Annotated in this window: 47 protein-coding genes and 1 other RNA gene (1 of these 48 only partly in view); 20 read left to right on the forward strand and 28 right to left on the reverse strand. The window is 44.0% G+C overall.

The features are described from left to right. The first annotated feature begins 345 nt into the window (after positions 1-345). The 9 genes from R7O03_RS11565 to R7O03_RS11605 all read left to right on the forward strand — a co-directional run bounded on the left by R7O03_RS11565 (position 346) and on the right by R7O03_RS11605 (position 13,331). Positions 346-1,893, forward strand: a complete 1,548-nt coding sequence (locus R7O03_RS11565) for a DUF3360 family protein (RefSeq protein WP_005378441.1) — start codon at positions 346-348, stop codon at positions 1,891-1,893. Between the two features lie 303 nt (positions 1,894-2,196). Beyond that, entirely contained in the window at positions 2,197-4,473 is a 2,277-nt protein-coding gene (pflB, locus tag R7O03_RS11570; RefSeq protein ID WP_005378442.1) for a formate C-acetyltransferase, read from the forward strand. Positions 4,474-4,626: 153 nt separating this feature from the next. Beyond that, entirely contained in the window at positions 4,627-5,604 is a 978-nt protein-coding gene (locus tag R7O03_RS11575) for a lipid A deacylase LpxR family protein (protein WP_213960416.1), read from the forward strand. Positions 5,605-5,815: 211 nt separating this feature from the next. Then, positions 5,816-6,556 carry a pyruvate formate lyase 1-activating protein gene (pflA, locus tag R7O03_RS11580; protein WP_005378444.1) on the forward strand — a complete coding sequence of 247 codons (741 nt, stop codon included), beginning with the start codon at positions 5,816-5,818 and terminating at the stop codon, positions 6,554-6,556. A gap of 154 nt (positions 6,557-6,710) precedes the next feature. Further along, positions 6,711-7,376, forward strand: coding sequence for an energy-coupling factor ABC transporter permease (locus tag R7O03_RS11585; RefSeq protein WP_053303246.1), 666 nt, complete (start codon positions 6,711-6,713; stop codon positions 7,374-7,376). 136 nt (positions 7,377-7,512) lie between these two features. After that, positions 7,513-8,013, forward strand: coding sequence for a YfbU family protein (locus R7O03_RS11590; RefSeq protein WP_318131718.1), 501 nt, complete (start codon positions 7,513-7,515; stop codon positions 8,011-8,013). A gap of 493 nt (positions 8,014-8,506) precedes the next feature. After that, a complete protein-coding gene (locus R7O03_RS11595) occupies positions 8,507-10,441 on the forward strand; it encodes a PrkA family serine protein kinase (RefSeq protein WP_005378447.1) in 1,935 nt (644 codons plus the stop codon). A 47-nt stretch (positions 10,442-10,488) separates the two neighbouring features. Next, positions 10,489-11,760, forward strand: a complete 1,272-nt coding sequence (locus R7O03_RS11600) for a YeaH/YhbH family protein (RefSeq protein WP_005378448.1) — start codon at positions 10,489-10,491, stop codon at positions 11,758-11,760. Positions 11,761-11,771: 11 nt separating this feature from the next. Beyond that, positions 11,772-13,331, forward strand: coding sequence for a SpoVR family protein (locus R7O03_RS11605; RefSeq protein WP_005378449.1), 1,560 nt, complete (start codon positions 11,772-11,774; stop codon positions 13,329-13,331). Between the two features lie 79 nt (positions 13,332-13,410). Here R7O03_RS11605 and kdsB read toward each other — a convergent pair whose 3' ends face one another. Genes kdsB through R7O03_RS11630 form a run of 5 tightly spaced genes read right to left on the reverse strand, consistent with a single transcriptional unit; the run spans position 13,411 to position 19,374 of the window. Continuing rightward, complete coding sequence (gene kdsB, locus R7O03_RS11610) at positions 13,411-14,166, reverse strand: 3-deoxy-manno-octulosonate cytidylyltransferase (RefSeq protein ID WP_064353742.1); 756 nt, start codon at positions 14,164-14,166, stop codon at positions 13,411-13,413. After that, positions 14,166-14,345 carry a Trm112 family protein gene (locus R7O03_RS11615; RefSeq protein ID WP_005378451.1) on the reverse strand — a complete coding sequence of 60 codons (180 nt, stop codon included), beginning with the start codon at positions 14,343-14,345 and terminating at the stop codon, positions 14,166-14,168. The genes kdsB and R7O03_RS11615 overlap by 1 nt, the downstream gene beginning before the upstream one ends. Then, positions 14,326-15,333: a tetraacyldisaccharide 4'-kinase gene (gene lpxK / locus R7O03_RS11620; protein ID WP_213876643.1), complete on the reverse strand. Its 1,008-nt coding sequence runs from the start codon at positions 15,331-15,333 to the stop codon at positions 14,326-14,328. The genes R7O03_RS11615 and lpxK overlap by 20 nt, the downstream gene beginning before the upstream one ends. A 5-nt stretch (positions 15,334-15,338) precedes the next feature. Further along, positions 15,339-17,087 (reverse strand): lipid A ABC transporter ATP-binding protein/permease MsbA, encoded by a 1,749-nt coding sequence (gene msbA / locus R7O03_RS11625; RefSeq protein WP_213866959.1) that lies wholly within the window; start codon positions 17,085-17,087, stop codon positions 15,339-15,341. 31 nt (positions 17,088-17,118) lie between these two features. After that, positions 17,119-19,374: a DNA internalization-related competence protein ComEC/Rec2 gene (locus R7O03_RS11630; protein WP_239945353.1), complete on the reverse strand. Its 2,256-nt coding sequence runs from the start codon at positions 19,372-19,374 to the stop codon at positions 17,119-17,121. A gap of 8 nt (positions 19,375-19,382) precedes the next feature. Here R7O03_RS11630 and R7O03_RS11635 point away from each other — a divergent pair, with 8 nt between their 5' ends. Beyond that, a complete protein-coding gene (locus tag R7O03_RS11635; protein ID WP_005387834.1) occupies positions 19,383-19,892 on the forward strand; it encodes a DUF2062 domain-containing protein in 510 nt (169 codons plus the stop codon). Positions 19,893-20,041: 149 nt separating this feature from the next. On the opposite strand, the gene lolE is transcribed toward R7O03_RS11635, so the two are convergent. Genes lolE through lolC form a run of 3 tightly spaced genes read right to left on the reverse strand, consistent with a single transcriptional unit; the run spans position 20,042 to position 23,197 of the window. Then, positions 20,042-21,286: a lipoprotein-releasing ABC transporter permease subunit LolE gene (lolE, locus tag R7O03_RS11640; protein WP_025766930.1), complete on the reverse strand. Its 1,245-nt coding sequence runs from the start codon at positions 21,284-21,286 to the stop codon at positions 20,042-20,044. Between the two features lie 2 nt (positions 21,287-21,288). After that, entirely contained in the window at positions 21,289-21,996 is a 708-nt protein-coding gene (gene lolD / locus R7O03_RS11645; protein WP_005378457.1) for a lipoprotein-releasing ABC transporter ATP-binding protein LolD, read from the reverse strand. Continuing rightward, positions 21,989-23,197, reverse strand: a complete 1,209-nt coding sequence (gene lolC / locus R7O03_RS11650; protein WP_318131719.1) for a lipoprotein-releasing ABC transporter permease subunit LolC — start codon at positions 23,195-23,197, stop codon at positions 21,989-21,991. The genes lolD and lolC overlap by 8 nt, the downstream gene beginning before the upstream one ends. Positions 23,198-23,446: 249 nt before the next feature. Here lolC and R7O03_RS11655 point away from each other — a divergent pair, with 249 nt between their 5' ends. From R7O03_RS11655 to R7O03_RS11670, 4 genes are all read left to right on the forward strand, one after another. Continuing rightward, the gene (locus R7O03_RS11655; protein ID WP_005387829.1) at positions 23,447-24,016 is read left to right on the forward strand and encodes a hypothetical protein; all 570 of its coding nucleotides are present in this window, start codon (positions 23,447-23,449) and stop codon (positions 24,014-24,016) included. A 5-nt stretch (positions 24,017-24,021) separates the two neighbouring features. Then, positions 24,022-27,483 (forward strand): transcription-repair coupling factor, encoded by a 3,462-nt coding sequence (gene mfd, locus R7O03_RS11660; RefSeq protein ID WP_285386156.1) that lies wholly within the window; start codon positions 24,022-24,024, stop codon positions 27,481-27,483. Positions 27,484-27,490: 7 nt separating this feature from the next. Further along, on the forward strand, positions 27,491-28,258 hold the full coding sequence (locus tag R7O03_RS11665) for a peptidoglycan binding protein CsiV (RefSeq protein WP_021707672.1): 768 nt from the start codon (positions 27,491-27,493) through the stop codon (positions 28,256-28,258). Between the two features lie 160 nt (positions 28,259-28,418). After that, positions 28,419-28,967, forward strand: a complete 549-nt coding sequence (locus tag R7O03_RS11670) for a GNAT family N-acetyltransferase (protein WP_258664181.1) — start codon at positions 28,419-28,421, stop codon at positions 28,965-28,967. 76 nt (positions 28,968-29,043) lie between these two features. Here R7O03_RS11670 and R7O03_RS11675 read toward each other — a convergent pair whose 3' ends face one another. The 7 genes from R7O03_RS11675 to hinT all read right to left on the reverse strand — a co-directional run bounded on the left by R7O03_RS11675 (position 29,044) and on the right by hinT (position 35,257). Next, positions 29,044-30,333, reverse strand: coding sequence for an NAD(P)/FAD-dependent oxidoreductase (locus R7O03_RS11675; RefSeq protein WP_005378463.1), 1,290 nt, complete (start codon positions 30,331-30,333; stop codon positions 29,044-29,046). Positions 30,334-30,866: 533 nt separating this feature from the next. After that, positions 30,867-31,409 (reverse strand): alpha/beta hydrolase YcfP, encoded by a 543-nt coding sequence (ycfP, locus tag R7O03_RS11680; protein ID WP_285386155.1) that lies wholly within the window; start codon positions 31,407-31,409, stop codon positions 30,867-30,869. Between the two features lie 75 nt (positions 31,410-31,484). Beyond that, entirely contained in the window at positions 31,485-32,366 is an 882-nt protein-coding gene (gene thiK / locus R7O03_RS11685) for a thiamine kinase (RefSeq protein ID WP_285386153.1), read from the reverse strand. A gap of 24 nt (positions 32,367-32,390) precedes the next feature. After that, positions 32,391-32,981, reverse strand: coding sequence for a penicillin-binding protein activator LpoB (gene lpoB / locus R7O03_RS11690; protein WP_005378467.1), 591 nt, complete (start codon positions 32,979-32,981; stop codon positions 32,391-32,393). Between the two features lie 66 nt (positions 32,982-33,047). Beyond that, entirely contained in the window at positions 33,048-33,440 is a 393-nt protein-coding gene (locus R7O03_RS11695; RefSeq protein ID WP_025766939.1) for a YcfL family protein, read from the reverse strand. Continuing rightward, positions 33,440-34,837 carry a hypothetical protein gene (locus tag R7O03_RS11700; RefSeq protein ID WP_318131720.1) on the reverse strand — a complete coding sequence of 466 codons (1,398 nt, stop codon included), beginning with the start codon at positions 34,835-34,837 and terminating at the stop codon, positions 33,440-33,442. The genes R7O03_RS11695 and R7O03_RS11700 overlap by 1 nt, the downstream gene beginning before the upstream one ends. Before the next feature lie 69 nt (positions 34,838-34,906). Further along, positions 34,907-35,257, reverse strand: coding sequence for a purine nucleoside phosphoramidase (hinT, locus tag R7O03_RS11705; protein ID WP_318131721.1), 351 nt, complete (start codon positions 35,255-35,257; stop codon positions 34,907-34,909). 269 nt (positions 35,258-35,526) lie between these two features. On the opposite strand from hinT, the gene R7O03_RS11710 reads away from it, so the two are divergent. Both R7O03_RS11710 and R7O03_RS11715 read left to right on the forward strand, forming a co-directional pair. Then, a complete protein-coding gene (locus R7O03_RS11710; protein WP_005387809.1) occupies positions 35,527-37,518 on the forward strand; it encodes a methyl-accepting chemotaxis protein in 1,992 nt (663 codons plus the stop codon). Between the two features lie 163 nt (positions 37,519-37,681). Then, the gene (locus tag R7O03_RS11715) at positions 37,682-38,842 is read left to right on the forward strand and encodes a DUF1887 family protein (protein ID WP_005378476.1); all 1,161 of its coding nucleotides are present in this window, start codon (positions 37,682-37,684) and stop codon (positions 38,840-38,842) included. Between the two features lie 157 nt (positions 38,843-38,999). On the opposite strand, the gene udp is transcribed toward R7O03_RS11715, so the two are convergent. The 7 genes from udp to R7O03_RS11750 form a co-directional block, all read right to left on the reverse strand. Further along, a complete protein-coding gene (udp, locus tag R7O03_RS11720; RefSeq protein ID WP_005378479.1) occupies positions 39,000-39,758 on the reverse strand; it encodes a uridine phosphorylase in 759 nt (252 codons plus the stop codon). Positions 39,759-40,072: 314 nt separating this feature from the next. After that, positions 40,073-42,379: a zinc/cadmium/mercury/lead-transporting ATPase gene (locus R7O03_RS11725; protein WP_005389935.1), complete on the reverse strand. Its 2,307-nt coding sequence runs from the start codon at positions 42,377-42,379 to the stop codon at positions 40,073-40,075. A gap of 172 nt (positions 42,380-42,551) precedes the next feature. Continuing rightward, positions 42,552-42,971 carry a CBS domain-containing protein gene (locus R7O03_RS11730; protein WP_005378483.1) on the reverse strand — a complete coding sequence of 140 codons (420 nt, stop codon included), beginning with the start codon at positions 42,969-42,971 and terminating at the stop codon, positions 42,552-42,554. Between the two features lie 247 nt (positions 42,972-43,218). After that, a complete protein-coding gene (locus R7O03_RS11735; RefSeq protein ID WP_005378485.1) occupies positions 43,219-43,953 on the reverse strand; it encodes an RNA methyltransferase in 735 nt (244 codons plus the stop codon). A gap of 212 nt (positions 43,954-44,165) precedes the next feature. Beyond that, an RNA gene (gene ffs / locus R7O03_RS11740) (signal recognition particle sRNA small type) lies at positions 44,166-44,262 on the reverse strand. 137 nt (positions 44,263-44,399) lie between these two features. Next, a complete protein-coding gene (locus tag R7O03_RS11745) occupies positions 44,400-46,403 on the reverse strand; it encodes a GGDEF domain-containing protein (protein ID WP_005389940.1) in 2,004 nt (667 codons plus the stop codon). A gap of 152 nt (positions 46,404-46,555) precedes the next feature. Then, the gene (locus R7O03_RS11750; protein WP_005389942.1) at positions 46,556-47,299 is read right to left on the reverse strand and encodes a hypothetical protein; all 744 of its coding nucleotides are present in this window, start codon (positions 47,297-47,299) and stop codon (positions 46,556-46,558) included. A gap of 257 nt (positions 47,300-47,556) precedes the next feature. Here R7O03_RS11750 and R7O03_RS11755 point away from each other — a divergent pair, with 257 nt between their 5' ends. Further along, positions 47,557-47,859, forward strand: a complete 303-nt coding sequence (locus R7O03_RS11755) for a DNA base-flipping protein (protein ID WP_005378570.1) — start codon at positions 47,557-47,559, stop codon at positions 47,857-47,859. Between the two features lie 30 nt (positions 47,860-47,889). Here the strand turns inward: R7O03_RS11755 and R7O03_RS11760 are convergent, their stop codons facing one another. Next, a complete protein-coding gene (locus R7O03_RS11760; protein ID WP_285386151.1) occupies positions 47,890-48,324 on the reverse strand; it encodes a YbaY family lipoprotein in 435 nt (144 codons plus the stop codon). Between the two features lie 240 nt (positions 48,325-48,564). Here R7O03_RS11760 and tesB point away from each other — a divergent pair, with 240 nt between their 5' ends. Then, positions 48,565-49,425, forward strand: a complete 861-nt coding sequence (gene tesB / locus R7O03_RS11765) for an acyl-CoA thioesterase II (RefSeq protein ID WP_005378575.1) — start codon at positions 48,565-48,567, stop codon at positions 49,423-49,425. Positions 49,426-49,493: 68 nt separating this feature from the next. Here tesB and R7O03_RS11770 read toward each other — a convergent pair whose 3' ends face one another. Both R7O03_RS11770 and R7O03_RS11775 read right to left on the reverse strand, forming a co-directional pair. Continuing rightward, positions 49,494-52,535, reverse strand: coding sequence for a cadherin repeat domain-containing protein (locus R7O03_RS11770; protein ID WP_285386150.1), 3,042 nt, complete (start codon positions 52,533-52,535; stop codon positions 49,494-49,496). A 456-nt stretch (positions 52,536-52,991) separates the two neighbouring features. Next, positions 52,992-53,456, reverse strand: a complete 465-nt coding sequence (locus tag R7O03_RS11775; protein ID WP_025998626.1) for an Lrp/AsnC family transcriptional regulator — start codon at positions 53,454-53,456, stop codon at positions 52,992-52,994. Positions 53,457-53,596: 140 nt separating this feature from the next. Between R7O03_RS11775 and R7O03_RS11780 the strand changes: the two genes are divergently transcribed. Next, positions 53,597-54,691, forward strand: a complete 1,095-nt coding sequence (locus tag R7O03_RS11780) for a PLP-dependent cysteine synthase family protein (protein ID WP_005389952.1) — start codon at positions 53,597-53,599, stop codon at positions 54,689-54,691. Positions 54,692-54,752: 61 nt separating this feature from the next. Here the strand turns inward: R7O03_RS11780 and R7O03_RS11785 are convergent, their stop codons facing one another. After that, positions 54,753-55,070 carry a DUF1244 domain-containing protein gene (locus R7O03_RS11785; RefSeq protein ID WP_005378586.1) on the reverse strand — a complete coding sequence of 106 codons (318 nt, stop codon included), beginning with the start codon at positions 55,068-55,070 and terminating at the stop codon, positions 54,753-54,755. Between the two features lie 214 nt (positions 55,071-55,284). Here R7O03_RS11785 and R7O03_RS11790 point away from each other — a divergent pair, with 214 nt between their 5' ends. Next, on the forward strand, positions 55,285-55,860 hold the full coding sequence (locus tag R7O03_RS11790; RefSeq protein WP_213871758.1) for a porin family protein: 576 nt from the start codon (positions 55,285-55,287) through the stop codon (positions 55,858-55,860). A gap of 90 nt (positions 55,861-55,950) precedes the next feature. Here the strand turns inward: R7O03_RS11790 and R7O03_RS11795 are convergent, their stop codons facing one another. Beyond that, on the reverse strand, positions 55,951-56,148 hold the full coding sequence (locus tag R7O03_RS11795) for a type II secretion system protein (protein ID WP_031781369.1): 198 nt from the start codon (positions 56,146-56,148) through the stop codon (positions 55,951-55,953). A 221-nt stretch (positions 56,149-56,369) separates the two neighbouring features. Further along, positions 56,370-57,671, reverse strand: partial view of a multidrug efflux RND transporter permease subunit VmeF gene (gene vmeF / locus R7O03_RS11800; protein WP_262636097.1) — the final stretch only. 1,812 nt of this gene lie beyond the right edge of the window; only the last 1,302 of its 3,114 coding nucleotides appear in the window; its start codon lies off the right edge, out of view — the gene reads right to left on this strand; it ends in the stop codon at positions 56,370-56,372.

The following is a 57,671-nucleotide window of genomic DNA, read 5'->3' on the forward strand; positions in this document are numbered from 1 at the left end:
TCTGCATCTCGTGCAAAAGGACAAAAAGTTCTAATTTTATGCAACTTGTGTAATGAAATTACACAAGATCTCCGCATCTCATTCGCATGCCAGAAACTTTCTGTAGTTTTATTTCACAACCATTCTTAAAGTGATCTAAATCAATCACCCTAAATGGCTATCTTGCTAGACTCCTGCCAAAAGATGAGGCTTTTTTTTGTGCCTCAACACAATAAGTTATTAGCTATGCTTAGGCACAGTGTCGACGTGTAACAAATCTAACAATAGCTAGCATAAGCGTGCCGCAGGATGCGGATTAACACAATTGAATGAAGAATTCATAACTTTTAAATATATGAGGAATCTATGTCAGACGCAGTTAACAAAACGCACTCTGATTCAGATATCGAGACCAAGAGCTACCGTGAGCTTCATCGTCCAGCATCTGAGTTCGCAAGCCGTTCAGACTACCTAGACCACGAACTACAAATCATGAAGCCACGTCGTTTTGGCTTGAACTTGCCAGGTCGTGACTTCCGCTTTGAGCTTGAAGACCTTGTTCCAGCACTTGCTGGTACTATCGGTATTATCGCAATGTACTCTGCGGTAATGATGTCTTGGGCTGAAGGTCTTACTGCAGCATGGGACCACGTAAACTTAGGCAAGGACTTTGCTATCGAAGTTGCGCGTGTAGAAATGCTCATCCCTGCACTTCTTTTCTGTGTACTTGCCTCTGGTTTTATTAACCCTAAAGCCAACCTAGCAGGCAACCACGGCCCAATGATCCCTCTTATTGGTACCATCGCTCTTGCTGGTGCTCATCCTCTTGCATTAGCAATTCTCATTGGTGTGTTTGGTTTGATTTTGAGCCTCTTAAAAGGTGGGTCAAAACTGGTTAACCTCACCTCTGAAGGTACGGCTGGTGGCCTTCTTATTTTCCTAGGTTTAACCGGAACCATGAGCCAAATTAACTCTATTCAAGCTTGGGCTGTTGGTTTGCAATCCGATACGGTTGCCGCTGGTAGCATGGGTTACATCGGTCTAATTGTTCTTGCGGTTACCATTGGCTTATACGCGTTCCTTGCTAAAGTGAACAAACGCTGGCTAGCGATCCCTGTTTGTGCCTTCACTGGGCTTGCAATCGCACTTGCTCTTGGCGCAGGCTTCGATATTAAATTCGTAACCGAGACAGGCCTTCCAAACCTAAATCCAATCTACTGGTGGGGTTCAACAGAAGAAGGTTGGATGCTTGGTCTTCCTAATATGGAACACTTCATCGCTTCACTACCATTCGCCATTCTTGCGGTAGCAATGTGGTCACCTGACTTCTTGGGTCACCGTATCTTCCAAGAGATGAACTACCCACGTAAGAGTGAGAAAGTGCTGATGGACGTTGATGACACAATGACAATGTGTTCCGTTCGCCAAATGGTCGGTACTGCAGTGGGTGGTGGTAACATCACATCATCTTGGGGGACTTACATGATCCCTGCTGCAATCGCGAAACGCCCTATTCCTGCTGGTGCCATCTTACTAGGCTCTCTATGTATTATTGTTGCAATCCTTGGTTTTCCTATGGACGTTGCAGTATGGCCTCCAGTTATGCGCGTTGCTCTTCTCGTTGGTGTATCTCTACCACTGCTTGAAGCTGGCATGCAGATGGTGAAGGACTCGAAAGACTCACAAGCAGCAGGTATCTGTATCTTTGGTTCTGCCGTTGTTAACCCAGTTCTAGCTTGGGCACTAACTATGCTTTTAGATAACAACGGTTTAATTGGAGATAAAGAGCGCGCGTCTCGCCTATCATTTGTAGACAAGATTGTGATCCCAGTAAGCGTACTTGTTATCTGTTTAGTTGCTATGCTTGCAGTTGGTATGCTTGAAGGCCAGTATGGCATCCAAGCTTGGCTATAAGCTAGCAGTCCAGAAATTTGTGGGTAGCGCTCGTCGCTACCCCATTTTTATCGAGATTTTTGAGGATTTATTGATTTAGTTTAAGGTTTGCAAAAAAATTTTAGTTTAACCTCTAACTGTTGCTTAAAAAGAGAAACGTTAAAACTAGTGACAATATTTATAGTTTTGTAAATCGAATACGTAAATTTAAGACTATAAATATTGTTATTCATAAGAGTGTACTGTTCCCCTCTTTTATCTGGGGATAGCTGGCTCAACGGCGAAGCAGTACGTATTTTTTTCTACTAAAAAGGTAGGTATGTCATGGCAGAGCAATTTGCTAAAGCTTGGGAAGGTTTTGCTGCAGGCGACTGGCAAAACGAAGTAAACGTTCGTGATTTCATTCAGAAGAACTACACTCCGTACGAAGGCGACGAATCTTTCCTAGTTTCTGAAGGTACTGAAGCGACTAACAAGCTTTGGGCTAAGGTAATGGAAGGCATCAAACAAGAGAACGCGACTCACGCTCCTGTTGATTTTGATACTTCAGTTATCTCTACCATCACTGCTCACGATGCAGGCTACATCGAAAAAGACCTAGAAACTATCGTAGGTCTTCAAACTGACGCTCCTCTAAAACGTGCGATCATCCCTAACGGTGGTATCCGCATGGTTGAAGGTTCATGCAAAGCCTACGACCGCGAGCTAGACCCACAAGTTAAAAAAATCTACACAGAATACCGTAAAACTCACAACCAAGGCGTTTTCGATATCTACACTCCTCAAATCATGGCGTGTCGTAAATCTGGCGTACTGACTGGTCTTCCAGATGCATACGGTCGTGGTCGTATCATCGGTGACTACCGTCGTGTTGCTCTATACGGTATTGACTTCCTAATGAAGGATAAATTCGCGCAGTTCTCTTCTCTACAAGAGCGTTTTGAGAACGGCGAAGACCTACAAATGACAATGCAGCTTCGTGAAGAGATCGCAGAGCAACACCGTGCTCTAGGTCAAATCAAAGAAATGGCTGCAAAATACGGTTGTGATATTTCTCGTCCTGCTGAAACTGCGCAAGAAGCTATTCAGTGGACTTACTTCGGTTACCTAGCTGCTGTTAAATCTCAAAACGGTGCGGCTATGTCTCTAGGTCGTACTTCTACGTTCCTAGACATCTTCATCGAACGTGATATCGCGGCTGGTAAGCTAACTGAAGAACAAGCTCAGGAAATGATCGACCACTTCGTAATGAAACTACGTATGGTTCGTTTCCTACGTACTCCTGAGTACGATGATCTATTCTCTGGCGACCCTATCTGGGCAACTGAGTCTATGGGTGGTATGGGTCTTGACGGTCGTACGCTAGTTACTCGTACAAACTTCCGTTTCCTAAACTCACTATACACTATGGGTCCTTCTCCAGAGCCAAACATCACTGTTCTTTGGTCTGAGCAACTACCTGAAGGCTTCAAGAAGTTCTGTGCGAAAGTATCTATCGATACTTCTTCTATTCAGTACGAAAATGACGACTTAATGCGTCCAGACATGAACTCTGACGACTACGCGATCGCATGTTGTGTATCTCCAATGGTTGTTGGTAAGCAAATGCAGTTCTTCGGTGCTCGTGCGAACCTTGCGAAAACAATGCTTTACACCATCAACGGTGGTGTGGATGAGAAGCTAAAAATCCAAGTTGGCCCGCAAATGCCTAAGATCGAAGGCGATGTTCTTAACTACGATGAACTGTGGGAGAAAATGGACCACTTCATGGATTGGCTAGCGAAACAATATGTGACTGCACTAAACGCTATCCACTTCATGCACGATAAGTACAGCTACGAAGCGGCACTAATGGCTCTACACGACCGTGACGTTAAACGTACTATGGCTTGTGGTATTGCTGGTCTATCTGTTGCAGCTGACTCACTATCTGCAATTAAATACGCAAAAGTTAAGCCAATTCGTGACGAAGACGGTCTAGCAATCGACTTCGAAATCGAAGGCGATTACCCTAAATTCGGTAACAACGACCCACGCGTTGATGACATTGCATGTGAACTTGTTTCTGTATTTATGGGCAAAATCCGTAAGCTTAAGACTTACCGTGACGCAATCCCTACTCAGTCAATTCTTACTATCACTTCAAACGTGGTTTACGGTAAGAAAACTGGTAACACGCCTGATGGTCGTCGTGCTGGTGCTCCATTTGCTCCAGGTGCAAACCCAATGCACGGTCGTGACGAGAAAGGTGCTGTAGCATCACTAACTTCAGTTGCTAAACTGCCGTTTGCTGACGCACAAGATGGTATCTCTTACACATTCTCTATCGTACCTAACGCACTAGGTAAAGATGAGGGCTCACAACGCGCTAACCTTGCTGGTCTGATGGATGGTTACTTCCACCACGAAGCGGGTATCGAAGGTGGTCAACACCTAAACGTGAACGTTCTTAACCGTGAAACTCTAGAAGACGCAGTTAAGCACCCAGAGAAATACCCTCAGCTAACAATCCGTGTATCTGGTTACGCTGTTCGCTTCAACTCTCTAACTGCAGAGCAACAAGCTGACGTAATCGCGCGTACATTCACTGAGTCTCTATAAGACTATAGCGAAATAACGTTCTAGTAATACAACAAAGGCTGATGCTAAGTAGCATCAGCCTTTTTTTATTTCTTGAATGAAAGTTGTGATATCGCGAAAGACTTTTGCCCGCATTCTTACGTATGATGCGAAAAAAGTTAGCAAATAAAGTCTATGAGATTTAGTAAATTAATTATTCTTACCCTTCTTTCTCCAGTTGCAATAGCATCCACTAAGTCTACGGTTTCTTTTACCATCGACAACGATGGTATTTTTGGCGTCGATCAAGACTATACGAATGGTGTTTTCCTTTCTTACGCGACAGGCCAACTGATACAAGAAAGCCAATGGAAATGGCTGAGTCTAGCTAACTCAGAGCACGCCAATATCGATAAAATAGAGTTGGTTCTTGGCCACAAAATGTGGACTCCAAGCGACATTGAAGCCGATTATCCACTAATCAATGATCGCCCATATGCCGGTTACCTACACACCGAAATCAACTACCTTTCCCTAACGAGTGACAAAGCTGTACGGTACAATTTCACCATAGGAGCTACGGGTGAAAGTTCGCTATCAGAAAAGGCGCAAGAAATCGTTCACGGCATAACAGGATCGACGGACCCTCAAGGTTGGGATTACCAGATTGAAGATAAAGTTGCGTTCAGCCTTGGTTACCGCGTATTTAACAAATTGATGCGCAGCGAAGAACAAAAAACACAATGGGAGATCACCAACATTAACGACATCAATGCGGGTAACTTCCGTAGTGATGTCTCTCAAGGCGTCATGTTGCGTTGGGGTACAAACCTAGCGAATAGCATCGGAGCCGCCAATATCAGTGTCGAAAGCCCTTTCTCAGCAAGTATGATCGCTCAGAGCACGTCGAGTTGGTTCTTGTTCACCGGGTTTGAAGGTCGTTACCGCTTTAATGACATGACTATCGAAGGAGATCGTCCTGGCATTCCTGAACCGTCAGCGCCATACGACGTCACACTGCAAAATTGGCAAGCAAGTGCCGTCGCGGGGGTATCTTGGTACAACCAAAATTACGGTGCAAGCATCACCTTTACGATTAAAACACCGGATTATGAAGAAGCCCAAACCGATGTTTATGGGACAGGCTCGTTCTCCGTGTTCGCCTTTTTCTAAAAACTGGATTATCCCAGCATCGAAGTCAATCTAGATACACGGCAAGTTCTCGGGGTAGGTATTAACCATCTCGTGTTCAAGCGTTTATGTAGATTGGCTCCATCTATTTTCTTTCTTCAAATAACCTTGCCTTTAGTACCGACAAAGCTGTTTTAACCCTGCTTTTTGTAATAAAATAACAGCTAGAATTTACTAGTAATGAGAGCAAAAGATGTCAACAGCTGGTCGTATTCACTCATTTGAGTCATGTGGTACCGTAGACGGACCTGGTATTCGATTTATCGTCTTCTTGCAAGGTTGTTTAATGCGCTGTAAGTATTGCCATAACCGCGATACTTGGGACACGCATGATGGCAAAGAAGTCACGGTTGAAGAAATCATTTCCGAAGCGAAAAGTTACCGCCACTTCATGAATGCATCAGGTGGTGGCGTTACTTGTTCTGGCGGCGAAGCGATGCTTCAACCGGAATTCGTACGTGATTTTTTCCGCGCAGCTAAAGCCGAGGGCATTCATACATGTCTAGATACTAACGGTTATGTTCGTAAGCACACTGATGTTATCGATGAAGTACTGGATGCAACAGACTTAGTCATGCTTGACATCAAACACATGAAAGACGAAGTGCACCAAGATCTGATCGGTGTATCCAACCGACGCACATTGGACTTTGCTCGTTACTTGCAAAAAATCGGAAAGAAAACATGGATTCGCTATGTCGTCGTGCCTGGTTACACAGATGACCCAGAAGCAGCACACATGCTTGGTGAATTTATTAAAGACATGGATAACATCGAAAAGGTCGAGTTACTTCCTTACCACAAATTAGGGGCTCATAAGTGGGAAGCGTTAGGCTTAGAATACCCACTCGAAGGCGTAAACCCGCCACCGAAAGAAACCATGGATGAAATTCAATCCATTCTTGCTCAATACAACGATAACGTAAAATACTAAGTGAACCGCAAGACTAACCTCTTTAAAATACCAGCTTATTGCTGGTATTTTTTTGATTATATCTAAGCCTTATCAGTGAGTTTCTCTGCGGTCATTTAGGTATAAAAAGAACGATAGAAATGATTGCGTCATGTTCGCATAGGAAGGAAGTAACATGGATTTGTTTAACTTAGGCTCTCTTGTTGTCTCAATTTGGATAGTAGTAGTCTACTGCCTACCAGATTGGAAAAAAGTCGTTTGGCCCAAACTGGAAAAAGAGAAAGGATTTCAGCACCTCGTTTTTGCAACGCTCTTCTTTTTCAGTATTTTATGGGCCGCTCAAGCAGGTGTAAAAGAAGGATTACAGATTCATTTTCTTGCACTAACAACGCTGACGATGATGTATGGTTGGCGCATGGCATTTCTACTCAGCATTCCCGCTATGTTGGTCAACCACCTACTACATGATGTGTCCTTGCTACTCTTACCCACGTCGTTAGTTCTATCTGCCCTAATTCCGATTTTCATTAGTTACTTAGTGTTTCTTCTGAGTTACCACTACTTGCCACGAAACATTTTTGTTTTCATCTTCGTTGCTGGATTTTTCAATGGCGCGATAACAGGAAGTCTGCACCTCATCATTAACTCTTTTTATCACCTATCAGTTGGTCACTACGATTGGGAAACCATTCAACATAACTACTTTGTTTTTGTGCCGTTGCTCGCCTTTCCAGAAGGTCTATTAAATGGTATGGCACTGGCGGTTTTAACCGTATTCAAGCCAGAGTGGCTGAGAGTATTTTCAGACCGAGACTACATATACAATCATTACCATAAATAAGTGTTTTCAAACTGGTCAAAAGTGACAGTTCTTGCCATTTTTTAGTATTAAATATGTGTTGAGATCATGTTTCACTCATGTCTTAAGCGTTAACCTAAGCACATTAAAAATGTATTAGATATCTAGTGAGGTCACCATGGAAATGTCAAACGCTCAACGTTTGATTCTATCAAACCAATACAACCTTATTTCTCAACTTGATCCAAGTAATGCGGCCAAATACAAACGCTTACAAACGATCGTTGAACGTGGTTATGAACTACAAATGCGAGAGTTGAACAAAGATTTCGGCTGCCTCTCAGAAGCAGAATGTCGTGAGATCATCGACGTTATGGAGATGTATCATGCGATGCAAGAATCTTACAACATGCTAGACGATGAAGATCGCAGCAACGTAGATCAGCGCCGCTTGAAGTTCTTGGGATTTGATATCGCTTCAGAAGCACAACAAGTACATTACGTACGTTTTCTCATCGATTCTGAAGGTTTGTACCCTCAGTTTGACAAGGCAGATCATCAATTTAACAGCCAAATGCCGATGCTAGATAAATACCGCCGTATGCTGCAAACTTGGCGTAACTGCCCTCGTCAGTATCATTTATGTGAAAACGAACTAGCGCAAATCTTCAGCGCATAAAATGGTCGTCTAAGAATGAGGAGAGCGCCCGCTCTCCTTGTTATTTACCCTGTCACAAACTTATCTAAGACTTTGCTCTCTTCCTACCTCTTTCACTTGCCTTGCTCAATGTAGAACAACGAATCACTGAGACTCTTCCGTCTTTGCCAAATATTTGATTTCTATTGCACCTATTCACGACATAAATTCGTCCTTAATAAAAGAGTGATTCAAATGTCACTTTTACAATAAATTCATAATTGTTAAGCAAAATTGCAAATCCCCGACTAGGCTTAAGTAGAGAAAGGCTGTGATTGAAAAATTCATATCCACCGCTCACCGTTGTAACGAAAAAACCGTCCATAAAGCAAAGTCTTTGGTGTCGCCAATCTTACATTCTGTACGAACCAAATGTGATAACAGGACGTATATTCAAACAACAACGAGCATAACTGTTGGTGGAAAGCCTGAATCAACGTTCGTCGGTAGACTGACTATTAAAGGGGAAAGCGACATGAGTATTTTCGACCACTATCAATCAAGATATGAAGCTGCAAAAGATGAAGAGATGTCGTTACAGGAGTTTTTAGCCCTGTGTAAAGATGACAAAAGCGCTTATGCTAATGCAGCAGAACGCCTACTGATGGCGATTGGTGAACCAGAGATAATCGATACGGCAAAAGATCCTAGACTAAGCCGAATCTTCTCGAATCGTGTTATCTCTCGTTATGAAACCTTTAAAGACTTTTATGGCATGGAAGATGCCATAGAACAAATTGTGTCTTACCTAAAACATGCGGCGCAAGGCCTAGAAGAGCGTAAGCAGATTCTTTACCTACTCGGCCCTGTAGGTGGCGGTAAGTCTTCGCTTGCAGAAAAGCTTAAGGCTCTGATGGAACAGATGCCTATTTATGTTCTTACTGCTAACGGCGAACGCAGCCCAGTGAATGACCATCCATTCTGCCTATTCAAAGCCACAGAAGATGGCGATATTTTGAAAAAAGAGTATGGCATCGAGCACCGTTATCTTCGCTCGATCATGTCTCCTTGGGCCGCTAAACGTCTTCACGAGTTTGGTGGTGATATCACCAAATTTAAAGTAGTGAAAGTACGCCCTTCTATCCTTGACCAAATCGGTATTGCCAAAACTGAACCAGGCGATGAAAACAACCAAGATATCTCATCATTGGTTGGTAAAGTCGATATTCGTAAGCTTGAACACTATTCGCAAGACGATCCAGACGCTTACAGCTACTCCGGTGCGCTGTGTAAAGCAAACCAAGGTTTAATGGAATTCGTTGAGATGTTCAAAGCACCAATCAAAGTGCTTCACCCGCTGTTAACAGCAACGCAAGAAGGCAACTTCAACGGTACAGAAGGCCTTTCTGCGATTCCATTCGACGGTATGATTCTGGCTCACTCAAACGAATCTGAGTGGCAGACCTTCCGTAACAACAAGAACAATGAAGCGTTCTTGGACCGTGTTTATATTGTGAAAGTACCTTACTGTCTACGTGTTTCAGAAGAAGTCAAAATCTACCAAAAACTTCTTGAAAACAGTGAGTTGTCTCAAGCCCCTTGTTCACCAAGCACGCTCGAGACTCTGGCACAATTCAGTATTCTTTCTCGACTTAAAGAGCCTGAAAACTCGTCCATCTTCTCTAAGATGCGCGTATACGACGGTGAAACGCTGAAAGATACGGATCCAAAGGCAAAAAGCTATCAAGAGTATCGTGATTATGCTGGTGTCGATGAAGGCATGAACGGTCTCTCAACACGTTTTGCCTTTAAGATTTTGTCACGCGTATTTAACTTCGACCAAACCGAAGTGGCAGCCAACCCTGTACATCTATTCTATGTGATTGAACAACAGGTTGAGCGCGAACAGTTCCCTGCTGAAACAGCAGAGAAATATCTCGAGTTCTTGAAAGGCTACCTAGTACCTCGATACGTTGAATTTATCGGTAAAGAGATTCAGACCGCTTATCTTGAGTCTTACTCTGAATACGGCCAAAACATCTTCGACCGATATGTCACCTATGCAGACTTCTGGATTCAAGACCAAGAGTACCGAGATCCAGAAACTGGTCAGCTATTTGATCGCTCTTCACTGAATGCTGAGCTAGAGAAGATCGAAAAAACAGCTGGTATTTCTAACCCGAAAGATTTCCGAAACGAAATCGTTAACTTTGTGCTTCGTGCGAAAGCGAATAACAATGGTCAAAACCCGGTTTGGACCAGCTACGAAAAACTGCGCACAGTAATCGAGAAGAAAATGTTCTCCAATACCGAAGAGCTACTTCCGGTTATCTCATTTAATGCGAAAACCTCTTCTGAAGATCAGAAGAAGCACGACGACTTTGTCGCTCGCATGATGGAAAAAGGCTATACCGAGAAACAGGTTCGCCTACTTTCTGAGTGGTACCTACGAGTACGTAAGTCATCCTAACCCAGTATTGAGTTAGGTCGCTTGTGAAACATGAAGAGGGCTATTTCATGGCGCAATTTATAGACCGAAGGCTCAATGGCAAGAACAAGAGCGCTGTTAATCGACAGCGCTTCTTGAAGCGCCACAAAGAGCAAATAAAAGAGTCGGTAGCAGACGCAGTGAATCGACGCTCGATTACGAATACGGAAACGGGCGAAGACGTCTCTATCCCTCACAAAGACATCAATGAGCCTATATTTCATCAAGGCAAAGGTGGTGTTCGCGAACGAGTTCATCCCGGTAACGACCAATTCATTACTGGTGATAAAATTGAGCGTCCCAAAGGTGGCGGTCAAGGTAGCGGCTCAGGAGAAGGGAACGCCAGTCCAGATGGAGAAGGCCAAGACGAATTTGTATTCCAAATATCAAAAGATGAGTACCTCGATATTTTGTTCGAAGATCTCGAGCTGCCTAATCTAGAAAAAAACCAAATTGCCAAAATCACTGAATGGAAAACACACCGTGCAGGCTTTCAAACTGCCGGTATCCCTTCCAATATCGCCGTAGTACGTTCTCTGCAACAATCTCTTGCGCGCCGTACTGCAATGACTGCTGGTAAGAAACGACTTCTTAAAGAGTTAGAAGACGAGCTTGCTCGCATCAAAAATATTGAACCTGCTCAGCAGTTTGAAGAGAACCGCTTGAAGGCTGAAATTGAAGAACTGCGCAAGAAAATCGAAAGCGTGCCGTTCATCGATACCTTCGACTTACGCTTCAAGAACTATGAGAAACGCCCTGTACCATCGAGCCAAGCGGTCATGTTCTGTCTAATGGACGTATCCGGTTCGATGGACCAGGCAACGAAAGACATCGCAAAACGCTTCTATGTTCTTTTGTACTTGTTCTTAACTCGTACCTACGAGAATGTCGAAGTCGTCTTTATCCGCCACCATACCCAAGCGAAGGAAGTGGACGAGCACGAATTTTTCTATTCACAAGAAACCGGGGGTACCATTGTATCTAGCGCGCTCAAGTTAATGGATGAAATAGTAAAAGAGCGATACCCGATTGGTCAGTGGAACATATATGCAGCTCAAGCATCCGACGGTGACAACTGGGCAGATGATTCGCCAAGATGCCGGGATCTGTTAGTGAACAAATTACTTCCAAACTGTCAGTACTACTCTTACATAGAGATCACGCGGCGCTCGCACCAAACTCTATGGCATGAGTACGAAAAACTCACTGAAGAGTTTCCTAATTTCGCAATGAAAAACATTCGCTCTGTGGAGGATATTTTCCCAGTCTTTCGTGAACTATTCCAAAAAGAAACGGCGTAAGGAGGCTAGCGATGAATACCGCAACGAGAAACCTCTCAGGAGAGGCGCCTAAGAAGCGTAACAGTAAAGTGTTGCCAGATGGACCAGATTGGACATTTGAGCTGTTAGAGCGATACCACAAAGAAATTAAGCGTGTCGCGGAGCATTATCGCCTAGACACTTACCCTAACCAAATAGAAGTGATTACTTCAGAACAGATGATGGATGCCTATTCAAGCATCGGCATGCCAATCAATTACAACCACTGGTCATTTGGTAAAAAATTCATTCAAACAGAGCAGAACTATAAACATGGTCAAATGGGGCTAGCCTACGAGATTGTGATTAACTCCGACCCTTGTATTGCTTATTTGATGGAAGAAAATACGGTAACAATGCAAGCGCTCGTGATAGCACACGCGTGTTACGGCCATAACTCTTTTTTCAAAGGTAATTACCTATTCCAAACGTGGACTGACGCCAGTTCTATTATCGACTATCTGCTGTTCGCCAAAAAGTACTTAGCCGAATGTGAAGAACGATATGGCGTAAAAGAAGTGGAAAAGCTGCTCGACTCTTGTCACGCGTTAATGAACTTTGGTGTAGACCGCTACAAGCGTCCAGAGAAAATCTCAATTACAGAGGAAAAAGCAAGACAAGAAGAACGCGAAGCATACCTACAATCTCAAGTTAATGAGCTTTGGCGCACGGTACCGACAGCCAAGACGAAAGAGGAAGACATTAAAGAGCGATTCCCAAGCGAGCCTCAGGAAAACTTGCTCTACTTCTTCGAAAAACATGCGCCGTTGCTAGAGCCGTGGCAACGTGAAGTTGTTCGGATCGTCCGTAAGATCAGTCAGTATTTTTATCCGCAAAAACAAACGCAAGTTATGAATGAGGGCTGGGCAACGTTCTGGCACTACACCATACTCAACCATCTTTATGATGAGGGCTTGGTGTCTGAAAAATTCATTCTAGAGTTCTTACATAGCCACACCAGTGTCGTGGCTCAGCCGCCTTATAACAGTCCTTACTTTAATGGCATTAACCCCTACGCGTTAGGCTTTGCCATGTTCCGAGATATTAAGCGTATCTGTGAAGAACCAACTGATGAGGACAAAGAGTGGTTTCCAGACCTAGCAGGAACCGACTGGTTAGATGCAGTGCATTTCGCGATGCATAATTTCAAAGATGAAAGCTTTATTAGCCAATACCTTTCTCCGAAATTAATGCGTGATTTCAAGTTGTTTGCGATCAACGATGATGATCATAAGAACTTTATTGAAGTCGCTGCGATACACGATGAGATGGGTTATAAACGCATTAGAGAAACCCTAGCCGCTCAGTATAACTTATCTAATCTTGAGCCAAACATTCAGGTGTTTAATGTCGATGTCCGTGGTGATCGCTCGCTTACGTTGCAGTACGTTCCTCACAACCGCATCCCACTTGATGATAGTTACGAAGAAGTTCTAAAGCACGTGTATCGATTATGGGGCTTTGATGTCATTCTCCAAGAAGTGAAAGACACCGGTCACCGAGAGGTCTTAGCGACCTGCCCTAAACGGAACCAATACGACACTAACATTTAACTAATACCGCGATACAAGTAAAACAAAAAGGCTCCTAATTCAGGAGCCTTGCTTATTCTTAAATCTATATGAGCATTTGTTACGCTTGCTTCTCAACAATCGCGCGCACGGCTTCTAGATCTTCGGGCGTATCAACGCCTGCTGCTGGTGCTTCTTTCGCTACCGCCACATGAATTTTTTCACCGTACCAAAGCACTCGCAGTTGCTCAAGACACTCAATCTGCTCTAATGCACTTGGTGCCCAGTTGACATACGTATTAATGAAACCAGCTCGATAAGCATAAATACCAATATGACGCATTAATGGGTTGGCAATGGTTTTGTCTTGTTTAGCAAAGTTATCGCGATCCCAAGGGATGGTTGCTCGACTAAAGTACATCGCATAGCCTTGCTCATCTGCGACAACTTTAACAGCGTTCGGGTTGAACACTTCCTCTTCCGAGTCTATTTCTACAGCTAACGTCGCCATCGGGGCTTCACACCCAGATAAGTTATCAGCAACCTGACGAATGATGGACGGCGGAATCAAAGGCTCATCCCCTTGCACATTAACAATAATGTGGTCTGACGGAATAGCCATCTTTTCAACAACTTCGGCAAGACGCTCCGTACCTGATTCGTGGTGGGGAGAGGTCATACAAACTTTACCACCAAATGACGAAACCGCTTTCGCAACACGCTCGTCATCAGTTGCAACGATGACATCTTCCGCACCCGCTTGTAGCGCTTGTTCATAAACCCACTGAACCATAGGCTTACCACCAATATCCGCTAGCGGTTTACCAGGCAAACGGCTCGATGCGTAGCGCGAAGGGATGACAACCGTAAAAGACATTAGCGTCCCTCATCCATGCTCATAGTGCGAGCTTCAGGCTCTAGCAGAACTGGAATACCCTCTTTGATCGGGTAAGCAAGGCGATCCAATTTGCAGATCAACTCTTGATTATCTTTATCGTACGTCAGCTTACCTTTGCAAACAGGGCAAGCTACAATCTCAAGTAGACGGTGATCCATAAGCCGCTTTAACCTCTTTTATTCTATTTAAAATTTGCTCTGCATCGTTTGATTCAAACTGGGCAGATACAGGCAGATACCACCAATTATCTTGCGCATAATGGCTGCACTTGACGGCATCTTTCTCGGTCATAATCACATTGGTCCCTTGTTGAGCCAATGCTTCTAATTCTTGTTGATCAAAGTCTTGATGGTCAGCAAAACCTTTTGTGACTTTAACATCTGCGTTCATCGAGTTTAGTGTATGAAAAAAACGCGGAGGATGCCCAATGCCCGCAAATGCGACGAGATCTTTCAACTCCGAGACATCCACATGTTGCTTAGTCTTAAGATTAATAGCTTTAGAGGGTGCTAAAGCCATTGCGATTTCGCCCGTATGCGCTTGACCGCCATTGGTGATGATAAAGTCGACTTCTTTAAGTCGCTCAATACCTTCACGTAAAGGACCTAATGGAATCAGGCTTTCATTCCCAAACCGGCGATTCCCATCCACAATCACTAACTCAATATCACGGCCTAACGCATAATGTTGTAATCCATCATCCGTAATTATGATATCCACATCCAAATCTAGCAGTGCTTTCACAGCATTTGAACGCACAGGATCTACCGCAACAGGTGCTCCTGTACGGCGATGAATCAACTTAGGTTCATCGCCACAATGCTTCGCTGGCGTATCTTCTTTTAGCACTAACGGATAGGCAGGAGCCTTTGCCCCATAACCACGAGAAACAACCCCCGGCTTAAAGCCCATTTGCTGTAGTTGCTCAACAAGCCACACAACAACTGGTGTTTTACCATTGCCACCAGCTGTGACATTGCCAACCACAACAACAGGTATAGGCGCATTATAAGCTTGCTTGCGGCCAGTTTGGTATTGCTTTCGCTTTGACTTGCTTATCGCTCCAAATAATAAACTCAGTGGCCACAAAAGCGGCCACAAGAGGTATTTTATTGGATGGTTTTCAAACCAGATTTTTTCAATCACCGCGCTTATTCACCAAACTGAATACGGTGCAATTGTGCATACGCACCATTTTTCTCAATAAGCTCAGCGTGGTTGCCACGTTCAATGATGGCACCATCATCAACCACAAGAATTTCATCAGCTTTCTCGATTGTGGATAAGCGGTGCGCTATTACAAGTACCGTTTTGTCTTTTTGCAGCTCATCAAGTGCAGCTTGAATAGCTCGCTCGGATTCGGTATCCAAAGCTGAAGTTGCCTCATCAAGAATCAGCACTGGAGCATCACGCAATAGAGCTCGCGCAATCGCAACACGTTGGCGTTGACCACCAGACAAGCTAGCACCATTTTCACCAATCATGGTATCAAGTCCATCATCCATTTTGCCGATGAACTCCATCGCATGCGCGAGTGTTGCCGCTTTCTCGATATCACTGCGCTCGTATTGGCCATCCGTTGCGTACGCAATATTGTTTGCTATCGTGTCATTAAACAAATGAACATTTTGCGATACTAGTGCAAATTGCTGACGTAAATTCTTTAGCTCGTAATCACGAATATCATGCCCATCTAATGTGATAGATCCACTGTCAACATCATAGAAGCGGTTGAACAAGTTCGCGATGGTACTTTTACCTGAGCCAGAACGGCCAACTAGCGCCACCGTTTTTCCTCTTGGAATATCGAAGCTGACATTTTCCAATGCTGGTTTTTCTGCACCAGTGTAAGTAAAGCTTACGTTTTTAACTGAAACATCGCCATTTGCGCGTTTAACTGTCAACTTACCTTCGTTTTTCTCAGGCTCGAGGTCAATTAACGCGAAGAGCGTTTGGCTCGCAGCCATACCACGTTGGAACTGAGAAGTAACGTTAGTCAGCGCTTTAAGTGGGCGCATCAGACCAAACATTGCAGAGAAGACAACAGTAAATGTACCTGGAGTCAGTTGCTCTTTAATCGAATCAATACTTGCTAAATAAAGAACGGCAACAATTGCAAGTGATGCAATCATTTGTATGATAGGGTTAGCCGCCGCTTGAGCCGTCACCAACTTCATGCTTTGTTGACGCATTTGGTTGCTGACTTTTTCAAATCGTTTACGTTCGATGTCTTGGCCGCCATAGCTCAACACAACTTTATGGCCTTTCAGCATCTGCTCTGCTGATGCAGTTACGTTACCCATCATGGTCTGCATATTTTTGGATATTTTTCTAAAACGTTTAGAAACAACACCAATACCCCATGCCACAACAGGAGCAACAGCAAACAGCACTAGCGACAATTGCCAGCTGTTGTAAAACATCAAGACTAACAGACCAATGATACTTGCGCCTTCACGCACAATACTCACCAACGCTTGGCTAGTTGCCGCTGACACTTGCTCTGAGTCGTAGGTTATACGCGACAATAAATTGCCCGTCTTTTCCTTATCAAAGTAAGACACTGGCATATGCATAAAGTGATTGAACACCATGCGACGGACTTGCATAACTACGTTGCCAGATACCCAGCTCAAACAGTAGGTGGAGACAAATCCACTTATGCCACGGATGAACATCATGGCAAAAATAATCAATGGAAGCGTGCGTAAAAAATCAGATTCAGCGTTCCCAAAACCTTCATCGAGTAGTGGTTTTAGCAGGGAAATCATATAGGTATCTGATATGGCATTAATAACTAATGCAATGACTGCAACGACAAGACCTGACTTATAAAGGCGAATAAATTGCCATAGACGCTTAAACGTCTGCCAAGTCGTTTCATCAGTATTTATCGACATAGAAGTGCTTTATTTTCTTACATTAAGACTCTCATTCTACTCCCTTACGCAGCATCTGCCTATACCAAGGCTCAAATGTATCGCTACGTTTGGTTTCTGAGCGCCAATTATCACGGTGAATAAAGAAGCTTACCTGACCACCCTCACCAGTATCAAGCCAAGTAACGCCAAGCTTTCGGTATGAAGCAACGACATTTTCCGCTGGCATTCCCCATCGATTGTTTTTTGCTAAAGAAGCAACTGCCACACTCGGGCTCACCGCCTCAATAAATCGAGGATTCGATGAACTTTTACTCCCGTGGTGAGGGACTAGCATCACATCGCTTTGTAACTTTCCGGGTTCTCTAAGCAAAATCCACTCGCTAATGGCCTCAATATCACCAGTAAAAAGCATACTAAAGTTAGAAATAGGGTCAGTAAGTCGTAATACACAGGAGTGCGGATTATACGCACGTTGAACAAGTTCAGGAGGCCAGAGCACTTCCATGTTTAATCCTTGCCATTTCCATTGGTCGCCTCTAGTGCAAGGCTCATATTCGATAAAGAATTGACTACTAAGTTTACGCTGTGGAGAAAAGGCATCTTCAATGAAAAAGCGGCCGCCTGCGTGATCATTATCGGAATGGCTTAGAATCAGTGTATCTATGCTTTCATAACCTCGTTGATGCAAAACCGGAGTGACGACCTGCTCTGCGATACTGCCGCTTTGCCATGCTTTACCAGTGTCATACAGCAACACCTTGTCGTCTTTTTCTACAACCACTGCAAGGCCATGACCTACATCTAATACATCGATACGCCAATGTGGTTCATACTCCGATGCAAGCTTGATACTAATAACGATGCCGAGTAACAAATACCACGCGTACTGAGACATGAACCGTTGAAATATTAAGCAAACCACTATCGCCATAACCAGCATTGTCATTTCCATGCTAATAGGTTGCCAAGAACCTATTGCGTACTGTATTGACGTGCTCAGTGGCTGTAATGACCAGTCCACCAAATGCCACAGAGGCTTCGCTATCATTTCAAGAAACAAAGATGAGAACAGGGCTAGGAACATCAAAGGTACAACGATAAATCCAAACCAAGGAATAAATACCAAGTTGTAGGCTATTGAGGACAAACTAAAACCGGAAAAGAAATGGCCACTAACAGGTACGATTAAAGCGCTCAACATCAATTGAGTAAGCAATACCGCTTTTAATTTCGTTTTCCAACCTCCCCTTTGATGTCGAATCAAATTAATTGCGAACAATACCGCACAAACGGAGAGGTATGATAACCAAAAGCTCATACTGTAGGATGCAAAAGGTTGGACAAGCAGTTGTAGAGATACTGCAAGCAAAAGAACTCGCCAAGAAGTCCAGTGCACCAGAGTATACTTCAGGAGAACGTAAACAACGCATACCGACACTGCTCGCGTAGTAGGCAGAGAGAAATCCGCTAACCAAGCGTAGGCAACAGCGAAGATCAGCCCATATAAGCTAGGTAACAACTGGTATTGGGGTAATAGATAACGAACGGTACCGCCCACGACTAGCCCAAAAGTAAACGCCATACCAATATGTAAACCAGAAATGGAGACCAAATGCAGTAAACCACTGTCCCTGAGCGCTTGCCAATCTTCCTTAGACAACCAAGAACGGTCAGCAAAAACTAACGCACTTATTAACGAGAAATGATGAAGGGAAGACACATCATCAGCGACATCGGCAATAATGGATTGACGCAGAGATACATTAGAACGAACAATCCACTTAGCATCTTTGTTAACAACCGCTCGGGCGATAATATTTTTACCCATCGCGTGCTTTTCAGCATCAAAGCCAGCTTCGTTGCGTAGACCTGTAATCGGCTTTAACGAGATGGATGTCGTAAACTCACTGTTAACATCGAGTGGAAAAGGCGTAATAAGACGGATTTTAGGTTTAAGAAAAGGTAACAGAGTTTGAGAATTTACCGCTTCTATAGCGACAATACCTTCATAACCGTGACTTATTTGCGTAAAAGGGCTGTCAACTTTACCAATTATGGTAATATTCTCCCCTGCTTGAAAAAGGGCTTGTCTCTGAGACTCCAATACATTGCCGTGGACGATGACAACCATAAAGCCCGCAATTGCGCCTATGCTAATTAAGCCACGACGTAATTTGATTATTGAGCCAGTGGTTATTATTCCCAGCAGCAACCAACGCCAATCTGGTATTGTCGGCCACCAAGCTGACGAGATTACGCTCGCTACAAATAACGCCAAGGTCCAACTTTTTTCTGAGAGAGTCATGCTGTCCTATGCCTAGAAAGCTGATAAAACGCTTCATGCCAGATCATGAATTGATCAAACGCCAAAAAGCATTGAAGGTCTTCGGCAATGTGTTGTACAACCCGAACTTGTGGTGCTTAAACCGCCGCTCGGCATCAGGGGCTTTTGCTGTCGGGTTATTTATGGCTTTTGTTCCACTGCCGAGCCAAATGATCATGGCCGCTGGTTTGGCCATTATGTTGGGTGTCAATCTGCCCCTCTCCGTCGCTTTGGTATGGATCAGCAATCCTATCACTATGCCTGTGCTATTTTACTTTGCGTACAAGCTAGGTGCTCTAGTGATGCGTCTTCCCCCGCAACCTTTTCACTTTGAACTATCGTGGGAATTCATCATGCAGCAAATGAGCACCATTGGACCTCCATTTCTATTGGGCTGCGCAATTTGTGGGGTTGTATCCGCGATTATTGGCTACTTCGGAATTCGAGGGCTTTGGCGCTACTCAGTGGTACGGAGCTGGCAAAAACGCAAAATAAGATAAGACCTTACTGCGTAAAAATCAGCATTTGAGCTATCAGTTGAGGGGCATCTAACAGTTAGAATGAAACGCGATGTTACTCAAGTCGGATAAATACAAAAAAGGACCGAATTCGGTCCTTTTTTGTTTTTCGCATATTGTAAAACAATCAGCTATTTAGAACTCAGTACAGCCGCCGGATTCAACCTTGCGGCACGAGAAGCAGGATACCACGTCGCAAGTAAACTAAGCACTATCGCCGTCACTGACACCAATGCCACATCTGGCCAGTGTAGTTGTGATGGTAAGAAGTCGACGAAGTAAATATCGCCCGATAAAAACTGATGACCAATTAAGCTCTCTAACCCTTTAATTAACGGAGTCAGATTTAACGCCACTAAGACACCGATAACACTGCCGACGAGACTGCCAAATACACCAGAGAATACACCTTGCCAAACAAAGATCCGTTTGATTAGGCTATCTTTTGCTCCCATTGTTCGCAAAATTGCGATTTCCGCCGCTCGGTCTTTCACTGCCATCATCAACGTAGACACAATATTAAAACATGCCACGCCAATCACCAGTACCATCACCAAGTACATAATGGTGCGCACGAGCTGAATATCGCGATACAAAAAACCAAACTTTTGCTGCCAGCTTTTCAAATACACATAAACATCAACCATGCTACCAACCTCGCGAACAATAGAAGGCGCATTGAGAACATCGTCAGTTTTTAGTGAAATGCCAGTGACCCCTTCCCCTAATCTCGCGTATTGCTGAGCATCCGCTAATGGTACTAACGCTAGAGAGTGGTCGATTTGGCCATTCAATGTTAAGAACCCTGACACCTTCACGCGCACTCGCTTAGGAGCCTGCACTTTATTTGCGCCGCCTGTTTGCGGAATCATCAACGTAACGTAATCCCCCACGGCGACATTTAGCTCGTTTGCTACACCTCGGCCTAAGATCACTTGCTGCTGACCGGCATAAAAGTTTTGCCAAGCTTCTTGGTCAATAAAATTCGATAAGCTCGACACCGCTTGCTCGAAAGTAGGCTCTACGCCACGAACTTCTATCGCTTTTAGCTTACTGCCTTTTTCTGCCAAACCCGTAAAACGAACGTACGGTGCTGCCGCGACAACATGTTCATGTTTTAGAGCTTGATTCATCGTTTTGGTGTAGTCATGAAGTGGTCCATTAACACCTTCTAACTCGCCGTGTGGGATCACAGACAACACACGCGATTGCAGCTCGCGCTCAAAGCCATTCATTGCAGACAAACCGATAATGATCACAGCAACGCCAACCGCAATACCAATAGTCGAAGAAAGCGATATGAAAGACACCATCTTGTTGCGCTTTTTCGCTCGACTGAAGCGACCACCAATCATCAAAGCTAAAGAGGTAAACAAAACTAGCCCTCCGCAGATGCTGTATCAGTCACAAAACGATCTACGAGCAAACCATCTTGCATGTGCATTTGACGATCCATTTTTGCTGCCAGCTCTTTGTCATGCGTGACAACCAAAAATGCAATGTTTGACTCTTTATTGAGCTCGCGCATCAAATCATAGATAGACAGTGCCGTATTGTGATCTAAGTTCCCCGTAGGTTCATCAGCCAAGACCAGATCAGGTTTATTCACCAACGCACGCGCAATCGCAACACGCTGACGCTCACCGCCCGATAACTCGGAGGGTCTATGTTGCATCCGATGACTCAAACCAACTTTATCTAACAGCGCTTTAGCCGCCTGTTTTGCATCCGCTACTTTAGCACCGCCAATCATCAGTGGCATCGCCACATTTTCAAGCGCAGTAAAGTCAGCCAATAAGTGATGAAACTGGTATACAAAACCAAGGTGCTTGTTGCGTAATGCCGCCTGTTTGTTCGAGCTCAAAGCTGATAAGTTTTGCCCTAGAAAATCAACTTCACCATGAGTTGCGTCATCTAACGCACCTAAAATATGCAATAAGGTACTTTTTCCCGAACCAGAAGAGCCAACAATAGAAACCAACTCCCCTTTGTCGATATCGAAACTTACGCCTTTCAACACTTCCGTATCTAACGAACCCTCTCGGTAGACTTTACGAATATCACGACATTCTAATAGCTTATTCATAGCGAAGTGCCTCAGCAGGTTTAACAGAAGATGCTCGATAAGAAGGATAAAGCGTAGCAGCAAGGCTAAGAGCAATCGCCAACACCACCACTAAAAGAATTTGCATTGAATCAATCAAGATGGGTAGATGACCACCAAAGCTGAATAGCGCCACACCAGCAGATTCAAGAATCGCATTTAGATTAAGTGACAAGATCACGCCCGCAGCGCCACCAACAATCGCGCCAATTACACCACTGCTTGCACCTTGCACCATGAAAATGGTCATCACTTGAGATTGAGTCATGCCTTGAGTTTTCAATATTGCGACTTCTGATTGCTTCTCCATTACCACCATGATTAAAGCGGAGATAATATTGAATGCAGCGACACCCACAATTAGACCTAGCATAAGTCCCATCATGTTCTTTTCCATTTTCACCGCTTGGAAAAGCTCACCACGCTGTTCGCGCCAATCACTCCATTCCCATCCATCAGGCATGGGTTGTTCAGCAAAATCCGTCACCATAAATGGGTCAGAGAAAAAGACACGCCAACCAGAAACCGTGTCTTTAGGGAAACGCATCAGCTTAGATGCATCCGTCATGTTCACAATCATTAATTGACCATCAACGTCCGATCCCGTATTGAAAATGCCTGAGACAGTGAAGTTTCGCTGGCTAGGAATACGACCAAGTGGGGTAAACTGCGTCGCGTTGGTCACCATCAAGCGTACTTTATCCCCGATTGAGACCTTTAGTGAACGCGCCAAACTGTGACCCAAAAATACATTGTAGTCACCTGCTTGAAGTGACGATAATCGTCCGGCAATCAAATGGTTGCTAATCGGATCGCCTTTCTTAGGTTCAATACCGATGAGGTAACCAGCCGTCAGCTGTGCAGAACTCTGAATAACAGCCTCTCCTCTAACGATAGGCTCCGGCTGGGATTCACTCGACATCGCTTGAACAAATGGAGGAGCAGACTCGGTCATAGGCGTTTTTCCATCGTGTTGCGAAACAACGGCATGAGGTAGCACACCTAAAATGCGTTCTTTTAACTGCGATTCAAACCCGTTCATCACAGAAAGAACCGTCACCAACGCCATTACACCGATCGTAATACCCGCCGTCGACATATAAGAAACAAATCGGCTGAACCTATCTCCAGAGCGTCCCCGAAGATACCTTAAGCCAATAAACAATGAGATAGGATGATACATATAAGACAAACCAACTGGTTGTTTTGATATAAAGCTTTAGCGGATTATCTTACCTTACTCTTCTCATTAAGAAGACAAGAGAATCGCTAAATTTGTCAACGACATGCAATAAGTCTGTATTTAAGGCAAAAAGTTCAAGGACAAATCGGCTAAACTTGATAACTTCATTCAGTTAGCGATAATCAGTGCCCTATTTCTCTTTGTTTGTTGAGTGAACAGGGAGCGCTCACTGGCAAAAGGATCGACTATATGACAGAGCAAGAATACTTTACCGTCCATCATAACCTCACCATCAACGTCGAAACGTTGAGTGCGGACTTTGCTTTGCCAGATGAAGAAACATTTGTCTCCGAAATTCCAGCACCATTTATTGTCGCCAGTGAATTTAGTCACTTAGATATGTTGGCAGACAACGCGCGTCTAGAGCTGAAAAACAAAGAGTTAAAGCATGTGATCAACTTGCTTGATACGCAAAACGCGAAACTTAACCTCTTGTTGAGCTTTATGCTTTCACAACAAGATGACGCCTCCATTCGCTATCAAACGACGCAGTTTGGTGCTAGTCAACTCAGTTTCCGCTCAGGTACAGCGTTAACTACTCAACAACTCGTTCGTGTTAAACTGTTCCTCGATCACCCTGCTGCGGCGATTTACTGTTACGCTCAAGTAGAAGAATGTGATGCTTCAGAGCAAGATTTCATTATCACGCTTAGATACAAGATGCTCCGAGAATCTGATCAAGATTTACTGATAAAGGCGGCACTGTATCAACAACAAAAACTTTTACGTCAGCGCTCGATGGAGCGAGATAAAAAATAATTCCTATGACAAAAGCAACGATTCTTTCCGTCACCAACCCTTCAGAGCGTGGCGACAAAAAACAGCTAGGTAATTTGCCGGGCGCAGCTCTACCTCTAGCCATTGCAGAGCTAGCCAAGCAGCATTCGAGTCACTCTCTACTCGTTGTGCCTGACCCGCAAATTGCTTTAAAGCTTCAGGCAGAGATTGAGCAATTCACCGACCAAACGGTAAGCCTGTTCCCCGACTGGGAAACGCTGCCTTACGATAACTTTTCTCCGCATCAAGAAATCATCTCTGAACGTATCGCACGCCTATACCAACTACCAAGTCAACGTGATGGCATAACCATCGTCCCGGTCAGTACAGTATTGCAACGCCAATCGCCACGTAATTTTCTGTTGCAACACACTTTAATGGTGAAAACTGGTGATCGAATCTCGCTAGAGAAGTTACGTGTACAACTTGAAAATTCAGGCTACCGCCATGTAGATCAAGTATTTGGGCCAGGTGAATATGCAAGTCGTGGGTCTATTCTGGATCTCTTTCCTATGGGCAGCAATGACCCGTACCGCATCGACTTCTTTGATGATGAAATAGATACCATTCGCACGTTTGATCCAGAGAACCAACGCTCTATCGACGATATTCAGCAAATCCAATTGCTGCCTGCACATGAGTTCCCAACCACTAAAGAAGCGATTGAAGATTTCCGTACACGTTGGCGCACCCAGTTCGACGCACGCCGCGAGCCTGAATCAATCTACATGCAAGTGACCAAAGGCACGTGGCCCGCTGGTATTGAGTATTGGCAGCCGCTGTTTTTTGACCATACCGAGACTTTATTTGAATATTTGCCAGAAGACTCTCAAGTCATCACATATGGTGATATCGAATCTGCGGTCGATACTTTCTTAACCGATGTCGAATATCGATACGACCAGAAAAAAGTTGATCCGCTGCGTCCTCTTTTGACTCCTGAACAGCTTTGGTTGAAAAAAGACGAACTTTTCAGTCAACTAAAACAGCTCCCTATCGCTCAATTGAGCCTAGATAAAGTGGTTAAGCGTGCCGGTCGTCAAAACCTACCAGTACAATCGTTAGCCGAGCTTGGCGTTCAACAACAAAATAAAGAGCCGCTCTCGCGCCTTCGTCAGTTTAGTGAGCAATTCAGCGGCAAAATCGTTTTCTCGGTAGAGTCAGAAGGTCGTCGTGAAGCACTAACGGAGCTGTTGCAAGGCATCAAAGTTCGTCCAGTTGTACATGGCTCACTTTACCAAGCTCTAGACTCGGGTGATCGATTCAGCTTGGTCTTAGGCGCAGCAGAGCATGGTTTCATTCACGAAGAGCTGAACTTCGCTCTGATCTGTGAAAGTGATCTACTCGGTGACCGTGTTATCCAGCGACGCCGCAAAGATAAAAAAGCCGTCAACAGTGACACCGTTATTCGCCACCTTGCCGAACTAAAACCCGGCCAACCTGTGGTTCATATTGATCACGGTATTGGCCGCTACATCGGTTTACAAACACTTGAAGCCGGTGGTATGAAAACGGAATACGTCACCCTTGAGTATCAAAACGATGCCAAGCTCTACGTGCCAGTTTCATCACTGAATCTTATCAGCCGTTATTCTGGCGGCGCTGAAGAGAGTGCGCCACTGCATAAATTAGGTGGTGAAGCGTGGGCAAAAGCACGTCGTAAAGCGGCAGAAAAAGTGCGTGACGTCGCGGCAGAATTGCTGGATGTGTATGCAAAACGAGAATTAAAACCGGGCTTCAAATTTGAGCTAGATCGTGGGCAATACGCAACATTTAAAGCAACATTCCCGTTTGAAGAAACAGATGACCAAGCGATGGCCATCAATGCCGTATTGTCAGACATGTGCCAGGCAAAAGCAATGGATCGCTTAGTATGTGGTGACGTGGGCTTTGGTAAAACGGAAGTCGCTATGCGCGCAGCATTTGTCGCAACGGATAACAGTAAACAGGTCGCTGTACTCGTACCAACAACCTTGCTTGCTCAGCAGCATTTCGAAAACTTCCGTGACCGTTTTGCCAACTTACCAATCCGAGTTGAAGTACTGTCTCGTTTTAAATCTGCCAAAGAACAAAAAGTCATTCTGCAAGACGTTGCCGATGGTAAAGTAGACATTGTCGTTGGTACGCATAAGCTGCTTTCGAGCGACATTAAATTCAAAGATTTAGGTTTGTTGATCGTTGATGAGGAACACCGCTTCGGGGTTCGTCAAAAAGAAAAAGTCAAAGCAATGCGTGCGGATGTGGACATTCTTACCCTCACCGCAACACCAATTCCACGCACACTGAATATGGCAATGAGTGGCATGCGAGACCTGTCGATCATCGCGACACCTCCTGCACGCCGTTTAGCCATTAAAACCTTTGTTCGACAAAAAGAAGAGCCAGTGGTCCGTGAAGCGGTACTGCGTGAAATTATGCGTGGTGGTCAGGTTTACTTCCTGCACAATCAGGTTGAAACCATTGAAAAAACGGCAGAAGACTTACAGAAACTCATCCCAGAGGCACGCATTACCGTGGCTCATGGTCAAATGCGCGAGCGCGAACTTGAGCGAATCATGAATGACTTCTACCATCAGCGCTTTAATGTGTTGGTGTGTACAACCATCATCGAAACCGGTATCGACGTACCAACGGCGAATACCATAATCATGGATCGTGCGGACAATCTTGGCTTGGCGCAGTTGCATCAATTGCGTGGCCGTGTTGGACGTTCGCACCATCAAGCCTATGCTTACTTATTAACGCCACATCCAAAAACCATGACCAAAGATGCCATCAAGCGTCTTGATGCGATTGCTTCACTGGAAGACTTAGGTGCTGGCTTTACGTTAGCAACCCACGATTTAGAAATCCGTGGTGCTGGTGAGCTGCTTGGTGATGAGCAAAGTGGGCAAATTCAATCCGTTGGTTTTACACTTTATATGGAAATGCTGGAACAAGCAGTGCAAGCATTAAAAGAAGGCAAGGAGCCATCTTTGGATGAGCTGCTTCGTGAGCAAACTGAAGTGGAAATGCGAATCCCAGCGCTCTTACCAGATGATTACATTCCGGATGTAAACACACGACTGTCGATGTACAAACGCATTGCGAGTGTCACAAGCAGTGATGAGCTATCAGAGCTAAAAGTGGAACTGATTGATCGCTTTGGTTTGCTTCCAGACGCAACAAAGAACTTACTTGCCGTCTCAGAATTGAAAATTTCGGCTGGTAGTTTAAAAGCGAAAAAGATAGAAGCCCATGATAAAGGTGGATTTATCGAGTTTTACCCTGATGCTGACATAAATCCAGCGTATTTAGTTAAACTGCTGCAATCACAGCCGCAAAAATTTGCAATGGAAGGTCCAACTAAGTTCAAGTTTAGCGTACCATTGGTGGACCGACGTAAACGCATTCAGTTTGTTCAAGACTTACTGAATGATTTTAAACAGAATTTATTACCAACGAGCTAATAGTCGAATGAGAATACTGATCCCGTTATTGCTTCTATGTGTCTCAATGCCCTCTTGGGCACAGCGCCAATTTGATATTGAAGTGATCATTTTCAAGCGAGCAGTCGACGCTGAAAGCACAACAGAATCTTGGCCGAATCAACTGCCAAAAATCGATATGGAAAATGTCGGTAGCCTAGAGAGTGAATCCTACCGCCGCTCTAAAGGCGTGACACTTTTGCCAAGTTCTTCTTTCCGTCTCAACGCACAAGAAGCGGCACTAAATAATCATGCCGGCTTTAAAGTGCTGAAACACGTAGCCTGGCGTCAAGGTGACCGAGGTAAATCTAGCGCCCCAATTTTCCGCATCGTTGGCGGGCGAGATTTCTCTGATTCTTATCAAGCAGATGGCCGCCCAATCAATGGCAATCAAACATTTTCCAGCGACGGTTACAGTGAAGAGACGGTCAATGGTCCTTTATATGAACTAGATGGTCGATTCCAAATATACGTACAGCATTACCTCTTCGCCGAAACAACACTAGATCTGCGCGAACCAAGTGTTAGAGAGGTGCGTTTTGAACCAACCTCAACTGAGCAATTGGCGGATGACTTAGGTGAAGTAGATGGTAACGTCCAAGTCGGTAACTTGGCAGAAATATCGCCGACAGTAACCGAAGAGAAATTCCTGAAGAGTTATCGAATGGATCAAAAACGTCGTATGCGTAGCAGCGAGACTCATTACCTAGATAACCCGTTGATGGGTATGATCATTCAAGTTCGTCGGGTTCGATAAGCACGAGCGGTTCGACAAAGCGCAGCAAAGCTGCGCTTTGTTTTTATCTGCTGTACCTCAGTTATTCCTAACCAACGCAGAGCAAGGAAAATAGCTGCGTTCAAGTATAAATAGACAGCTTTCAATTTACTTACACTCAACATGGAAGTCGTATTAGTTCATGAGTCCAGACTTTGAAATCATTGCGCCCCGCTTAGCGCTCAAGCTCATCCCTGCTGAAGAAGCACATTCACTACAACGATTACTTGCAGAATCCCCTTCGCTGCACCAATGGCTTGACTGGTGTGATAAAAGCGTCACATTGAAAACCGCGCAGGACTTTCTGTTGGCAACCCGTCTTAACTGGGTCAAAACTGAGGCTTTTGGTTTCGGTATCTATGAGCGGCAAAGTAACACTTTGGTTGGAATGGCAGCGGTTAATGAGTTATATCATACGTTTAATATGGCGAGTATTGGTTACTGGGTTGCCGACCGCTATCAACGGCAAGGCTATGCCCAAGAAGCCGTTAAAGCCTTAGCAGAATTCTGCTTCGCAAAGCTAAGTTTAACTCGACTAGAGATTGTTTGTGACCCCGACAACGAAGCTAGCCAAGCCTTAATTGAGTCCGTCGGTGCACAAAAAGAAGCCATCGCCAGAAACCGGTTTATTTTTCAGGGTAAGCCTAAAGATGGCGTTGTGTTCTCACTTTTACCGACAGACCTAACATAAACAAAAAGCCACCGACTTGCGGTGGCTTCTGCATTTTTTAAGATACAACACATCCACACAGAGTGGATTTAAAACCTTAGTGCAGCTTAAGGTTTGGACGCAGCACGCGATTAATGCGGCCAACGAGCATCATCAGACCGGTTTTGAATACACCGTGCAACGCCATTAGGTGCATGCGATACAATGAGATGTAAACGACACGAGCAATACGGCCTTCTACCATCATCGACCCTTTAGTTAGGTTCCCCATCAGACTACCAACGGTTGAGAAGCGACTTAGAGACACTAATGAACCGTGATCTTTATATACATAGTCTTTCAACTCGCGCCCGTTGATCTTCGCGACGATGTTACTAAATGCCTGGCTTGCCATTTGGTGTGCAGCTTGAGCGCGTGGCGGCACGAACGAACCGTCAGACTGGGTGCATTGTGCTAAGTCACCAATAACAAAGATGTCATCATCTCGTGTTGTCTGTAGTGTGTTTTTCACTACAAGCTGATTGATACGGTTCGTTTCTAAGCCAGCGATATCTTTAATAAAGTCTGGAGCTTTGATACCCGCAGCCCAAACCATGATTTGAGCTGGGATCTTCTCACCATCTTTTGTAGTAAGGCCATCTTTTTCAGCTTTAGTCACCATAGTGGCGGTGCGCACGTTTACGCCCAACTTCACCAACTCTTGATGAGCAGCAGAAGAAATACGTGGAGGTAACGCTGGTAAAATACGCTCACCTGCTTCAATCAGATTGACGTTCAACTTGCTAGAATCAAGATCACCGAAGCCATAAGTGCGCAGCTCTTTAACAGCATTATGTAACTCAGCTGATAGTTCAACGCCAGTTGCACCAGCACCAACAATCGCAATATCGACCGTACCGTTACCGTTTTTCGCATGCAGCTTTAGGAACTCGTTGTTCATTTCTGTACGGAAACGGTGTGCTTGCTCAGGGCTGTCTAGGAAAATACAGTTTTCACGAACGCCAGGCGTGTTGAAGTCGTTTGATGTCGAGCCAATCGCCATCACTAGAATGTCGTATTCTAGCTCACGGCTTGGCATAAGAAGTTCACCGTGTTCGTCTTTAAGCTCACTTAAGATGATCACTTTACGTTCACGGTCGATGTCTTGAAGGCTACCCATTTGGAAGTCGAAGCTGTGGTTTTTTGCATGAGCTCGATAGCTCAGTGCATCTACTCCTTCGTCCAAAGAACCTGTAGCAACCTCATGCAATAATGGCTTCCACAAGTGGCTCGCTTTTCGATCGACTAGCGTAATTTGCGCACGGTTTTTGCGACCTAGAGTTCGACCAAGCTTAGTTGCCAACTCAAGACCACCTGCACCGCCGCCTACAACGATAATGCGTGTCACAATGATTTTCCTCTACAAAAATGAATATATGGGGTTCAGCTCGATGCATGACTCACAAATATTTGTGGCATCCATCCAACCGATGAATTCTTGGTTCTTAGAGGTGTCTCAATTACTTGGATTAAAAAACTGCCACTCACCTTGATGCTTTATCTATCAATGACTTGTCAGGGTTTGGCATGTTTATCTGGTACGCATACGACGCCAGAATTTTTTGGGCAAGTTTATTACTCGCTCTCAATTTTTTTTGATATTTATCAAATTATTTTAGTCCGGTTCATTATATAGAGACCAACTTTGAAGGCAACCAAAATCCGTGTAACGAGTACGGATTGACTACTTTTCGACTACTCTACAACAAGGTGTTCGTGCTACATAGGAGGGAAGTAAGAAAACGGTAAGGAGAACACAATATTCAAAGCGTTAAACCAAGAAAATGTGCCTTTCAAAGAGACAGTGGCTCGGCATACTCAAGAGAAGGAATCGCAGCAAAGCAGCCGATAAAAACGCCGCTTTACTGTCTACACTCAACATTAGTAAGTATTTTTAAATGCATTTATCGCTTGTAAATGATGAGAGATTTTTTTGAACTTATGAGACTGAGTTTCATCCCAAATGATTTGATAGTGTTTTTCTAACTCAGCTGCCGTTTTCGAATTGTCATGCACTTCATCATCTTTAGAGAGAATCACTAAGCAGTGCGCTTGATTTTTCGCCCGGAACTGATCAACACATTTTGTTGCGATATCTTCATACTCTTCTGGGCGATCGATTCGACCAGCCATCGTTTTTTCTGGGTGCAAGTTCGGGTTGAACATCACTTGCTTGATACCGCATAGAAAACCAATTCGCTCAGACCAGTAACCACCTAAACCAACCCCACAGATTAACGGGTTTGGGTCATCAGATTGATCGATAACTTTAGACACTTCTTTTAACAAGTGTTGCATGTCGTGCTTTGGGTGAAGGGTGCTGTAATTGATAAAACGAACGTCGTCGTCGATAAATTGCAGTTGAAGAACTTTTTCGTGGTTACCCGGGCTTGTACTGTCAAAGCCGTGTAAGTAAATAATCATGTGTACCTCTCCCTGTGTGTATCTGGTACTTTTATTAAAACTACCACTATTTCCTTACTGTTAAAGGGGAAAATATTACGAGTTCTCAAAACAGTGATCTTCCATACACAATGAGCCTTTCAACTCATACGCACTGTTTAAGTATTGTTCAGTTCCCCACAATTTATAGGCAAGTAGATACCAGAGCATCGCCATCACCAAGGTTCTTGGTTGCCAAGCGTGTACACCTCTCAGCCAAAGAGACACATCTTCGATACCTCGAATTTGGCAATACTGCTTTACCGCTTCTTCCACAGGCGCATTCGCGACCTGAATAGTTAAGGTCAAATCTAGCCTAGGGTCAGAAATCCCGGCATACTCCCAATCAATGACTTTCACCCCACTCTCCCCTCGCACTAGGTTGTAACACCCCAGATCGAAGTGACATAGGGCAAGCGGAACAGGTGCAACGTTCGGTTCCGTACGCCACTTCATGTACAAAGCCTCAAACTCCGTACCCACATACTGACCATCAAGCTCAAGCCAATAATGATCGATGCGAGAAATATATGAAAATGGAACCAAAGGAATTGCGCTTATCGGATATTGATGAATCTTCGCCGCAATGGATAATAAATTGCTTAGTGCTAAGCCTGACTCCGTCAGAGCCTCTCCTTCTATCCATTCCACCAGCAACCCTTGCTCATGAATAAAAACTGGCTTGGGGCCAATTTCCAATGAAGAGACTGCATTCAGCACTTGATATTCACTGTGACGAGAAATTGAAAAAGCCTTGCAGACATGACTGGTCGGTCGCCAGATGTATGCAAGGCCTTGAGAAGATTCCAACCGCCAACAACGGTTGGTGAGCCCCCCGGTAACAGTTTGTACTTTTACCGGAGGCTCCGTAAAGAAGCCATCGAGAGCGTTAAGACTCGGATCTAACTGTTTTGCTTGTTGCCAAGAAAACCATGCCATTGATGACTTCTCCACCCTGTTCGATTAAAGACCGAATAGGCTCTTAGATTGCGCTTTACGAATTTCAGTTTCATCCGCCCACTCAATCAAACCTGTTTCTAGGTCCATTAGGCGCATGGTCATCTTGTAGTATACATCTTTATCGCTACCTGCATTTTTCACAATGCTAGATAGGTTGCCGTAAAGCATGTATTGAGCACCAACCATTTTACCAAATTGGATCGCTGTGCTTTGGTTAACAAGCTCATCCGTGTTTTGGAAGTTAAGTTGTTCACGCACAGACTCAACACGATCCATATCAACAAAGCGGAACTTACCTGAGTTCAACATCTTAGTTGAGATCGTGTCGGTAATGGATTCAGTGTCAATATGTTCACTGGTTTTGTTCTTAATTCGCTCAACAAAAACGATAGGACGTTGGTCACGAGTAATTGCTGCTACAGAGCCCGACATCATCATGCTATCCACCATTTCTGCCGCGATTTTTTGTAAATCTGTTGAGCCAAAATCGATAGTCGTGGTTTCTGTTGCTTGCGCATCGCCGTAAGAGACTTTGTTAGAACAGCCACCTAAAATGACGGCAAGACCTAAAAGAGCAATAATACTTTTTTTCATGAGAGTTCCTTAGTTTTTCAATACCAGCGCATCGTTAGCGCGGCAGCTTCGGCAGAGCCGTTAAGATTAATCGTCTTGTGCTTCTCTAATTTGCACACGGAATTTTGTGCCATTTGGATTCACAGTAACTTCAGATAACGTGACTTGCTCAAATCCTCGCACAATCATTTTTCGCCACGGACCAGGTTTGGTATTCACTTCTAAACCATTGTTGTCATACCAATAAAATCGGTAAAGAATGTGCTGATCACCTTTGTAATTGCTACTCAGCTGCACGACTCCTCGTGGGCGATCATCAACGTAAGTGGTGGTGATGTTGTCAACTAATAAGCGACTACCTAAAACGTTATCATTAAAAAATACTTTTTGCGTTTGGCCATCAATTCGAATACCAGCCGTGTTTTCGGCGCATCCAACTAAACCAATAGCCATTGCTAAACAAGCAAGCCATGCTTTCATTACAGTCTCCCTAGCTGTTTATGCCACACGGTTGAGTGTGCTCCCTGACGAGATACCCATACCAATGTAGTCTGCTGTGCAGGCACTTCAAACTGATAGGTTTGATCACCCAAGTTTAAACTTTGTGTTCCCGGTTTCACGATTTTTGAAGCCGTTTTCACTTGCGCTGGCAATGTTTGCCAACTTCTCGTATCTGGCTGTTCGGTCAATGTGTTCCATACATTGAAAAGTATGTTGCCCACATCATCGCCTTTTTTCGCCGCCTCTTTTCGGATTCGATCTTTTGCCCAAACACGAAGAGCTTGACGGATCACTATTGTAGTAAGACGTTCATTAAGATCGTTTTGCGCCATCGCATTAACATCAACCAGCGTACTGGAAGATAATACCTGACCATTTAAAACAACATCGCTAAAACGTTGAGTACCTCGGTTCTGATAATAAGGAAGCGCCAACGAATAAATCGCGCCATTATCGCGACTGTCGTAAATCGGTAAATCAATACGCCACCCTTTCATCGCCTCAACAACACCCTGCTCATCAATAACGATGACTCGCCCTTGTGACTGAGTTAATCCAGAAGGTGCTTTGCCATACCGCTTCTCTAGCATGCGCAAGTCTTCACGCATGCCCAGCTTCTTAGCAGCGTATAAGGTGCTTTCCACAACTTGCTTGTTGTCTGGCATTACAGCGAGTGCTCGTCGGTAATCAACATAAGCACTGTTTAAGTCTCGCGACGCTTCATATAACAAGCCAGAAAGATAGAACAGATAACCATTTTGTACCGCGCTTAGTTTTTTACCAGCATCAGGGTAGTTCGCTAACACACTGCCTAAATTGGCAGACATGCCTTGCTTGTTAAGGTCTTTCTCTGCTGCTTTTAGCTCTTTTTCACGCGCCTTTCTTGCCGCTTCCTGAACTTGATTAGCTCGACGCACTTCAACTAGTGCTCCTTCTAAATCGTTTTTCTGTAAGTAATTTAGTCCTAGATACAGGTGCAAAAAGCCAAGTTCGTAATCGGCGGGATGATAGTCTTGGAGATTGTCGTTCACTGCGAGAGAGCCGACGCTCGTTGCCGTGTCTGACACAGATATCGTCGCTCGATCTTGTTGAACACGTACGGCACGATCGCTGCTTTCTAGCGCATTCAAACTTGTCGGGTAATCTTCAGCAAGAAAAGAGATACGACCTTTTTCAAAATTGCCAAGTATCTCGCCACCCACTTCACTTGATTGAAGTTGTTTTGCTTTGGCATATTCCCCTGCAACAACGGCTTGATAAACTTCTTGATTCTGGTTGCTGTAATGACTAAACAGATTGCCCGCAGATAAATTCGCGCAGCCAGAGGCCATTAAAGCCCAGCTCATCAGCCCTAACAGCTTTACACCTAGTTTCACATTTATCTCCACAAATGTGTCATTCGACAGGAAAAAGAAGTGGGTGAATCACCACCCACTTTTAAAAGCTTAGCTCAATACCATTGGACCTAGAGGGCGGCCGCCTAGTAGGTGCATGTGAATATGGTAAACCTCTTGGCCACCATGTGGATTACAATTAACGATCAGGCGATAGCCGTCTTCAGCAATACCTTCTTCTTTCGCTAACTTTCTAGCAACAGTGAACAAACGCCCCATCATTGCTTCATCTTCAGCTTCTACATCATTCGTTGTTGGGATCAGTTTATTCGGAATAATGAGAATATGGCTTGGTGTGCGAGGGTTAATGTCGCGAAACGCAGTCACCAAATCATCTTGATAAAGGATATCGGCAGGGATTTCCTTGCTAATAATTTTACTAAAGATCGTTTCTTCCGCCATGAGGACTCCATTTTATAAACGTAATTAGACCCCAGTTAGTATGCGCCAACCAAAAGCGGAGCTCAATAAAAACAGTGTTCACTTAACATTATTAATCAAATGCTAATTAACGAAGCTTTTTTTGTCGTGTGCGTCATAAAATGCGCGTCACAAACTGAATACAATCCAATGAATTTTGTTACTTTTTTAAGACAATTATTATTTTTATACCCAAGTAAACTCAAAAATGCTTGGGTAGCTTGTCTATTTTTGGGAGAGGAAGCTCACTTATGCGAGGTTCAGTTATTAAAAGGATGTATGCCGGCTTTGCACTGATCATCATCCTATTTGCCGTCACAATTGCCATTATGATGGGAGGAATGAGTGATATTCACGGAAAATTTGGCACGGTTTCTAAATCATCCCTACCGTTGGTATCGTTATCTAATCAAACCAGTGTTGAGCTGCTTTCTGCCGACAAATCATTTAAAGACTTCCTGACGACAGAGAATAAACAACGCATGGATGAAATGCGTCAGGAATTTGCTAGATCTCAACAACGCTTCGAATCCACATTGGCTCAACTGAAAACCGCAAGCCAAATCTACCCTTCTCTTGCCGAACCGTTTTCACAGTTAAAAACGTTAGAGCAGAGCTATTTTACAGAAGCTCTAGAGGCCATGGACAACTACGAAGCAATGTTCGCGGCTCAAGAAGAAGTGCAAAAATCCTCACGCCGCTTCCAAAAACTGAATACCGAACTTTCGGTTGGTCTTAAAGAATATGTGGCAGATCAAACCAGCATTTCTGTCAAAGTCATGGCAAAGAGCTACTTTATCAAGTTAAAAGATGCCGAAGTAATTACCTCTGATGCCCTCGCCAGTTCCAACCCTGAGTTTGTTACGCAAGCCGTAGCTAAAAACCGCAAAGCAGTAACGCACTTGAATTACGCATTCCGCGGGTTGGTGACTCAACTTCCTGAGCTAGAAAAAGCTTTTGGCGAATCTGTAGAGCAATTTACTCGTGACGTTGGTATGCGTGGCGGTGTGCTAGACCAACATAATAATTACCTCAATGCCCGCGCCGCTTTGTATAACAATATCGCCAACCTAGCAAATAAAGTGGATTCAACCATGGCGATTCTTGAGCAATTCACGACAACCGCAACAGATAAGCTCAATGAATCATTGGCAGACGCAGGTGACATATATTCGGCGGGTGTAACGAAAGCCATCATCATTGGCGTTATTGTCGTTTTACTCGCGACAGCTATTGGCTACCACATCGCACAAAGCGTTCGCGAACCGTTGACTCGTATTCTAAAAGTGTTAGAAAGCCTGACTGAAGGTGATATGACACAGCGTATCGACATTCGCTATAACAACGAATTCAGCCGTGTGAGTGGACACATTAACTCACTCGCCGACAACCTTCACGAGATCTTGGTGAAACTCAACGAAGCGTCAGAAAACCTATCGTCAACCGCGACAACCAACGAACGCACCTCTTCGCAAGCACAAATTAAATTGAGCTCTCAACGCGAACAAACGGCAAACGTCGCTACTGCGATGACTGAAATGTCTCATTCAGTGCAAGAAGTCGCGCAAAGTGCGCAAGGCTCGCTAGAAATGGTGCAACGCGTCGAATCTGCCTCTGAAGAAGGCAGAAATGTTATGAGCAGTAACATCTCAACCATTAATCAACTAGAAACACGTTTGAACGAATCGGTTTCCGCAGTTTCTGAGCTACAAAAGATGAGTGGTCAAATTGGATCTATCCTTGATGTGATCCGCAACATTGCGGAGCAAACCAACCTACTGGCATTGAACGCGGCAATTGAAGCGGCTCGCGCTGGTGAACAAGGTCGCGGCTTCGCGGTAGTGGCAGATGAAGTACGAGTACTCGCATCAAGAACGACTCAATCAACCACTGAAATTGAATCTATGATCAGTAATCTGCAATCTAGCTCACAATCGGCAAACCAAGTAATACAAAGCTGTATGAGCGATATGGAGATGTCGGTTGAGCAAGCGTCAAAAGCGAACAGCTCAATGGAAGAGATCCAGGCGCTAATCATCGAAATCAGCCAAATGAGTACGCACATTTCACAAGCAGCAGCAGAGCAAAGTGAAACATCAACAGACATTGCTCGCAGCATCGAAGATATCAACAGCATCGCCGATGAAAGTTTCCAAGCCATGTCGAATATCGCACAAACCAGTGAATCACTGACCCACTTGGCTCATCAGCAAAATGAATTGGTCCACCGATTTAAGTTATAAATACTTTATAATTAAGAGCATTAATTAGTGCAATCAACTGTATAAGGGCGACTTTTTGTTAAGTCGCCCTTGTTTTTTGTCGGCCATGTCTACATATGATTAATAAGGCCAGCTCATCCCCTTGCACAACTCTTTTCGAGCGGCCTCATAAAAAGGAAAATCTATGGCTGTTCATGTTGGTATTATCGACCAAGACCCAGTGAGATTGGTCACTCCTCTATTAGATAATCGTACGCTAAGCACACATATCGTCTTCATCGGAGACAAGAGCCAGTTAGATATATTTGACCGACTGAGTGCCGTTTTAGATCAACGAGAAATTACTTCTGAATTTTTTGAAATTCCATCCGCTGTTAATACATCTCTGATCAAACAAGCAATTCAAAAACTGGCAAAAGACCTCCATGAACGCGGCGAAGATGTAAAATTGAACGCGAGCTGTGGTCTTCGTCATCGCTTGTTGTCGGTGTACGAAGTTTTCCGTACCTATCGCTGGCCAATTTTTGTGGTAGAGCCTAGTAGCGATAAGCTTTGTTGGTTATACCCTGATGGCAAAGAAGATACCCAAGTCGAAGATCACATTACGATTGCAGATTACCTCACTATCTTTGGTGCACGCGGCGAGTTTCACCACGTTGATTTACCACCTCTTCTTGATAAAAAATTGTATGAACTTGGTGAACGATGGGCCTCAAATGCGCTTGAACTTGGGCCAGGTCTAGCAACACTTAACTACCTTGCAACCACATGCCGCAAAGAACAAAAGCTTGATGTCGAGCTCTCCGAAAAACAGCAGGGCTACCGTGAGCTCAACATGTTGCTTTCAGATTTAGTAGAAGCAGAAATCGCCACCTATGAGAATGGCGTTTTAACGTTTGCAGATGAAGATGCTCGACGCTTTTCAAACGGTGAGTGGTTAGAAACTTTGGTTCACAGCACCGTGAAGCAAATCCAAGACACCATGCCAACGATCCAAGATCGATCGTTAAATGTTCAGGTTTATCGCAAACTTGGTGAAAGTGAAGTACGCAATGAGTTAGATGTCGCAACAGTTGTAAACAACAAGCTGCACATCATCGAGTGCAAAACCAAAGGCATGAGAGATGACGGCGACGATACTTTATATAAGTTAGAATCGCTTCGCGATCTATTAGGTGGCTTACAAGCGCGCGCAATGTTGGTGAGCTTCCGTCCTCTTCGTCACAATGACATTACTCGTGCTGAAGACTTAGGGCTAGCCCTGATTGGCCCTGATGAGCTTAAAGATTTAAGAACGCACTTAACTGCTTGGTTTAAAGACGCGGGCGGTTCAGACGAGATATAGTGCCATTAAGAAAAGCTAAAATTCACAACGATAAAAAGCAGCATTAATGCTGCTTTTTTTATACCTAAATTTTAGCTGTACGCATTTCTATAACTAGAAAAAAACCAGAGGTTAGCCTCTGGTTTTTTCTGTTTGTTTAAATGCCAACTATAGGGGCTTAAAGCATTTTACGCGCTGCTTCTACAACCACTTTGATTGAACGCGCTTCCGTTTCTTTCAGAGTTGAATGATCTGGAATCTCTTTTTGTGTACGGTTGATGATAACACCTGCCACACAACCCGCTTTTAAACCAGAGCTCGCACACATTGTTAGCAGTGTTGCAGACTCCATCTCGAAGTTAAGTACGCCCATGTCTTGCCATTCTTGCATAGAGCCTTGGAAACGCTTAACAACACGACCAGAGAACGTATCGTAACGTTCTTGACCAGGGTAGAACGTGTCGCTTGATGCAGTCACACCCATGTGAACTGTAGCGCCAGACTCTTCTACCGCTGCTTTCATTGCGGTTGCTACTTCAAAGTCAGCAACTGCTGGGAATTCCATAGGAGCAAAGTGTAGGCTCGCTCCGTCAAGACGAACTGACCCCGTCGTTACGATCATGTCACCCACGTTTACATGCGGTTGAATTGCACCCGTTGTACCAACACGTAGGAAAGTACGAACACCAAGCTGTGCCAATTCCTCAACTGCGATAGAGGTAGAAGGACCACCAATACCTGTAGAACAAACCACAACAGGTTTACCGTCTAGCTCTGCACGGTATAGCGTGTATTCACGATGGCTTGCTAGAAATACTGGATTTTCCATTTGTTCTGCGATTTTTTGAACACGCGCTGGGTCACCAGGAATGATCGCTAGAGTCGCACCATTAAGATCAGCTTCAGTAACACCTAAATGGAATACAGCTTGAGACATAAGTCGCTCCTTATTGTGGCTTATTTTATGAACAATAAGCTCATTAATCAGTTATTGGGTACAGATGCACTGTAGCGAACCTTTCACCAACATAGAGTGATCACAATCACAATGATAAAATGTAATGAAAATGAAATTTCAAACAAAACTGGTATTGATCACACTTTAAGGGGCGTTAGATCATTTTGTTGCATAGCAATGCGTGATTTCAAGGACGAGAAAAACGTCTGATCGCATCAGGTTAATACGGTTAAAAAAAGCCCGATACACGAATGCCTCGGGCTATTAATGAGTGGGATCAATGGTTAGGTCAGTTATTTGATCTGCCTGGACTCAAAACGAAGTAATCTCAACGCATTCAATGTCACCAGTGCTGTTGCACCACTGTCGGCTAATACAGCAACCCACAACCCAGTAACACCAAGTAAACTTGTCACTAAGAATAAACCTTTCAAACCTAGCGCTAACGCGACATTCTGACGAATGTTACTTAGCGTCGCACGCGACAGTTCTATCATGGCAGGTAGCTCAATCAACCGGTTGTGTGTTAACGCCGCATCAGCAGTCTCGAGCGCAACATCCGTACCGCCTCCCATCGCAATGCCGATACTCGAAGCTTTCATGGCTGGAGCATCATTGATACCGTCTCCCACCATCGCAACGGTATGTTGTTGTGATAGCTTCTCGACGTAATGCACCTTGTCTGCAGGTAACAAACTCGCTTTATAATCCAAGCCTATTCTATTTGCCATTGCTTCTGCACTTCTCGGGTTGTCACCCGTTAGCATCACCGACGTGACCCCAAGTTCCTTCAACATTGCGATGGCTTGCTGGGCATCTGAGCGCAATGTATCTTGCCATGCGATCACGCCAATGACCTCGTCATCGTAACGCACAATGACAACCGTTTTACCTTGTTGTTCCAACGTAACCACTTGCTCTTTGGCTTCTTGAGAAAGTGGAAAGTCTGCCTTTGAAGGCGTGACCACTTGGACCATTTTTCCATCGACGTAACCAGTGACACCAGAGCCTACTTGCGCGGTTTTATCCAACGCTTCAGGAATAGTAAGCCCCTGCTCTTGCACTTTGGTAACTAAAGAAACCGCTAGAGGATGACTTGAACCAACCTCGATTGACGCAGTTAGGCTAAGTAACTTGTCTTCATCCATATCAAAAGCAAAGACGTCAGTCACTTCTGGTTTACCTTGCGTCAGTGTCCCAGTTTTATCAAATGCGACAGACTCAACCTTGCCAAGCAACTCAAGCGCCGCACCACCTTTGATCAATGCGCCCCGCTTAGCAGCTGCCGCCAAGCCAGAAGTGATCGCCGCCGGCGTTGAAATTACTAATGCACATGGACAAGCAATCAACAGAAGGGCGAGTCCTCGATAGATCCACGTTTCCCACGGTTGGGCAAATAGTAATGGCGGCGTAACGATAACCATCAGAGACACCAGCATCATTAGCGGCGTATACCAACGGCTAAATTTATCAAGAAAGCGTTCTAATGGTGCCTTACGAGATTCGGCTTCTTCAATCAAATGAAGAATTCGGTCTATCGCATTCTCGCCCTGACGGGAAGTCACCTGTAAGCGAACCACTTTATCGACAACCACAGCCCCGGCCATCACTTTGCCACCGGTTTGATGTTCAACGGGAACAGATTCTCCCGTTAACGCACTTTCGTCAAAACTCGCAAGCGCATCTTGCAAAACACCGTCGGCAGGCAAACGACCTCCGGGTGCGACTTCTATGATATCCCCTGGTTTAAGCTGAGCAGCTGGTACTTCTTTACGCTCTCCATCAATAATTAAAATTGAATTTTCTGGGACTAAGTCCATTAACGCCTGGACACCGCTTCGCGCGCGAGATGATGCATATGCTTCTAACTTTTCACCAATAAGGAAAAGCAATAACACCATTGCGGCTTCGGCGGTTTCACCTAAATATAAAGCGCCGAGCGCCGCTACACTCATTAACGTTTCAATCGCAAAAGGCGTACCGCTACGCGCCAACTTAAATGCTTTGAGCGCGATTGGGTATAAACCAAGTAAACACGTCAAAGTGAATAACCAAGCGCTTATTTGAGGGTCGATCTTAGAAATTACTGCCGCAGTAGCCATTGCACCAGCAATCGAGAGAATTTGGATGTTGTCTCTTATGACGCCAAGCCAGCCTTTCTTTGTAGTGCTTGGTTTTGGAGCATCCAGTGAAGAGAGCGGGAAACCCGTTTTTTGGGCTGTCTGCTCTATCGTAGCTATCAGCTCTCGACCATCAAAATCGACGACCAGTTTTTCTGTTGCAAACAAAACCTTGGCTTGGCTGACGCCTTGTAAAGACGTAATGGCTTTCTCAAGCTTTTGCGCACAAGATGGGCAATCCATACCTGACACAAGCCAAGCGTTCCGAACGGAGGAATTACTCTCCCTTGTGGGATCGTCTTCCTCGCCTGTATCTACGCTGCGGCCTCCTCCACTACAGCAAGAGCTTTCAGAAACATCAACACTGGCCTGAGAGATATTGAGCGAAGATTTTACTGGCGCACAGCATGACTCGCTTGCACCAAGCGGCACCGCAGTTTTGATTTTGCTAGATTGGCAACCTTGATGTTTTGTACACATAATTTTTTCCTTATTGGTATCGGTGATTTACCTATTGCTAAGGATAAACCTTAGAGTAAGCTCCAAGGTCAAGATAAATTTGTACAGTTCGGCGATAGAAAATAAAAAAGACGCCAAAGCGTCTTTCCAAACCAGTTTAAAAGCAATATTCCGTAAAGTTTAAACAGAGAGGTTAAACGGGATGCTTAAAGCACTCATTTAATGTCATTCCTATGGCACGCAGCACGTCTCTTCTTGTGATAACACCAACCAACTTACCTTTGCCATCCACCACTGGATACATTTTCGGCTTTCCAACTTTCATCATGTCAGCCAGTTCAATTACTGACATTTCTGGAGAAACAGATAAGACATCATCATGCATACACTCTTGTACCGTATGTGTATCTTGGCAGTGATAACTTGCTTTCACCAACTTATCTAATAAGTCTTGCTCCGATAAAAACCCAACCACTTTTTCATTTTCATCAATGACAGGGCCACCTAGTGTGACACTTTGCATTACTTTGTTTAAAGCTGCCGAAAGTGACATATCTTTCGTGAAAGTCACCGCTTGCAACGTCATGTAATCTTTTACTTTTAATGAATGCATTCTTATCTCCTTAAGGGCATTTTATTGCGGCCTTTAGATAAGTGTCGCCTAATTTCCTGATTTTACTAAATGGAAAGGAGTAATTTTATTTATAGGCACAGCCTATTGAACTAAAACAAAATTAACTCACCGAACAACATTCACTGTATTTCGTTAAACGCAAGATTCAGCCAGGCTGATTTTTCTAGGCAATAAATACAACAAAGCCAGTCAAATTGACTGGCTTTGTTATTAAGTAATTGTTGCGTTAGCTATGTTGGCGGCGCATGTTGTCTAAAATAATGCCAGTCGCCATCGCGACATTCAGTGATTCGGCACCGCCAAACGCCGGAATCGTGATTTTATCTGTCACGAATTTTGCTGCGGCTTCGCGCACACCATGAGATTCGCTGCCCATCAACAAAATACCTTCAGCAGCGAAATCCGTTTTATGAACGCTCTCTCCTTCCAAAAACGCGCCATATACTGGCAATTTGGCGTGTTCCAAGTAACTTGGCAAATCCACCAAACTCACTTGTACGCGGCCAAAGCTGCCCATGGTCGCACTGATCGTTTTAGGATTATAAGGATCAGCACAATCTGTACTCGCAATAATGTGCTTGATGCCATACCAGTCTGCAACACGAATAATCGTACCTAGATTACCAGGGTCGGATACACCATCTAGCGCAATCATCAAGCCTTTCGCTTGAGGCTCTTTTACACTCGGAATTTCAACCACAGCAATGGCCGCATTATTGCTCACAAGCGTGCTCGCTTTGGTCAATTCATCAAGCGATGCTTCAACACAATCAAAACGATTTAGCGTACCAGCATTTTGTTCGAGAAATGCCGCTGTTGCAAAAACCTGCTTCACCTTCAATGAACTACTTGCTAGCTCTAGTACGTTCTTTTCACCCTGAACTAGGAATAAGCCATGCGCTTTACGCTGTTTCTTTTGACCTAAAGCACGAAGCAGTTTTAATTGGTTTTTTGAAATCATTAAAGTATCCCAGGTGAAAATGGTTATTCGACGAGCGTACCCTAAACAATCTTCACGAAAGTTCGGTATCGAGCGGATGAGATTATAAATTATACCTAAATAACCTCAAGAAGCTTGATCATCAGAAGACGTTGAACACCAAGCGTAGCCAAAATAAAAGAAGGCTCAAAAACGAAAAAAGCCCTGCGATAACGCAGGGCTTTCAAAGGGTGGGACCCCAGCCACATCCCGGCACACAAGTCACACGCTGCGGCTGCTTCCTTCCGGACCTGACCGAGTTCACGAGCTATTGTTGCGAGAGGACCAGAGCCCCATAATTCTTTTCGAGAGGTCTTGCCTCAATCGATGGGGCGATTATTCAGTATCAGCTCTCATAATGCAAGAGCAAAAACCTTGAATTTCATCATTTCATTACCGTTTGAACAAAACTCGATCAATTCATTCCTTTATGATGAAACCGTACAGTCACGATAAGAGGAGTCGTGCCGTGAGGACTGCTTACTCATGTACATGTCTTCATCAGCCAAATGCATCGCTTGCTCTAAGCTCATGTGCCGTTCCCTTTTTGCAGAGAAACCAATAGAGATACTTATAGACTCCAAATCACTACATAATTTGCCTTTCACATCGATTCTACTGAGCTCTCTCATTGCTCTAGTTAACTCGGCTTGCGTAGGATAACCCAGTAATATGAACTCATCCCCTCCAATTCGATAACATCTTCCCGACCAGACATAATGAATTTTTAGCGCCAGTAGTTGTAAAACTTCGTCCCCAGCGCGATGACCATAAGTGTCATTGATTCGTTTGAAATGATTAATGTCTAAGTAAAGTATGGATAGATCTTTGTTTACTCCTTTTCGATACTTTACTTGCAACGCACGACGATTCCTTAACCCTGTTAAGTTGTCAGTGTTCGATTGACGGTAAAGATAAAGCGAAACACAAATAGCAAACAATAATACAAAGATAAACACAGCTTGTGTTTGCGTCGCTAATCGAATCTCATATTCAAGTGCGGTACGCCAATCTGGGCGTACATCGTACTGAGCAATGATCTTATCAACTTCTAACATCGCTATCGCTCGACTGAAGAAAGGCGCAAGCATGGCTCCTTTTTCATTCGCGACCAATCCAACAGAGAGTTGTGACTCATAAAACTCGCCAATAGCGGTATCCTGCTCTATCGGAACCAATTCACTGAGACGTAAAAAATGATTGAGCATCGCCGTATCCATCGGAATGTAATCGACTTCTTCATTTAATAGCCCCTGAATGAGCTCTTGTTGAGTACGATAACGTTTGAGTTCTTTTAGCGGTAACAGTTGCGTCATCATTTGATCGAAAAAGTCATCCTTAACTACGCCAATCCGCTCAGATATCAACTGTGAAACATGAGAGTATGTGCTCGGCTTATAACCTAAACGCTTGACCATCACCGATGCTGGCGCGTAATGGGACTTTGGAAAGTAGCTAAATGCGCGCCGCTCACGGCTGACCGTTAACGGCGCCAAAATTTCGAAATTACCTTGGATAAACTCATGGTACATAGAACCCCAGCTTTCACCAGGCTCACTAATGATCAAGCAGTTTAAAGCCAAGATCTCACAACTTCTCAGGACTACATCAGCCGTCATCCCTTCGACACTACCATCTGCGTTGTATACAACATATGGAAAGATAGATTCGAGCTTAATCCGTATTGGTTCATTAAAATCAAGGGGTAATAAACGAATAGAATCACGCAACGCTGCTCGCCTTAATTCAAATTGATACTGGGAAATTTCTTCGCGAAGCTGCTTTTGCACCGCTTCCCCGTGAATAAACGTAGCGAACGTGTCCAACTCTTCAAGATGATGATCTTTTTTACTGATGATGGATACGGGCTTTATCGAAATCTGATCATTGAGCATCTTGGCGTCAAACCCCTCCATCAGCATCGGCTTGAGCTGGTTAATGGCATCGACAACGCCGTCCACAGCACCTGAACGTAGCAGTGTTACTGCTTGTTCGTGACCTTGATAAGAGATCTGTTCTAGCTCAGGGTAGTGTTGTTTAAGTAATTGGGCATAAACTGTATCTTTGGGGACGCCAACACGCGAAATGTCACTCAACGTCGAATCTTTTAAACCAAAGAGGTAGGTATATTCGATATTTGTTGGGCGGGAATAACTAAAACGTTGAGCACGTTCTTGTGTGTAAGTGATATTCGCAGCAAAGTCCGCTTCCCCATTCGCTACTGAATTTAGAATGGCATCAAAGCTGGAGTAGTTCACGTATTGAACGGTAAAGCCAAACTCCTCTGAAGCAGCATTGAAAAGAACACGAGTGACGACATCATCCGCTTCAGTCGCGACTTTATAATGAGCAATTAAAGGGGCTTCGGCTTTTACATTCAAACTCAAGAGGCAACATGCAAAAAGCAACAGTGTTCGAGCAAAAGTTGTCATGACAAACTTATCTTAAATCAACCACTTATATTGTGGTTATTATTATTGGAAGTGTAGTAAATATGAAATGAAGAACATATACTAATCTCCATTTTGTTCCACAACCAATTCGATACTCTGCCGCACATGTCACTTTTTACCTGACTAAAAACTCATAATTCAGCCTGTTCATCGCTACTACGTAAAATATAGTCAGTCATCCAAGCCGTCCCTAACAAACAGATCCAAACCACGAAAACAGGGTTTGGCACATCCGTGGTCGGGCTGACGACTAAAGCGGCAAAACCCACAGTCGGCAATGTCCAACATAATAATTTGCTCCAACGAATGGTATGTTGAAGCTTCGCAAGTGCTTCCATTGACGCTAACATTCCCGTCAAACTTAACGCCATAAGAACGGCGTACGGTAGGCCTGCAATCCACAATGGGAGCAACAAAAACAACGGCCACCAGCTGTGTTTATTGGATGGCGTCCAATGCGCAGCCGACCACCACATCGCCATAACCGCAATGGTTTGAACCACTGTAACCCAAGCAGACCCATCCAGCTTACCGCCTTGCTGTGTGACCATAAGACCAACTTGCAGTGTAAGTACAATAAGACCAGCGGTGAGCAACACGCCTAAAGAGCTTCTACGAGAAAATACCACCATTAAAAGTGGGAAAAGGATCAAAACACCAACCGACAAAGCAATTGGCTGCATTGAGAGTGTCGCACCAAAAGCCATCATCGCGCCCAGCAATACTAAGCCAGCGAACCCACCTTGTGGCAGAACCCACAGCGCGGGGATCATAAGTGCAAGAACGGGAATGTCACCCTCGCTCAAACTCATCGCCCGAACACAGACAACAGCGAGTAAGGTCGTAACGAAAAATTGAAGTGTCGATAAAATCATAGCGCCTCCTGGCTTCCCCACCTACTTGGTAACTCAACGGCAAAAACTGGGATTGAAAGTCGTTGAGAGGGTCTAGATTCAAGCTTAGCTTGCGTTTGCTTCATGCTGTTTAAGGCTCATCAACCAACGACACTAAAGAGCAGAAAATGTAATTCTTCAAAGTGAGTCGCTGGCAACACAAGGGTTAAGAACCGTTAGCAATATACAAGTCCAATGGTTTACCATTCCTTAGTAATCCAAAATAGACACTTTTGAGTATGGACCAATTTTTAGCGCAAATCTTTGCTGTAATTCACCAAATTCCAAAAGGAAAAGTCTCCACCTATGGGGAAATTGCAAAAATGGCCGGTTATCCGGGCTATGCGAGACATGTTGGTAAAGCACTGGGTAACTTACCAGAAGGCAGTAAACTCCCCTGGTTTAGAGTGGTAAATAGCCAAGGAAAAATATCTTTAAAAGGCAGAGACTTAGAGCGACAAAAAAAGAAATTAGAAGCAGAAGGGATTGAAGTCTCGGAAGTTGGCAAAACTTCACTTAAAAAATACAAATGGCAGCCTTAAGCTGCCATTTTTTGTTCTCAGTACGTCGTATTAACGTGTTCCAACTAGACGAATATCTAATTGGTGAGTTTGTGCTTCATCTGTAATAACACCGTTATGTGTGTCGCTGATAAAACGCAGCTTTCCATCTACCTCAATGCGAGCACGAACGCTGTAACGATGGTTTTGTTTGATTTCATTGCTGTCGTAACTCAACTCAAAAGAAAGAGGAACTTGCTTACCTTCTGTTTCGAATGTCTGTTTCGCCAACACTTTTGCTGGCGCATCCGCCAAGGACACATCTTCTAACGCAATAGTAACCACTGCGTTTGGTGGCAAGGCAATCCGCTCGCGATAAGCCACTGTACCTGTAATCGTCTTCATTGACGCTTCTGTAGATTCCATTTCTGTATTTTGAGAAGTTTGGCAACCCACTAACGCAGCCCCAAAGAGTAGAGAAGTAACAAGTAGTAGTGTTTTTTTCATATATTCCTCGAAAAGAGCATTAAACCGAAGCAATTATAGGTCTGGAATATAAAACTGTCTGCTTCCTGTCACTTTATTTGACAATAGTTTGACTGAGTTAGAATTTATCAAACAATTGATTTTGTTTCATAATTGGAACAATACTATTTCTAAGTTACTCAATAGTTCTTAACTATGCCACTTCACAAGAGTGAGGCTGTTGAGGTAACTTGGAATGAAAGACAACGGTGAGGAGACACAATGAGTAAACCACTACGAGAATTGCTCAGCCTACTACAACTCGAAAAATTAGAAGAAGGCTTGTTTCGTGGCCAAAGTGAAAACCTAGGTTTGCCTCAAGTTTATGGCGGTCAAGTAATTGGGCAAGCGCTTTCTGCTGCGCGCTACACCGTTGAAGAAACACGCACGGTACACTCCTTCCATAGCTATTTTTTGTACCCTGGCGATCCAGAAAAACCTATTATTTATGATGTAGAAAATCTGAGAGATGGCCGTAGCTTTAGCACTAGACGCGTAAAAGCAATTCAAAATGGACGCCCTATTTTTTACCTAACCGCATCCTACCATGGCGATCAACCTGGGTTTGATCATCAAAAAGAAATGCCAGATATCCCTGGTCCAGAAAACTTTGCCTCAGAGAGTGAGCTCGCAAGCCATATTGCAGAATTTCTACCCAAACGCTTACGCAAAACATTTTGCGGGGAAAAGCCTATCGAAACTCGCCCCGTTACGGTTATCAACCCTTTGAAGCCCAAAAAAGCAGAACCCAAACAGTACCTTTGGATTCGTGCTAATGGTGAAATGCCAGAGAATCAGCTAATTCACCAGTACCTTCTGGCCTACGCATCCGATTGGGGATTCCTTGTGACAGCAATGCATCCACATGAAGTCTCATTAATGACGCCTAACTTTCAAGTGGCCACCATTGACCACTCTATCTGGTTCCATCGTCCGTTTAAGATGGATGAATGGCTTCTATATGCGATAGAGAGCCCAACGGCGAGCAATACTCGTGGGTTGGTCCGTGGCGAAATATACAACCAGCAAGGTCACTTAGTGGCGACCGCCGTGCAAGAAGGGGTGATGCGCTACACGAAATAGCTCGTGTTCGCCAGACGAAAAAAGGAGTGCTGTTCCGCACTCCTTTTTTAATGGGTATCAAACGATGATTAATTTGGTTGATACTTCATGTTAATAACCGACCATTCGTAAAGTGATTTCGGGTAACCATATTCGCCTTTCCCGTAAATGACATTTGGGTCGGCATAGAATCCACCTTTATTCGTTGCTAAAAATTCACGAACCCCACGACGGTAAGTAATCACAGGTGCTACTAACTCATACTCTACCTTTTCCATCTTCGAGTCATCAATTATTAAGAACCGAGTCATACGAATCGTGCTGCCGTTGGTGCAGTACCCTGGGTCATCATAGTCAATTGCTTCAAAAGGCTTGAGATCATCTTCGAACAGCTCTGATGTACATCCATCAAATCGAGCTAAGTGTACCCACGCTCCTTTTATTAGAGTTTGGTCATCGTTACCCACCGGCTTGAATGCAAGTAGTGCAATCTTACCTTTGCCGTATAATTTCAATTCTTCGTCCGTTGGCTCACGCACTGAACGAACGTTCATCAAACCAAACTCACTTTCTTCTAAGTTAGAAAACTCACGTGCATTTAGCGTGCTAAACAATACTGTTTGTTCAGTTTCAAGCAATGTATATTGATCCGCAACACCTTCATCTGCAAAGCTTAGATACAGCTGGACTTTCTTACTTTCCAACGCTTTGTAATCTCGAGATTCTCCTTCCGAAACGTCAAGAGAAATCCAACGTCTTTTTACTGGTGGGAGGTCAAGTAACGTCAGCTCTTCCTTATCAACATCTAATGAAGCGACTCCTTTAATTGTTGAGCTGGATATTTGATAGCTGCGGTTTCCTATTGGTGTACCAAAGTCTAGCTTAACCTTTTTAAATGGTTCAAATTCCACCTTCATTGTAGAAGCACTTAAACCAGGGTGATTCGCTTTGTTAATAGTGCCATTTACGACGATTGTTTTAGCTTTGTAGTTGCGTCCAGTAAGAGTAACCTCTACTTGGTACTCGCCTGCGTGCAAAATCTTCAAACGCCCCGTATCAGGGGAAACTAGCTCGACCACAGGATCTTTTTGGTTAATAAGACGGTAACTTGCCTTCGCAGTCCCACCACTCATCACTGCTGAGATAACACTACCAGCGGAGAATTCTACCGTTGGGTAAGTAACCGATACAGGGTTTGTGCCTTGTTTAATCGTGACCGAGAAACTACTTTCACCCGGATCCACTTTGTCGTCCCCCGCATCCGAAACAATAATTTTTGTGCTACCCGCGTTAAGAATTTGCATGGCACCCGTTTGGCTGTTTAAGGAAACTACATCTGTTGCTGCGTTGTCTGCAAATCGGTACGTAACTTCCCCAACCGTACCAGAGATTTTCGGCGCAACAAATGTTTGGCCAACCTTCCAAATCTCTTCCACATCGGATTGAACTTCAATTCGGCTCGGCGCACTCAAAATTGTCACGTAGACTTTTTGATCAGGACCAACAGTATAATTCGCGCTCTCTTTTCTGCGCACAGTTAGCGTCGCTTTACCCGCTTTATACACATGGAGACGTCCTTCACTAAAACCACCGACAACATCTGGTGCGGTGTTATCTACAATCTCAATTTGCTCGTCAGCACTCAAACCAAAATCACGGTGAAGATCAAAACTGTATTTGTTGCTGTATACAACGTCATAATCGTCCGTTGCCATGGGTTGGCCTTCAGCCTTTGCAACTTTAATGACGACATTAAATTGAATAGGTTGGTAGAACTCCCCACCATCGTCTTCAAACTTAAGGTCGTACTCACCCGCAGTCACTACCTCCAACTTGCCGTCAGTCATTCGTAAGCCATTAGGTAAGCTGCTAACTAGATTTACGTTACCTTTTTGCCCTTTAAACGCCAGAGGGATTGAAAGATTTGGTTGATAGGTAAGCGGCATTTCAATGTCTTTTATAACGGGATGAGGCGCGCGATTAACTTCAAGATCAAAACGAGTTTTGCTTTCAGGATAATTACGCATGTCATGCTCGTAAATTTCCACTTCAGCAGCACCAACACCTTTGATCAGTAATGCTTCACCATTTTCAGTTTTAGCGACAACGTCTTCACCACGAATGATTCTCAGCTCATAGTCACCGTAGGCGTTCGTCACCTTAGGGAAAATTCGTCCACCTTCCTCATAAGTTGTGACGATATCCGCTGCCCTGATTTCTTGACGCTTGCCTTGTTTTATATCCACAAAAAATTGCGCTGTTTGCTGTTTATCCAGAAACGCGTCGCTGTAAGTTGCAGTCGCTTCAACCGTTAATCGACCAACATTATGAACAAGAAGCAAACCCGTATCAGGATCTAGCAACTCGGCCACCTTGCTGTCTGGTACGCTATTTATAATTTTGTAAGAAATACGTTGCGTTTGAGCTTTATCTAGACGCACTGGTTCTAACGTCAACCCTTCTCGATACTCGTCTTCAAGCAAAGCGAACTGTAATTGCCCCGGAGCTACTGCATGCAGTTTAACCGTAGCGCGAACTTGTTTCGGCAAGTAAAAGTCGTTACCTGAATCAGTAATCAGCACCGATGCCTGACCAACTGAACCTAATGAATATACCGAACCGTTCTCATCAACACGAATCAAGTTATGACCACTTTCTACCTCATAACTCAGTTCGCCTTTTTGGCCACGGACGATCAACGCTTTTCCTTCTGACTCAATCGCATTGAAATTCAGATCACTCACTGAAAGTTCAGTATTGATGCCTCGCTCTACAGTCACAGAAAACCTTGCTTCAGAAGATTCATAAGCAGAGCTACTATCTGTAGCAAGAATAGTCGCCGTTCCTGGGCGCAGAATTTGTAGTATTCCTGAGTCATTAATTTTCACGACATTTGGCGGATTAGAATCAATGACTTGGTAAGATACCGACCCATGTACATTGCTCAGTTTTGCTTCAGTAACCGTTCCCACTCCTTCAAACTTCAATACCGTGTCTTCCACTTTTAATTGCGGACGGTTCTGCTTTGTTATCGTAGCTGGTGTCTTCGTATTGTTCGGCTTAGAGTCTCCCCCACCGCCACAGCCAGCAAGTAAAGCTGCGAGAAAAAGCAAATAGTAATTTCTGTTCATTTTTAGTAATACTTTGTTACATACAAGATGGGGCGATAATAATACGATGTTTTATTAATCACTACCCCCATTTTTGAGTACTTTATTACTTAAGTAATTGCTACTGTATTCATCCTAAAAACAAATACTCAAAAATAGCGACCAAATTACATGAAAACACAAAAAGCAAACGTTCAAATCAAACTCTTCCATTAATTTAGTAAAAATTAATATTCAATAAAATAAAACATGAAAAAGAAAGAGAAAAAATTGCGTTATTTTTTCTTTCATTATGATGTATAGGATTAATGGACTGTAAAAACAAACAGTTAATGAAAAATAGAAGAGAGAATAAATATCGTTTATATTTATAAAAATCTGGTAGGAAATAGTTTTAAAAGCATAATCAAACTACCTTTTAACATTTAAAATACTAAAAGGTAGAATTAACATTAGATAGAATTCTTATAGGGCGAGTTATTTTAGGATTGGTAACTCTGTTGTGTATTTAATGGACTCCATAGCAAATGTTGAAGTCACATTAGATAGCCCTTTTACGCTATTAACTAACCGCTTATAGAATTCGTCAAAACACTTCATATCTTTGACTAGTACTTTCATCATGTAGTCATACTCGCCAGCCATACGATAAAACTCCATTACCTCAGGAAAGTCACTCACAGTTGTAACAAAATGGTGATACCAACCTTCGGAATGATCAATCGTTTTTAACTGAACAAATGCAATGAAAGATAGCTCGAGCTTTTCTGCACTTAACAACGCCACGCGTTTTTCGATGTAGCCCTCTTCTTCCAACCTTTTCAAGCGCTTCCAGCATGGTGTTGTAGTAAGATTGACTCGCTCAGCCACGTCATTTAATGACAAGGTGCTGTCGGTTTGTAGTAAAGCAAGCAGCTGCTTATCTATTCGATCTAAACTCATTTCTATAAAACCCATAAAATGTAGAAATTTTTTCTACAAAAATCTTTATTAAGAGTAACAATAGCAAAGTTTTTCTCGAAAATTATAGATAAATTATCCCTATCTAATACTTATCTATCGATTTCCCAAGGAGAGACGCCATGTGTACTGACCACAATTGGATCAACAATGCAGTGCGTAAAATTGAAGCAGACTTCCAACGTTCTGCTGATACTCACTTATTTAAACTCGAACTACCTTCTCTTGATGGTATCGATATCTATCTAAAAGATGAGAGTACGCACCCTACAGGCTCTCTTAAGCATCGATTGGCGCGCTCATTGTTTCTTTATGCTATTTGTAATGGATGGATTGGTCCTGAAACCACTGTAATCGAGGCGTCCTCAGGCAGCACTGCCGTTTCGGAAGCGTATTTTGCGCGTTTACTTGGCTTACCGTTCATTGCCGTCATGCCGAAAACCACTGCACGTAAAAAGATCGAACAAATTGAATTTTACGGTGGTAAAGCGCACCTTGTTGAACGATCAGATCAGATTTATGACGAGTCTCGACGCTTGGCTCAAGAGCTAAATGGTCACTACATGGACCAGTTTACTTATGCTGAACGCGCTACTGACTGGCGCGGTAACAACAACATCGCGAACTCTATCTTTAGCCAAATGGAGTTAGAAGATCACCCGATTCCTAGCTGGGTAGTGATGAGTCCTGGAACAGGCGGCACATCAGCAACCATTGGCCGTTTTATTCGTTACCAAAAGTACGACACCAAGCTTTGCGTGGTAGACCCTGAAAACTCAGTGTTTTACGACGCTTTCCAGTCAGGAAATCACTCATTGAAAGGTGATACTGGCAGCAAAATTGAAGGTATCGGGCGACCACGTGTCGAACCAAGCTTTATTGCTGGTGTCATTGATGAAATGCGCAAAATTCCAGACGCAGCCAGTGTGGCAACTGCCCATTGGGTATCTCAGCTGATTGGGCGTAAAGTCGGCGCATCAACAGGCACCAATCTTTACGGCGTGCTGCAATTGGCTTGTGAGATGAAACAACGCGGTGAGAAGGGTTCAATCGTGACGCTTCTATGTGATTCTGGAGAGCGTTACCTAGATACGTATTATGACTTAACATGGGTAAAAGAGAACATCGGCGATATTCAACCTTACTTAGCTCAACTCGAAGTCATTCAAGCAAAAGGTTGCGTTGAGCCAGCTTGTTGCGGCTCAACTAACGCTTAACGTGCAAACTGGACTTTAAAAAACAGCCCAACTTCATGCGGGCTGTTTTTATCGCTGGGTTTTACTTTTTCTGGCGCGCTTCAAACGCAGCCAATTGTTCTGGAGTTGCCGCTGGTTGATGATTTTGTTTCCACTCATCGTAAGTCATGCCGTAAACACGTTCGCGAGCGTCATCAATATCTAAATCCAAACCGAGATTTTCAGCCTCAGATTTATACCATTTGCTAAAGCAGTTGCGACAGAAGCCCGCAAGGATCATCAGGTCGATGTTTTGTACGTCTTTGTTGGCATCTAAATGCGCCAATAAACGGCGAAATGTCGCCGCGTCTAACTTATCTTGTTCTTCTTGAGTCAAGTTTTTGTATTTGAATTCAGCCACTTTCCTTTCCTTCTCTCTTATTTAGCTAGCTTTCGTCACCATATCTAGTTAGTCGGTAGTCATGAGTAAGAAGTATGCTTTAGCGCAACAATTCCCACTCTAAAATCACTACCTTTGATAAAAGCTGATATGATAATTACCATCCATCCTATTGATTAAATTAACATTTAAACAAATCATTACAACGGTCTTTTACCAAGGTTATCGTCTAGTTATGAAAAACGCCATTCTATTATTGTCTGCCTTGACCATTAGCGTGCCAACTTTAGCTGCTCAAGAACAAGCTCATCAATCTTATTTTTATCTGGGTACTGGTAACGTTGGTTTTGATACACCGTACTTCGGCTCGGATAGAGACAATGAGTGGTCAACACCACATATCACCGTTGGCTGGGGTTACCATGTAAACCAATACCTCGCGTTTGAAGGGGTTCTGCGCTATTCACAAAATGAACTTAAGAACAATGCTCTAAAAACTGACTTAGATCTTCACTATTACCAAGCAGGTATGTCTGCTGTTGTAACAAGTGATAACTTAGGCGATACGCCACTATCACTATTCGGTCGCGTAACAGCGCTTGGCACTCAAGCCGAAATGTACGTACCAAACGAACAAAAAGTCACAGATGATTCAGGTGCACTATTCAACATCGGTGCTGGTGTCCATTGGGATATGAGCAAAGATATCTGGTTACGCGCAGAGTACATTTATAATGTCGCGGATATGGGTTTTGAAGATTTTTACGACAGCTACGAAGGTGTACAAATCAGCCTAGGGAAACGCTTCTAACATTAGATAGCACCAAGTTTCCATAATTGAAAAACAAAGAAGCCGAGTGTTTTGCCTCGGCTTCTTTTAGATTCTATAGTATGTCGTCATTTACTGAACAGAGAACGTTTCTGTTGCCTCTTTGTTCACATGGTTGCTTGGTTGACCAGCATCGAGAGAATGCAAAATACCATCTTGACGATCTTTTAATGCATTCGTCAACGTTGGAAGTGCGGTAGTTGCTAGCAACGCCATAACACCTGCAACTAAAACCATTTCGACCATGTAACTACCACGTACTTTTTTCAAGGAAACACCTCAATAATAATAGGCATAGGCTGCTTTCCTAGCATTAAACCTAACAAGACCCAACATTCAGTCAAAACGATGAGCGAGTCCTGTGCCCCTCGAATAAGTGGCGAAATAATAAACAAAAATAATCATTAAATCTATAAGTAATCACTATCTATACAAAAAAACACCGAACAAAAATTGCCCGGCGTTTTCAATCAAAGCTTTACGTGCTACTGCTAGGGGTGGGCAACACGGCCCTTCGTATCATGGCTAATTGCTTTGTTTAACTCTGCTTCTACATGACCTGGTGCTTGTGTTTTCGCCGAAATCAATCGGTACATTGCCGGGATAACAAACAAGGTCACCAATGTCGCAAACCCCATCCCGAAAAAGATAACCGTACCCACGGCAATACGGCTCTCATAACCCGCCCCTGTCGATACGATCAACGGAATTGCGCCAGCAAGTGTGGTAAACGCAGTCATCAAGATTGGACGTAGACGTCGCGCAGCTGCATCAATGATCGCTTTTTCAAACCCAACGCCACGATCACGTAGCTGATTGGCAAATTCTACGATCAAAATACCGTTTTTCGTCACCATACCAATCAACATGATCATGCCAATCTGGCTATAAATGTTCATACCTTGGCCCATAATAACCAAACCAAGGAAGCCACCAAATACACCCATCGGCACCGTAAACATGACCACTAACGGGTTTACGAAGCTTTCAAACTGAGCCGCCAACACGAGATACGCCACTAGTAGTGCCAATGCAAACACAACAGCAACACTTGCTTGGTTCTCTTTAAAGTCTTTCGACTCCCCCGAATAGCTCACCGAAATGTCACCCGGTAAGTTGTCGATGGCTTCCTGGTCTAGATAATTCAGCGCATCTCCTAATGTATAACCTTCCGACAGGTTGGCAGTAATAGTGATGGACTTCTGTTTGTTGTAGTGAGAAAGACGAATAGAGGCCGCCACTTCTTCAATTTTTGTGACCGCATCTAACGTCACTAGCTGACCGCTATTCGTGCGCAGATAAATCTGACTTAAATCTGCAGCATTATTAAAGCTATTTTCATCACCGCGAAGATACACATCGTACTCTTCGCCACGCTCAATATAAGTCGTTTCGCTTTTACCACCGAGCATGATTTCTAGGGTGTCAGAAATGTCTTTAACACTGACTCCTAGCTCTGCGGCACGCTGTCGGTCAACTGTAACCAATAACTCAGGCGTTTTTTCCGAGTAATCTATCTCTGCTCCTTCCATCATTGGTGATTCTTCTGCTTTGTTCTTTAGCATTTCAGCCCAAACAACGAGCTCACCGTAATCAGAGCCGCCTAATACGAACTGAACTGGCTCACTCGAACCACCTTGGAAACCTGGCATAAATGGGAACACTCGAACATCTGGGATACCCGCCAATTCTTTACGTACTTTGTTAAGGGCTTGCTGAGCCGTGATATCACGTTCGTTCCAATCTTCTAGAATCATGATCACAAAGCCTGTCTGGTCTCCTGCCTGGCCACC

It is taken from the genome of Vibrio sp. Vb2960, assembly GCF_033337665.1.
GTDB lineage: Bacteria > Pseudomonadota > Gammaproteobacteria > Enterobacterales > Vibrionaceae > Vibrio > Vibrio alginolyticus.

What these genes read in the sequence shown, in the direction of transcription:
- hinT (WP_318131721.1), bottom strand. Translation starts at nt 35,257, where the DNA reads ATGGCGGAAGAAACGATCTTTAGTAAAATTATTAGCAAGGAAATCCCT.
- R7O03_RS11635 (WP_005387834.1), top strand. Translation starts at nt 19,383, where the DNA reads ATGCCTAGAAAGCTGATAAAACGCTTCATGCCAGATCATGAATTGATC.
- R7O03_RS11790 (WP_213871758.1), top strand. Translation starts at nt 55,285, where the DNA reads ATGAAAAACGCCATTCTATTATTGTCTGCCTTGACCATTAGCGTGCCA.
- R7O03_RS11760 (WP_285386151.1), bottom strand. Translation starts at nt 48,324, where the DNA reads ATGAAAAAAACACTACTACTTGTTACTTCTCTACTCTTTGGGGCTGCG.
- R7O03_RS11695 (WP_025766939.1), bottom strand. Translation starts at nt 33,440, where the DNA reads ATGAAAGCATGGCTTGCTTGTTTAGCAATGGCTATTGGTTTAGTTGGA.
- R7O03_RS11670 (WP_258664181.1), top strand. Translation starts at nt 28,419, where the DNA reads ATGAGTCCAGACTTTGAAATCATTGCGCCCCGCTTAGCGCTCAAGCTC.
- R7O03_RS11725 (WP_005389935.1), bottom strand. Translation starts at nt 42,379, where the DNA reads ATGTGTACAAAACATCAAGGTTGCCAATCTAGCAAAATCAAAACTGCG.
- lolC (WP_318131719.1), bottom strand. Translation starts at nt 23,197, where the DNA reads ATGTATCATCCTATCTCATTGTTTATTGGCTTAAGGTATCTTCGGGGA.
- R7O03_RS11600 (WP_005378448.1), top strand. Translation starts at nt 10,489, where the DNA reads ATGGCGCAATTTATAGACCGAAGGCTCAATGGCAAGAACAAGAGCGCT.
- thiK (WP_285386153.1), bottom strand. Translation starts at nt 32,366, where the DNA reads ATGGCATGGTTTTCTTGGCAACAAGCAAAACAGTTAGATCCGAGTCTT.
- R7O03_RS11735 (WP_005378485.1), bottom strand. Translation starts at nt 43,953, where the DNA reads ATGATTTCAAAAAACCAATTAAAACTGCTTCGTGCTTTAGGTCAAAAG.
- tesB (WP_005378575.1), top strand. Translation starts at nt 48,565, where the DNA reads ATGAGTAAACCACTACGAGAATTGCTCAGCCTACTACAACTCGAAAAA.
- ycfP (WP_285386155.1), bottom strand. Translation starts at nt 31,409, where the DNA reads ATGATTATTTACTTACACGGCTTTGACAGTACAAGCCCGGGTAACCAC.
- R7O03_RS11665 (WP_021707672.1), top strand. Translation starts at nt 27,491, where the DNA reads ATGAGAATACTGATCCCGTTATTGCTTCTATGTGTCTCAATGCCCTCT.
- R7O03_RS11655 (WP_005387829.1), top strand. Translation starts at nt 23,447, where the DNA reads ATGACAGAGCAAGAATACTTTACCGTCCATCATAACCTCACCATCAAC.
- R7O03_RS11730 (WP_005378483.1), bottom strand. Translation starts at nt 42,971, where the DNA reads ATGCATTCATTAAAAGTAAAAGATTACATGACGTTGCAAGCGGTGACT.
- R7O03_RS11710 (WP_005387809.1), top strand. Translation starts at nt 35,527, where the DNA reads ATGCGAGGTTCAGTTATTAAAAGGATGTATGCCGGCTTTGCACTGATC.
- R7O03_RS11615 (WP_005378451.1), bottom strand. Translation starts at nt 14,345, where the DNA reads ATGGATCACCGTCTACTTGAGATTGTAGCTTGCCCTGTTTGCAAAGGT.
- R7O03_RS11590 (WP_318131718.1), top strand. Translation starts at nt 7,513, where the DNA reads ATGGAAATGTCAAACGCTCAACGTTTGATTCTATCAAACCAATACAAC.
- msbA (WP_213866959.1), bottom strand. Translation starts at nt 17,087, where the DNA reads ATGTCGATAAATACTGATGAAACGACTTGGCAGACGTTTAAGCGTCTA.
- R7O03_RS11565 (WP_005378441.1), top strand. Translation starts at nt 346, where the DNA reads ATGTCAGACGCAGTTAACAAAACGCACTCTGATTCAGATATCGAGACC.
- lpoB (WP_005378467.1), bottom strand. Translation starts at nt 32,981, where the DNA reads ATGAAAAAAAGTATTATTGCTCTTTTAGGTCTTGCCGTCATTTTAGGT.
- R7O03_RS11745 (WP_005389940.1), bottom strand. Translation starts at nt 46,403, where the DNA reads ATGACAACTTTTGCTCGAACACTGTTGCTTTTTGCATGTTGCCTCTTG.
- R7O03_RS11775 (WP_025998626.1), bottom strand. Translation starts at nt 53,456, where the DNA reads ATGAGTTTAGATCGAATAGATAAGCAGCTGCTTGCTTTACTACAAACC.
- R7O03_RS11630 (WP_239945353.1), bottom strand. Translation starts at nt 19,374, where the DNA reads ATGACTCTCTCAGAAAAAAGTTGGACCTTGGCGTTATTTGTAGCGAGC.
- R7O03_RS11585 (WP_053303246.1), top strand. Translation starts at nt 6,711, where the DNA reads ATGGATTTGTTTAACTTAGGCTCTCTTGTTGTCTCAATTTGGATAGTA.
- R7O03_RS11575 (WP_213960416.1), top strand. Translation starts at nt 4,627, where the DNA reads ATGAGATTTAGTAAATTAATTATTCTTACCCTTCTTTCTCCAGTTGCA.
- pflB (WP_005378442.1), top strand. Translation starts at nt 2,197, where the DNA reads ATGGCAGAGCAATTTGCTAAAGCTTGGGAAGGTTTTGCTGCAGGCGAC.
- R7O03_RS11605 (WP_005378449.1), top strand. Translation starts at nt 11,772, where the DNA reads ATGAATACCGCAACGAGAAACCTCTCAGGAGAGGCGCCTAAGAAGCGT.
- kdsB (WP_064353742.1), bottom strand. Translation starts at nt 14,166, where the DNA reads ATGTCTTTTACGGTTGTCATCCCTTCGCGCTACGCATCGAGCCGTTTG.
- mfd (WP_285386156.1), top strand. Translation starts at nt 24,022, where the DNA reads ATGACAAAAGCAACGATTCTTTCCGTCACCAACCCTTCAGAGCGTGGC.
- R7O03_RS11750 (WP_005389942.1), bottom strand. Translation starts at nt 47,299, where the DNA reads ATGATTTTATCGACACTTCAATTTTTCGTTACGACCTTACTCGCTGTT.
- R7O03_RS11715 (WP_005378476.1), top strand. Translation starts at nt 37,682, where the DNA reads ATGGCTGTTCATGTTGGTATTATCGACCAAGACCCAGTGAGATTGGTC.
- R7O03_RS11755 (WP_005378570.1), top strand. Translation starts at nt 47,557, where the DNA reads ATGGACCAATTTTTAGCGCAAATCTTTGCTGTAATTCACCAAATTCCA.
- lolD (WP_005378457.1), bottom strand. Translation starts at nt 21,996, where the DNA reads ATGAATAAGCTATTAGAATGTCGTGATATTCGTAAAGTCTACCGAGAG.
- udp (WP_005378479.1), bottom strand. Translation starts at nt 39,758, where the DNA reads ATGTCTCAAGCTGTATTCCATTTAGGTGTTACTGAAGCTGATCTTAAT.
- R7O03_RS11770 (WP_285386150.1), bottom strand. Translation starts at nt 52,535, where the DNA reads ATGAACAGAAATTACTATTTGCTTTTTCTCGCAGCTTTACTTGCTGGC.
- pflA (WP_005378444.1), top strand. Translation starts at nt 5,816, where the DNA reads ATGTCAACAGCTGGTCGTATTCACTCATTTGAGTCATGTGGTACCGTA.
- R7O03_RS11780 (WP_005389952.1), top strand. Translation starts at nt 53,597, where the DNA reads ATGTGTACTGACCACAATTGGATCAACAATGCAGTGCGTAAAATTGAA.
- R7O03_RS11595 (WP_005378447.1), top strand. Translation starts at nt 8,507, where the DNA reads ATGAGTATTTTCGACCACTATCAATCAAGATATGAAGCTGCAAAAGAT.